The following is a 54,291-nucleotide window of genomic DNA, read 5'->3' as shown; positions in this document are numbered from 1 at the left end:
CAACGTTGCATTGCCCGCGATGAAGCAGGTGATGAGCGGAGCGATGCGGCTCTCGGCGCTGCCGAGTGCTGTGCCGTAGACTGCGAGTAGGGAAAGCAGGGTCTGTTCGAAGGCTGCAGCCGTGCACACCGCGAACAGGAGCAAGGGCGCGAGCGCGAAAAAGCCGGCGACAGACGTGGTCTCGCCTTCCTGCGGCATGTCAGGCAGGCGCGGCACGACGGCAAGGACGATCAGGCCGCAGGCGAGGAAGGCGACGATGCCGATCGCAAAAGGTGGCCAGCCCTCTGTTCCGACCAGGCCTAACGACAGCGGACCGATGCCGAAGCCGCCGGAAACGACCGATGAATAGAGGCCTAGGATGCGGCCCCGGCGGGATGCGGGCGTGATCGCCACCAGCCAGGTCTCGCTGATCACGGAAAGCGGATTGGCGAAGACACCAAGCAGGAAGCGAAGCGGCATCCACGCCCAGACGTCCTGCGTCCAGGCAATAGCGGCAAGCGTGCACGCGGCCAGGATGGAGCACAGGATTGCAAGCCTGGCGCCGCCCAAGCGCCGTGAGAGCACCGGAATGAAGGGTGCAGACAGGATGAAACCCAGCGGCGTCATCGCCGCCGACAGGCCGATCAAGGCGGGTGCAATGCGTTGTCGCTCCAGGATGAAACTGAGCAGCGGGTAAGTCAGTCCCTGGGCAACGGCGAAAACGGTAACGGTCGCAATGATGCCCGCCATCGCTGCCCAAGGGGTCCGATCCTGTCGCGGCGTCGCGAGCAGGTGGCGGCGAGCCGGTGTCGGGGCCGGAAACTGGTGGTCTGACGTCATTGCGGCTTACAACACTTGCCAGAAGGGTTTGGCGAGCTCTTCCTCGACCTGGCGTCTGGTCAGGCCGACATCGTCGATCAAATGGGGATCGCCCTGCAGCTTTCGCTCAAGGTCAGTGTGGAAGCGGTTTCGGTCGCGCCACGCCGCAAGCATGCCTCCAAGCGTCCACAGGCGGACGCGTGGAGGCGACGGGTTCGCCGATCCCGGGCGTGTTTGCAGCGATGCTGTCTGCTGCGAGGCTGGGACAGAGAAGGGGAAATCGTGCATGACAACCTCCAAGCTATGTTGCGGGTCCCATCGACCCTCCGGCTGAAAGAGGTTGAACTCTGCGCGATACGGACGGCGTCGTACTTAAGGCCTTCCAAAAAGTTCTCAAAAACATCCAAAACGTCTATAGATGCGCCGCATGCAGGCTTCGCGTTTTGCCTTTGGTCCGTTCATTCTTGATCCGGGTGCGGGAACGCTCCTGCGGAATGATGATCCTGTTGCTGTCGGCTACCGTGGGCTAAAGCTGCTGGCCGCGCTCGTCGGGCGATCAGGCGAAATCCTGACCAAGGCGGAGTTGATGGATGCGGCGTGGCCCGACTCGATAGTCGAGGAAGGCAACCTCACCGTCCAGATCGCGCAGTTGAGGAAGCTGCTTGGCCCGGCTGCCGACGGCGGCGACTGGATCTCCACGGTTCCACGCGTCGGCTACCGCTTCGCCGGGGCCATCGAGCGGCTCGATGGTGCGAAGCGAAGGCCCCTGCCGTTGCCCGGCAAGCCGTCGATCGCCGTGCTGCCCTTTGTCAGTCTCGGCAACGATCCCGAGCAGGAAACCTTCGCGGATGGGTTGACCGAGGACCTGATCACCGACCTCTCCAGGAGCTCCGGTCTGTTCGTCATCGCCCGCAATTCGGTCTTCGCCTACAAGGGAAAGGCGGTGGACGTGCGCGCGATCGCCGAAGATCTTGGCGTGCGCTATCTGCTGGAGGGGAGCGCCAGGCGGGCCGCAGGGCGCGTGCGCATCAACGCCCAGCTGGTCGACGCGGAAAGCGGCGAACAGCTCTGGGCGGAGCGCTTCGACCGCAGCCTCGAAGATATTTTTGCCGTTCAGGATGAGGTGACCGCGAGGATCGTGGAAGCCCTGCTCGGGAGGTTGCGTGCAGCGCCGCCACGCAAACGCCCGCGCAATATCGAGGCGTACGATCTTTGCGTACGGGCGCGAAGATTGATGGATGATACGCCGCAGATGGCGCAGGAAGCGCTTCTGATGCTCACGCGCGCGGTTTCACTCGATCCTGACTACGCCGAGGCCTATCGTTGGCTGGCGATCAACCATTGGATGGGCTGGGTCCATTCCGGTGGGCCGACGGATACCGGCCGTCACCTCGCGCTCGAACTGGCGCACAAGGCCGTCGCGATCGATCCCGACGATGCCGGCAGTCGGTGGATTCTCGGCTATCTGCTGGCCTATGAGCGCCACTTTGCCGAGGCGGATGCGGAGTTCGCCAAGGCGATCGAACTCGACCCCAACGAAGCCGACACCTGGGCGGCGTTGTCCGACATCGCGGTGCTGGCCGGGCGTGTGGAAGAGGGCCTGGAGCACATCCGTCGGGCGTTCCGGCTGAACCCTTATCCGGCGAGCTGGTATTATCTGACGCTCGGCCAGGCGCAATATGCGGCCGGCGGCTACGAAGCAGCTGTCGAGACGCTGCGCAAGGACGAGACCTACCGCACCAGCTCGCGCCGTTTCCTCGCGGCAAGTCTGGCGCAGCTCGGCCGTTTCGACGAGGCGCGCGCGGAAGCCGAGCTGTTCCTCGTCGCCAACCCGCATTTCACGATCCGCCACTGGGCCGCCGCCGAGCCCTTCCGTGACATCGCGGTTCTCGAGCACTTCGTCGACGGCTTCCGTAAGGCTGGCCTTCCGGATTGACGCGCACCGGCGATCGCAGGCAACCCGCTTGTCCAGCGCAATCAAAAGGCCCCGGTGGCCAGAACGCCACCGAACTTCAGGTCGGGTCCTTGAAGGCGCGTGCCTTCGAAACCGACCGTCTTCTGCGACCGTCCTGCGCCGATGGGATGATCATGCCGGCCATCCGCCAATGGTCGGCGATCATTCGCCTTCCATGGTCTTTGTTCGCGTATGTGAATGTTGCCTTATATTCTTAAGGCGTGCTATCCTTGGTTTTAATCGCCGCAGGCGCAACCTTTTTATTGCCTTATCTCTTTTCGCACGGCACCAGTGTGGTCAGCGAATAGAGGCCTTTGTTTGGATACATAAGATTGCTGCACAGAACTTTATTTCGCCCGTCAACGCGCGGGGACGTGAAACCGGAATCAATCACCACCCGTCCATTCTGACCGGCGCAAAAGGCAGCCGGCATGAGGTATACGTATTTGTTCGGCACGGCTTACCTGAAGGTTGTTGTCTCGCGTTTCGCCGTCATGGCTTGTCTGTTGCTCGGGCTCTTGGCCTGCGGATCGGCGGTCCAGGCATCGCCCGTCGGTGGCCCAGACATGCAGTTCTTTGTCGTTCGCAGCGGCCAGCCGGGGTGCGAGCCGACCTGTCCGGAATGGATATCCGCCGAGGGGGCAATTGCCCGCGAAAGCCCGGCGCGTCTGAAAAAGCTGCTGAAAACCATCGGTGAACGCCGCCTGCCGATCGTGGTGACGTCGCCGGGCGGAGATGTCGACGCCGCTCTGGCGCTTGGTCGCCTCATCCGAGAACAAAAGCTTGAAGTGGCGGTCGGCAAAACCCGCTTCATCGGTTGTCAGCCGGAGCAAAAAGACTGTCGTGAAAACGACGGCAAGGGCGCCCGCTACATCGGCGTCGCCTATTCGGCTGGCGCCTATTGCGCTTCGGCCTGTCCGCTCATGCTTGCCGGCGGCACCCGGCGCGTGGTCGGCCAGTGGGCGTACCTGGGCGTTCACCAGGTCACCACAGTCTACGTGAAGATCATGACGCGGTATCGGGAGCAGTACCGCGTCGTCAACGGCAAGAAGAAGGTCACCAGCAAGAAGGTGGTCAGCCGCAAGAATGTCGGCAGCCACAAACGCTATGAGATGACGAAGGCGATGGAGCGCCAGCTTGCGGCCTACCTCTCGGAAATGGGCGTCGGCCGCAGTGTCGTCGATCTGATGAAGGTGACGCCAGCTTCGGACATGCGCAAGATCGAGCCCGTCGCGATGATGGACATGAAGTTGATCACGCAACTGGGCGGCGTCGAACTGCTGACGACGGCCGACATTTGCAGGACGGTGCCGGCCGCGGCCAACTGCCGGGTCTTCGTCATGTCGGACCTGAAACGTCAGTAGACCTGGGAGTGTAGGATGGAAGCCAAAGCGCAGGCGTGGATGCCTCTTGGTGGCAGGGTCCGACGCGGGCTCAAAGGGGCATTGCTGTCGATCTGCCTTGTTGTCTCCGGCCCGCTGGGTGCGCAGACGACAATGGCGAACGAGCAGGAGATGCGGTTTGTCGTCGTGCGATCGAACCAGGCCGGTTGCGAGCCGACATGCCCGGAATGGATTTCCGCTGCAGGCACCATCGGTCCGAAGACGCCGGCCCTGCTGAAGGCAACCTTGAAGACGCTCGCCGGGCGCAAGCTGCCCGTGGTTCTGCGATCGCCCGGCGGCGACATGGCGGCTGCGATGGCAATCGGCCGCCTCATCCGAAAGAGCAAGCTGAGCGTGGCGGTGGGCACGACCGTTTTCGTCGGATGTCAGCGGGATCAAAAGGACTGTACCGCAAACGACGACAAGGGAGCCGACTATATCGGCAAGGCCGTTTCGCTTGGAGCTTGCTCGCAGGCATGTACGCTCGTCCTTGCATCCGGCAATCGACGGCTCGCGGGAGAAGGGACGATCGTCGAAGACATTCCAACGCTAGCCGGAAACGATGCCGGCACCCGGAAACTCGTGGCCTACTACGGTGAAATGGGCGTTCGATACGAACTCCTGGCTGCGAACCCGAAAGGCGAGAGCAGCAACCCCGATCATTGGCAAATGTTCAAGGCGCTGTTGGTGACGAGCACGCTTGCCGTCGATCAATTGGTGGATGCCCAGATCTGCCGAGGCACGCCCGCGCCGGACAATTGCCGGGTCTTCACGACGATGGACCTGGAATAGCCTTCTCTCAACGGAGAGAACCGGCGCCGGATGTCGTCGACAGGTCCTGTCGCCACGTCGCCCTGCGGTAGTGCGCCGGGCGATTGCACGAAAAAGCCCCAGCAAATGCGTCGCCGGGGCTTTTGGATTTGCCTATGTTCACGCTTGGTGACGGTGGACGATCTTACTCCGCGTCGGCGGTTCTCAGCGCGTCAAGCGCCGGCATCGACGTGATGTTGTAGCCGGAATCCACATAGTGGATCTCGCCGGTGACGCCGCGGGACAGGTCCGAGAGCAGGTAAAGCGCCGAATTGCCGACGTCGTCGATGGTGACGGTGCGGCGCAGCGGCGAATTCTTCTGCTGCCAGGAGAGCATGGCCCGGGCATCGGAAATGCCGGCGCCGGCAAGGGTGCGGATCGGGCCGGCCGAGATCGCGTTGACGCGGATGCCGCGCACGCCGTAGTCGGAGGCGAGGTAGCGCACCGAGGCTTCCAGCGCCGCCTTGGCAACACCCATGACGTTGTAGTTCGGCATGACGCGCGTCGAGCCACCATAGGTGAGCGTCAGCATCGAGCCGCCGTCATTCATCAGCTCTGCCGCGCGCCTGGCGATCTCGGTGAAGGAGAAGCAGGAGATCACCATCGTGCGGCTGAAATTGTCGCGCGAGGTGTCGGCGTAAAGGCCCTTCAGCTCGTTCTTGTCGGAAAAGCCGATCGCATGCACGATGAAGTCGAGCTTGCCCCAGCGCTGCTTGATCGCATCGATCACGGCATCGACGGAGGCGATGTCCTCGACGTCGCAGGGAAGCAGGAAATCGGAGCCGACTTCGGCAGCAAGCGGCTTGACGCGCTTGCCAAGCGCTTCGCCCTGGTAGGTGAAGGCGAGTTCCGCACCTTGCGCTGCAAGCGCCTTGGAAATGCCCCAGGCAATAGAATGGTTGTTGGCCACACCCATGATGAGGCCACGCTTTCCAGTCATCAGTCCCGTCATGGTTTTATCCGTTATAGCGCTGGAAGACGAGCGTTGCGTTGGTGCCGCCGAAGCCGAACGAGTTCGACAGAACCGTATCGATCTTGGCGTTGTCGATGCGCTTGCGAACGATCGGAACGCCATCGAATTCGGGGTCGAGTTCGGTGATGTGCGCGCTTTCGCCGATGAAACCTGCCTGCATCATCAGGAGGCCGTAGATCGATTCCTGCACGCCTGCAGCGCCCAGCGAGTGGCCGGTCAGCGACTTGGTCGACTGGATGTGCGGGATCCTGTTGCCGAAGACCTCGCGGATCGCGCCGATCTCCTTGCTGTCGCCGACAGGCGTCGAGGTGCCGTGGGTGTTGATGTAGTCGACCTCGCCCTTCACCGTCGAGAGCGCCTGGCGCATGCAGCGGATCGCGCCTTCGCCGGACGGAGCCACCATGTCGTAGCCATCCGAGGTCGCGCCGTAGCCGACGATTTCGGCGTAGATCTTGGCGCCGCGGGCCTTGGCGTGCTCCAGCTCTTCAAGCACCAGGACGCCGGCACCACCGGCGATGACGAAGCCGTCGCGGTTGAGATCGTAAGCGCGCGAAGCCGTTTCCGGCGTGTCATTGTACTTCGACGACATGGCGCCCATGGCGTCGAACAGGTTGGACATGGTCCAGTCGAGGTCCTCGTGGCCGCCGGCAAACATGACGTCCTGCTTGCCCCACTGGATCATCTCCGCCGCATTGCCGATGCAGTGCGCCGAGGTCGAGCAGGCCGACGAGATCGAGTAGTTGACGCCGTGGATCTGGAACCAGGTGGCGAGCGTCGCGGAAGCCGTGGACGACATCGCTTTTGGAACCGCGAACGGGCCGATGCGCTTCGGGCTGACGTTCTTGCGGGTGATGTCAGACGCTTCGACGATGGTGCGGGTCGACGGGCCGCCGGAGCCCATGATGATGCCGGTGCGTTCGTTGCGGGCGATGACCGCCTCTTCGAGGCCGGAATCGGCGATCGCCTGCTTCATCGCAACGTGGTTCCAGGCACCACCCTGCGACAGGAAGCGCATGGCGCGGCGGTCGACGAGCTCGGTCGGATCGAGCGACGGGGCGCCCCAGACCTGGCACTTGAAGCCATTCTCGGCGAAATCGGGAGAAAACGTGATGCCCGACTTGGCATCGCGCAGCGACGCCGTGACTTCGTCAGCATTGTTCCCGATCGAGGAAACGATGCCGAGGCCCGTGACAACAACCCGTCTCATGATAGTGACCTTTTCTTTATTTCGTTCGGTGCGGCAGGTCCGGATTTACTCGGCCTTCTCCTTCGACAAGCCGACGCGCAGGTCGGTTGCCTGATAGATAGTTTCGCCATCGGCCTTTAGCCAGCCGTCGGCGGTGCCAAGCACGAGCCGGCCGCGCATGACGCGCTTGAAGTCGATTCCATATTCGAGAAGCTTGGTATGGGGACGCACCATGCCCTTGAACTTCACTTCGCCGGTTGACAGCGCCATGCCGCGACCGGGCTCGCCGAGCCAGCCCAGGTAGAAGCCGGTCAGCTGCCACATGCCGTCGAGGCCGAGGCAGCCCGGCATGATCGGATTGCCTTGGAAGTGGCAGGGGAAGTACCAGTCATCCGGCCGCACGTCATACTCGGCGCGCAGGTAACCCTTGTCGAAGGCGCCGCCGGTTTCGGAGATTTCGGTGATGCGATGAACCATCAGCATCGGCGGCAGCGGCAGCTGGGCATTGCCGGGGCCAAACAACTCTCCACGGCCGCAGGCCAGGATTTCCTCATAGCTGAAGCTGGATTGTCTGGTCGTCATGAATGGATGTTTCCCCGCGTAACAAATTGTGTTGTCCGACCTGCTTTAGAGCAAGTTTGGCTTGAAATGAAGCGTGGCGACCCGGATCTTGTCTTTTTGGTCCGGTGTTTTCCGCTCCAGATGGCGATTTCATTCCGCCGTCGCTTACAGGATCAATGTGGGCGCGACCAGAGTTAATTGCCAGCGTTCCCCGAGTTTGACCGGTTTTTCGGGCTTTGCAACGCCTGTCGGGCCTGGAATCTATTGAAAGGAGAGGGCGCAAAAGTTATATCGCAACGGAAGTATTGTGAATTTTGTCGGGATACATGGAACGACCATTGATGACGAAAGCAACAGAAGTGAGTTCGGAAGAAAGGCTGCGCCATTCCGGCCTGCGTCCGACCCGTCAACGCGTTGCCCTCGCCGATCTGATCTTTGCCAAGGGTGATCGCCACCTGACCGTCGAGGAACTGCACGAGGAGGCCGTGTTGGCCGGCGTGCCGGTTTCGCTCGCAACCGTCTACAACACGCTGCACCAGTTCACCGAGGCCGGCATGATTCGTGTCCTCGCCGTCGAGAGCGCCAAGACCTATTTCGACACCAACGTCTCGGACCACCATCACTTCTTCATCGAGGGCCAGAACGAGGTGCTCGACATTCCCGTCAGCAATATCCAGATCGACAATCTCCCGGAACCGCCCGATGGCATGGAGATCGCGCATGTCGACGTGGTCATCCGCCTGCGCCGCAAAGCTAGCCGCTGAGCCCGCCTGCAAGGCAATCTTCAAAATAGTTTGATCGCGCGTTAATGCGCCGATGGGGCAAGCGCGCCGCTTACATCACGTCGTCGGGGTCCCGGCCCGGCAGCGCCTTGCCCGTGGGCAGGGTCCAGCCGAACTTGAGTGCGCCACCGCGCACTGCGAAGGCCGAAATCACGCCGAGCGTCGATGCCGCCGCAAGTGGCAACCCGCCGATCGTCGCAAGCACGAAGGCGCCGGCGCCGATCAGCGCCGCCGTGACATAGACTTCCGGCCGCAGAAGCACGGACGGTTCTCCGGCAAGCATATCGCGAAGCACGCCGCCGAAGGTGGCGGTCAGCATGCCCGTGACGAGCGCCACCGTTGCCGAGCCCGTGGCCGCGAACCCCTTGGCCGCGCCCATCACGCTGTATGCCGAAAGGCCGATCGCATCGAGCCAGACGAGCACCCGGTAGCGCGAATCGAACAGATGCGCGGTGAAGAACAGGATGAGCGCGACCGTGGCGCAAACCAACAGATAGGTCGGGTTGGTGACCCAGAAGACCGGCGTGGCGCCGAGTACGACGTCGCGCATCGTGCCCCCGCCAATCCCGGTCACCGAGGCGAGAAACAGATAGCCGATGATATCGAGCTGCTTGCGCGAGGCCGAGAGCGCCCCGGTGGCAGCAAAGACGGCGACACCGGCATAGTCGAGAATTTCGAGGATCGGCATAGGCGCTCCGGGCAAGATTCGGCGTGTCGTTGAAGCTGGGGCATGCCGTGCCCCTGCGTCAACTCTTTCAGGGCGCGGGCAACAGCGTCTGCGTCCGGCCGAGCAGGTAGTAGGCAACGAGCCCGGTCCATTCCTTGGCAGCCGTCGTCGTCAGCTGCGCGTTCAGCGAGGGCTGGGTGAAATCGAAACCGAGCTGTACCTTGCCGCTCGATCGGTAGTCGGTCGGCCACGGCAGCACATCGATGTCGTTTGCGCGAAAGAGCGCGACCGAGCGCGGCATGTGGTAGGCGGAGGTAACGAGCGCGCACCGTGCAAGCCCGTTTGCCGTAAGCAGATCCCTGGTGTTGCGCGCATTCTCGAAGGTCGTGCGTGAATTTTCCTCGCGAACCACCCGGTCGTCCGCGATCTCGAACGCCTGGAAGAATGCCGTCGAGGCCTGCGCGTCGCCCTCATAGGCGCCGCTGATCGAGCCGTCGCCGCCGGAAACAAGGATGCGCGCGTCAGGATAGCGCTTCGCCAGCCGCACGGTTTCGATGAAGCGATCCGCCGCCTGATTGAGCTCAATGCCGCCGCGGCCGGCCATCACCTCGTTCTCGAACGCACCACCAAGCACGATGATGCAGGAAAGCGAGACTGGTGGCGCGGGGCGCGGGAAGCGGTCTTCCAGCACTTGCAGGGCATAGGAGCCCGCGGTCGTGAACAGGCTGACGAACAGCGCCAGTGCGCCGAAGCTGCCGAGGCATGCGCCGACACGCCGCCAGCCGGCTGCTGTCGCCAGCAGTCCGGCAAGGATTGCGAACAACGAGAGCGATAGCGGCTGCGCGATGAGCCAGAAGATTTTCGAGATCAGGAACATGCAAACAGCTCTGCTGCCAGATGCTTAACAAACCATAAAGCCGCAACCGTGCGCGAGGTGTACCTACGCCGACGACGTGCGGCTCGGCACTTTGGATGTGTTCGCGCAAGGTCGCGGGCGCATCATTCGCACCTGAGCGTTGCGCGGGCCACGCCGGCCACCACTTTCATTTGAAGCCGAAAGGAGTATCATCCGGGAGATGACCACGATTTCGGGCTTCAGATCGCAGCTGTTTCGTGCCGCCAATGAGGTCCATGACCTCACCCCGTTGCAGGCGCAACAGCTGCTGGAAGGCGCAGTGGCGCTGATCCGCTGCATGCGCGAGCAGACCGGCATGGAGCCGAACACCGAAGCGCCTGACGTGACCAATGTCCTCCTGGATATCGCCGGTTCCATACCCAAACGGTCCGAGCGCGAAATCCGCAACGCCTTGCTCGAATCCGCCGACATCATTCGGCTCTTGACGATGATCCTGGATTCGCTGGACGAAATGGAAAGCAGCGGCGGACCTTGAAAGTTCGATACCAATCAATCGAAAGGAAGGTTTGGTGGAGCTAAGCGGGATCGAACCGCTGACCTCTTGCATGCCATGCAAGCGCTCTCCCAGCTGAGCTATAGCCCCATATCGGGTTCCGGCGAGGCCGGTCCGGGAAGTTCGTCGGGCTGTTGTGCCTGGCGAGTGGCGGCTTATTACTTCCCCTTTTTGAGGATGGCAAGCCGAAAAATGCGTGGCCTGTGGATTTATTTTTGTCCGGGCCGATTTTCTCCCGTCCGGGCCCGAATGGCCGAGGACGGGAGCATTCCGTTGTCATTTGAAGCGCTTAGACGTCTTCTTCGTCGTCCGACACGCCGATGAGGTCGCTCATGTCGTCGTCATCGTCTTCGTCGTCGGTCTGCAGGAAGGTGTCGTCATCGTCATCGCCGTCGATCTCGACATCGTCGTCGCCGAGATCCGGCAGGTCGTCGCCGCCCGCGGCCTCTTCGTCGGCATCCTCGAGCGAAACGAGTTCGACTTCGGTGTTCTCTGCATCGACTTCCGTGACGTCTTCTTCTTCTTCCTTCTCGAGCACCTTGGCGACCGAGGTTTCTTCGAAGAAGGACAGCGGATAGGACTTGCCGGTGTAGGGCGAAACGATCGGATCACGGTTCAGATCGTAGAATTTGCGCCCCGTTTCCGGGTCGATGCGCTTTGTTCCAAGTTCCGGATTTGCCACAGTCAAAGCCTCTTGAATGGCCGGCCGTGCCGGCGCTTGCCGGCAAAGCCGGCGGGTGGAAAGGGTATCAAGCTGATGATGATTAGCCGGTCCCCATAATCGTCTTGGCTGCATCTGTCAAAGACAAAACGCCAAAGCCCCGCTGTCGCGGGCTTTCGGGCTCACGAGGATGACCGTTTCGCCGGCGTGTGCTAGTAGCGCAAAGAGAGGGCGGCGTGGTGCGCGCCTGCCCCAAACGACGCTCTTTCTGGCTCCTGCCGGTCGTATGCTCTAGAGGAAATCGCATGTCGCATGGATCGGGCCCGAGACCCGCCACAGCCCGCCGATCCGCTGACCTTCGAGGTACGATCCGCGTTCCCGGCGACACGTCGATTTCGCACCGGGCCTTGATGCTCGGTGGCATTGCCGCCGGTCAAACGCGCATCACCGGCCTGCTCGAGGGTGCGGACGTGATGGCCACGGCCAATGCGATGCAGGCGATGGGCGCTAGGATCCGGCGGGAAGGCGACAGCTGGATCGTCGATGGCACCGGCAACGGCGCACTGCTTGCGCCGGAAGCTCCGCTCGATTTCGGCAATGCCGCCACCGGCTGCCGCCTCGCCATGGGGCTTGCCGGCGTCTATGACTTCGAAACCACCTTCATCGGTGATGCCTCGCTCAGCCGGCGGTCAATGGCGCACGTGCTTGATCCGCTGCGCCAGATGGGCGTGCAGATAGAGGCTGCCGCAAGCGACCGGTTGCCGGTGAGACTTCGCGGACCGAAGACGCCGACGCCGATCACCTGCCGTTTGCCGGTCGCGTCCGCCCGGGTGAAATCGGCTGTGCTGTTGGCCGGCCTCAATGCGCCCGGCATCACCACCGTCATCGAGCCGGCGATGACCCGTGACCATACGGAACGCATGCTCCGCGGATTCGGTGCCGAACTCTCGGTGGAGATCGACGCCGCCGGTGTCCGCACCATCCGGCTTGTAGGCCGCGGCAGGCTTTTTGGCCAGGAGATCGACGTGCCCGGCGATCCGTCCTTGGCGGCTTTTCCGCTGGTCGCGGCGCTCATCGTTCCGGGCTCCGACGTCACCATCCGTAACGTGCTGATGAACCCGACCCGCACCGGCTTGATCCTGACCTTGCAGGAGATGGGTGGCGACATCGAGGTGATCGATAGCAGGCAGGTGGTCGGCGAAGACGTGGCCGATCTGAGGGTGCGCCACTCCGAACTGAAAGGCGTTGTGGTTCGCCAGGAGCGTGCCGCCTCGATGATCGAAGAGTACCCGGCTCTCGCCGTCGCCGCCACCTTTGCCGAAGGCGCGACCGTCATGAACGGCCTTGATGAACTGCGTGCGAAGGAGACCGATCGTCTCACCGCCATCGCCGTGGGCCTGAAACTCAACGGTGTCGATTGCGAGGAGGGCAGGTCTTCGCTGATCGTGCGGGGCTGCCCCGGCGGCAAGAGCCTCGGAAGTGTTTCAGGCGGCGTGGTGAAGACCCTCCGCGACCCCCGTATCGCCATGAGCTTCCTGGTGATGGGGCTTGCCTCGGAGCATCCGATTACCGTTGACGACACGAAGATGATCGCGGCGAACTTTCCGGAGTTGCTGGACCTGATGGCAGGGCTCGGAGCGAGGATCGCATGAAGTCCAAGACGCTTGCGGCACGAATGAGATGGCTGCTAACGTTTGCGGTCGTCGTTCTCCTGACGTTGTTGACGCAGATCGGCGGCGTCGTCTGGCTCGTCACTCTTGGTCTCGTGCGTCGAAGCGGAGCCGGCGTTGCTGTTTTTCTTGCGCTCTTTCTTGGGCTCTATGCAGCGGGGAGTGCACTCAGCTATGCCGTGGCCCCGATCTTCGGCCGGGTTCCGCTGCCCTGTTTTTACGACGGCACCTCGCGGCTGAAGATGCAGTCGCCTTTCTTCTGTGTCCTGAACCGCCAATATGTCGTTCCGGAACTGAAGGACGCGGCCGTCGCGCTGTCGCGGCATCTGGATCAGGCGTTCCCCGGAACGACCACCTTGGCGCTCGACGCCAATTTTCCGTTTTTCAACGGCTATCCGCTGTTCCCGCATCTGTCCCATTCGGACGGTCGGAAGCTCGATATCGCGTTTTTCTATCAGGACACCGGTAGCGGCTATCTGGATAAGGCGACCCGTTCGCCGATCGGCTATTTCGCCTTCGAGCAACCCCGTCCGGATAGTATTCTTCCATGCCGGGATCGCGAAGACCTCTTGACCTTGCGGTGGGACTTGGACTTCTTGCAGCCGCTGTGGCGGCCCTTGCCGCTGGAAGAAGGCCGCACAACAGAGGCGCTCCGCTGGCTCTCAGGCGAGGGGAGCGATTTCGGCATCGAGAAGATATTCGTGGAACCGCATCTGGCGCAGAGACTTGGCGTTGAGGCGGAGTCCATTAGGTTTCAGGGTTGCAGGGCTGCCAGGCACGACGACCACATACACATGCAGGTTGGAAAATGACATTCACCATCGCCATCGACGGGCCGGCAGCAGCCGGCAAGGGCACGCTCTCGCGCCGGATCGCCGAAGACTACGGCTTTCATCATCTCGATACAGGGCTGACCTACCGCGCCACCGCCAAGGCGCTTTTGGACGCAGGCCTGCCGCTCGATGACGAGGCAGTGGCTGAAGAGATGGCGCGCGAGGTCGAGCTTGCGGGCCTCGATCGTTCCGTGCTTTCCGCCCACGCAATCGGCGAGGCGGCCTCGAAGATCGCCGTCATGCCGGCCGTGCGCCGGGCGCTGGTCGAGGCGCAGCGCGCCTTTTCGCTACGCGAGCCCGGAACAGTGCTCGACGGTCGCGACATCGGCACGGTCGTCTGCCCGGATGCGCCGGTAAAGCTCTACGTCACCGCCTCTGCGGAAGTGCGGGCGAAACGTCGTTATGACGAGATCATCGATAACGGCCAGCCTGCCGATTACGCAGCGATTTTCGACGACGTGAAGAAGCGCGACGAGCGCGATATGGGCCGTGCCGACAGTCCTTTGCGGCCGGCCGATGACGCGCACTTGCTTGATACGTCCGAAATGAGTATAGAGGCGGCGTTTCAGGCCGCGAAGTCTTTGATCGATGCGGCCCTGATGAAGAAGATCTGAAGAAGAGCCCATCCCCGACACTGTCAGGATCGCTCTTCTTGCATAGCCTGAAATTCCGTCCACGCGCCGGATTGTCCCTTCGATGGGACGGACTGGGTTCAGGCCTGTTCAACACCAGCCCCCGGCGCATGTGCGTCTCTTATTGAGATGCATGCAGGAGATTCCATGTCTGCTACCAATCCTACCCGTGACGATTTCGCCGCCCTTCTCGAAGAATCCTTCGCGAAGACCGATCTCGCCGAAGGCTATGTTGCCAAGGGCATCGTTACGGCCATCGAAAAGGACGTCGCCGTTGTCGACGTCGGTCTGAAGGTCGAAGGCCGCATCGCTCTGAAGGAATTCGGCGCGAAGGCCAAGGACGGCTCGCTCAAGGTCGGCGACGAAGTCGAAGTCTACGTTGAGCGTATCGAAAACGCGCTCGGCGAAGCTGTTCTGTCGCGCGAAAAGGCTCGCCGCGAAGAAAGCTGGATGCGCCTGGAAGTGAAGTTCGAAGCCGGCGAACGCGTCGAAGGCATCATCTTCAACCAGGTCAAGGGCGGCTTCACCGTCGATCTCGACGGCGCCGTAGCCTTCCTGCCGCGCTCGCAGGTCGACATCCGTCCGATCCGCGACGTCACCCCGTTGATGCATAACCCGCAGCCCTTCGAAATCCTCAAGATGGACAAGCGCCGCGGCAACATCGTCGTATCGCGTCGTACGGTTCTCGAAGAGTCCCGCGCCGAACAGCGTTCTGAAATCGTTCAGAACCTGGAAGAAGGCCAGGTTGTCGAAGGCGTCGTCAAGAACATCACCGACTACGGTGCGTTCGTCGACCTCGGCGGCATCGACGGTCTGCTCCATGTCACCGACATGGCATGGCGCCGCGTGAACCATCCGTCGGAGATCCTGAACATCGGCCAGCAGGTCAAGGTTCAGATCATCCGCATCAACCAGGAAACCCACCGCATCTCGCTCGGCATGAAGCAGCTCGAGTCGGATCCGTGGGATGGCATCGGCGCGAAGTACCCGGTCGGCAAGAAGATCTCCGGTACCGTCACGAACATCACCGACTACGGTGCGTTCGTCGAGCTGGAGCCGGGCATCGAAGGCCTGATCCACATCTCCGAAATGTCCTGGACCAAGAAGAACGTACACCCCGGCAAGATCCTGTCCACGAGCCAGGAAGTCGACGTTGTCGTTCTCGAAGTCGATCCGACCAAGCGTCGTATCTCGCTCGGCCTCAAGCAGACGCTCGAGAACCCGTGGCAGGCATTCGCGCATAGCCATCCGGCTGGCACCGAAGTCGAAGGCGAAGTCAAGAACAAGACCGAATTCGGCCTGTTCATCGGCCTCGACGGCGATGTTGACGGCATGGTTCACCTTTCCGACCTCGACTGGAACCGTCCGGGCGAGCAGGTCATCGAAGAGTTCAACAAGGGCGACGTCGTTCGCGCTGTTGTTCTCGACGTCGACGTCGACAAGGAGCGCATCTCGCTCGGCATCAAGCAGCTCGGCAAGGATGCAGTCGGTGACGCCGCTGCTTCTGGCGAACTGCGCAAGAACGCCGTTGTTTCGGCCGAAATCATCGCGATCAACGATGGTGGCATCGAAGTGAAGCTCGTCAACCACGAAGACATCACCTCGTTCATCCGCCGCGCTGACCTGTCGCGTGACCGTGACGAACAGCGTCCGGAGCGTTTCTCGGTTGGTCAGGTTGTCGACGCTCGCGTCACCAACTTCTCCAAGAAGGACCGCAAGATCCAGCTGTCGATCAAGGCTCTGGAAATCGCGGAAGAGAAGGAAGCCGTTGCTCAGTTCGGTTCGTCCGACTCGGGCGCATCGCTCGGCGACATCCTCGGCGCGGCTCTGAAGAACCGCCAGAACAACGAGTAATCGGTGTCTGACATCTGAATTGAAGAACCCGCGGGGAGCGATCTCCGCGGGTTTTTCGTTTGGGGTGGATCTGACGCGCCTTCTCCCGCGCGGCGCTCAGCCGAGGCCGCCGAGCTTGCGGTAGAGATCGTAGGCGTCCGGCGCGTCGAGCATCTCGTCTGCCGCTACGACTTCGTCGGTCGGCTCGCCGCCTCCCTCTCCGTCGCTGTCGCCCTCTTCCGCGCCTTCCTCTTCGCCTGACGTGTCTTCCCCAGAGCCTCCCGGCATCTCGTGCCCCAGGTCCTCGGTGTCCGCCGCACCGTTCGCAGCGGGCGGGTAGGGGATCATGGTGAAAGGTATGGCTTCACGCGGAAGGCCGTTTTCCACCAGCCTGGCGATGACCTGCTGCATCGTCTGTTCGTCGGCGGGGCGTTGCGACCGCATGTCCGCAGATGCGCGCCGGGCGGCGTTTGCCTCGTCGGACCGATCGTCGAGCAAGGATGGCAGGACGTTGCTGCCATCCGGCGTCTGGCGCTGGCGGACCGCAGCATCGGCTCCGCGCGCGGCTGTGGCTGCGTCCTTCGCGGGCACCTGAGGCGGCGTGCCTGCCTCGTCCGTTTGCTGTGCCGTCGATCCCGGTTCGGCGTCGGTCGCGCCGCCGGGCAAAGCCACGCTGTCGCGGATAAGCGTCTTGATCGCCTCGGAAAGCACTCGCATCGAGCGGGCCTCCTGATCACCGCGATCGAGGACCGGCGCTGCCTTCCGGCCGTCTCCCTCGTCCGCATCAGGCAGTGGGCCATAGGTCCCGTCGGGATCTGGATCGTCGGCGGTGTCGGTCGCCTCCATCTCACCGGTCGCCTGGTCCTTGAGCGGCGCTGCGGCGCCATCCTCGATCGCGGCCTCGGTCTCGCCATGCCCCGTGTCGATGTTTTGCGGGGTCTCGTCGGCCTCGGCTACAGGTGCCGTGAGCGAGGTCACATCCTGGACTTCGCCTTCGCCGCCAAGCAGCGCGGCGGCGCTTTCGATCGGTGCGCCGTCCGGCGAAGTCGTCGGCGCGTTGCTCGCCCGTGTCGCGCTGCGTTCGGTCGGCTTTTCGCTTCGGCCTTTCGACGGCGCGTCCCTCGTCCCGACCTGCTCCGAATCGTCGCCCTGCGGTTGGATCACGTCGCTGTCATTGCCGACACCGAAGGTCTTGCGCAGAACCGCCTGCAGCAGTGCGACTTCGCCGGCGATGGGCGCGCGCGTGGCAGTCGGGTTGAACGGCAGCGCCGGCTGGAGCGAGGGGTTGCGCAGGATGACGTCGCGCGCCTGCGCGGGCATTGGCGTCGCAGTCCCGCGCGGCGTCGACGTGCCGTTGCGGATTGCCGGCAGTTCCGCAAGCAACCCGACCCGCATGGCGAGACTGCGGCCGCCGAGCTGGCGTTCCAGGAGCAGCCGGTCGGAGGTTGGCATCGATTCGAGGAAGGCCACCAGGCGCCGGACGAATTCCCGCCCGCCCTCCTGGGGAAGGGGCGGGAACTTGAGGATGCGCGCGAGGTCTTCCATCAGCCGGACCAGTGCGTCCTTGGAGAGGATTTCGCGGCCCGAGAGGTGCCGCGTCAACGCATCGAGGATTTTCTGTATGGCCTCGCCGCGCTGACTGGCGGGCAGCTGCGCCGCCGGCTGCTGGACCTTGGCGCTTGCGTCGTCGGCGGAGGCGGCCGTGGTTCGGGCCGTCTGGATGGGTATCAGCATTCTGGTCTCCATCTCGCTTGACCTCGGGTTGACCGATCGTCGTTGACCGACGAAGCGCGGGTGCATGCTGGAGCGCGCACCGGCTTTTGCGGCTTGCGCGCGACTTTTCTGCTTGTCACTTGCGGGTTGGCGCCTCATGCGCGTCTTGGCCCACGGGCCAGACAACCGCGGCTCGGCCGCGGATAGGGGGAATCGGCATGATGGTTGAGCTTAGCGGGAAGAGGTTTATGAAATCTTAACCATGTTTTCAGCGCCCGGCTGCCGCTGCGCCTTGTGTGCGGCGCGCCAACGCGCCATCTTTATCCGATCGCCCCAACAGGCTTCGCATCGTCTGTCAGGAGTTTCGGATGACCCTTCGTCCCCCAAAGGCCCTGAGTCCGAATTTTTCGACGGCCGGCACATTCAATGTTCTCGAATACGAGCTCATGTCCGAGCGGGCCGATGCGCTGGGCCGGCATGGGCTGAAGGTGGAAAAGGCACTTGCCGCCCTGTCGACACTGAAGGGCGATGCGGCGCCGGATCTGCGCGAGCGCCTTCTTGATGAGGCCGCCGACGCCGTCTGGGCGTTTTTCGTCCAGCGCGAAATCTGCGGCCTGCGCGACAGCCGCGATGCGGTACGCCGCTATGGCATTCCCAAGGAGGTCATGGCGCGGCTCGGTATCGTGCGCAGGAAATAGTCACAGGCTCTGGGCTGCCGGGCTGTAGAGGCCGTTCTCGTCGAAGCGGATGAAATCTTGCTGTGCAGCCTCGCGGCGTTCGGCGATGTTTTCCAGTTCGTCCTGGAGCTGGAGTGCGCGCAGCTGCTGGCTCTGTTCGGCCAGCGACTGCTTGTCGGTGCCGCGGGTCGGGTCGTTGCGCAAGCTGGCGAGCTGTGCTTCCTCGAGCGATCCGGGTTCCGCTGCACTCTCCAACCGGTCGACGGCCTTTGCGGCCTGTGCCTGGCTCCGAGGGCCCTTGTCGCCCGTTTCGCCGAGCGCGGCCTTCAGCGTTTCGTTTTCCACGCCATCCGGATTCTTGAGCGCTTGGATCAGGTCCTTTAGCGAAATGCCGAGTTTGTCGAGCCCGAGCACCTCCTCGATCTTGGTGGCGTCGCCAGATTCCAGCGCCTTCAGCTGGTTCTCGACTTCTCTTGCAAAGGCGGAGTCGGATTTGAACGTTTCGCGGTCGAGGTCGAAGTACTTTCCGACCTCGCGGATGAGCACGGCGCGGTTGTTGCTGGCATCACCCTGTGAACGATCAAAGAAATAGGTATTGATCTTTTCGTTGGCCGCCTTGCGAGCGTCGTCCGACTTGACCTGCGCCTTCAGGATCTTGTCGTCCTTCGTGCTCTTGACCTTTTCCTCTTCCTCCGCCTGCCGCTTCTCGATGTCCTTCACGATCGAGCCGACCAGGTTGGTCGTTGCGGCGGCAGCCGATTGTTGGGTCGGAAACAGCATGTTTCATTCCTGGCAGCGCTATGGAACCGTCTGAGAACGGTAAGCGGCTGCGGTTAACGGTGGCTTAATCGGCATTTACATCAAAGGCGCGATCACGGCGCGCAGAAGCCCGTCTCCTGCGGTCGCAGGGCAAGGAGGAAGCGCGAGGGATGCGGCTCTTACGCCGCACCGCCCGATGTCGTGCTACCGGTAGGGCGAATAGCAGACCCTGTAGACGCCGCTATAGCTCAGGAACCGGTTCGTCGCCGGATTGTAGGAGCGGTAGCGCGACAGGCACCAGCTGACATGCGAACCGCCGCCGCCGACATAGCGCTCGCGATAGTAGGTGTTGCCGCCATAGTAGCGGCGGGGATAGTAGTATCGGTTGTAGCCATAGCGGGGGTAGTAGCCATAACGGGGGTAATAGCCGTAGCGGGGGTAGTAACCACCACCATAACCGCCATAGTAACCGCCGCCATAATAGCCGCCTGAACCGAAGTAGAAGCTCAAGCCCGAACCATAATAGGGGCGGGCCCAGCCTCGCCGGTAATAAGGTCCCCAGCCGGAACCCCAGCCACCTCTCCAGTAGCGTTGGCGGTAGTACTGCACATCCTGGACGTCGCCTTGTGCCTTGATCTGAAGGTCGGGCGCCCGAAGCGGCATGGCCTCAACGGGGTCGACGGCGGTGATCACGGAGGCGGCGGTCAAAGCCCAGCCGATAACGAAATTGCGAAATCCCGTCATTGTGTCCTCACTTTCGGAAGGCCGTGCCTTCCGGTTGTGTCCCTGAGTGCATTACGTGTTTTTTTCTTGGTTTATTCATGGCAAGAAACGCACGGATTCCGCGACCGAAACCGATGGGCTTCCGCTCGCTCGCCGTCTCGCCAACGCTGCGCGCCGTCCTACGCGCAAAGATTGCCGCCACACTTTGAATTTCTGTATGTTCGATCCATAAATCGGCGGACCTACGGGGACCATGCCATAGGATGCGCTTGTCCTTCGGTCATGTCACCCGTGATTCTTGCCCGATTGTTTTGATGCCGGTGAGGAACGCGATGCATTTGAACTTTGGTACCAGCGGCCTGCGTGGTCTTTCTGAGGAGCTGAAAGGAGAACCCTCGGCCCGGTATGCCACGGCCTTTGCCCGGTATCTGGTTACATCCGGGCATAGCAAGCCGGGCGATCCGATCCTGATTGCGCGGGATTTTCGTGATTCGAGCCCGGAGATTGCCGCTGTCTGCGCCGCGGCGTTGTCGCGCGAAGGGCTGCGCGTGCTGGATTGCGGCACGGTGCCGACGCCGGCACTGGCGCTTTACGGCCTGGCAAATGGGGCCGCTGGCCTGATGATCACCGGTTCGCATATCCCGGCCGATCGCAACGGCATCAAGTTTTATCGGCCGGACGGCGAGATCGACAAGACTGATGAAGTGGCGATCAGCCAGATCGCGGATGGGATCGCGCATCAGATTGCGCCCGTCGCAGATGCCGGCATCGGTGAGGATCATGCCGCGCAAGCCGCTGAGCTTTTCCTTGAGAGGAACCGGACATTGCTGCCGAAAGGTACCCTTTCCGGTCTCAAGGTCGGTGTATACCAGCACAGCACGGTCGCCCGGGATCTGATTGCCGGGCTGCTGGCGTTCTTCGGTGCCGATGTCGTTGCCCTCGGGCGATCGGAACATTTCGTTCCCGTTGATACGGAAGCGGTTTCCGCCGAGACCGTCGAACGGCTTCAGGGCTGGGCGCGGGAGCACCGGCTCGATGCAATCGTATCGGCGGACGGCGATGGAGACCGGCCGCTGGTTGCCGATGAGAACGGATTGCCGTTGCGCGGCGACCTGTTGGGGTTGATTGCCTGCAGCTTCCTCGGAGCGACACGGGCCGTCACGCCGGTTACGTCGAATTCCGGCCTGGAGCGCAGGCTTTCCATCGTGCGGACCCGCGTCGGCTCGCCCTTCGTGATCGCCGGGATGCAGCAAGCGTTGAAAGAGGGGGCTGCGAACGTTGCCGGCTTCGAGGCCAATGGCGGCACACTGACCGCAAGCGCTTTCGTCGTCAACGGTGGGGAGCTCGCAGCGCTCCCGACACGAGACAGCTTCCTGCCCATTGTCGCAACGCTGGCCGCAGCGGCCGGTGCAAAGCTCTCGCTTTCGGCCCTTGCCGCTTCCTATCGGCTTCCGGTTGCGCTCAGCGACCGGCTGGAAAACTTCGCGGTCGAAACTAGCTCCAGACTTATGGCACACCTGCGCGCGAGCGAGGCAAAACTCGCGGTATTCCTGGCGCCAATCGGTCGACCGATTGCGGTCAGCGACATCGACGGGCTCAGAGTGACACTCGATGATGGCCGGATCATCCATTTCCGCCCCTCCGGAAACGCGCCCGAGATGCGTTGCTATGTCGAAGCGGAGACGGTGGAAGAGGCCGAGGTGCTGCTGGCGACCGGTCTATCCACAATCCGGCAGTGGGCAAAAACGGCTTCGAACTGAGTTTTTTGCTCACCGACACGAAAACTTCAAAATGCCTGTTGACACTTCGGTCCGAGCCTTTTACATCCCCGCTCGTCGCCCAGATGGCGGAATTGGTAGACGCGCCAGCTTCAGGTGCTGGTACTCGCAAGGGTGTGGAGGTTCGAGTCCTCTTCTGGGCACCAAATTCCCAAGCCAAATCCTTGATTTGGTTTTGAAAAACCCCGGTTCGCCGGGGTTTTTTCGTTTCCGGAACTTGGAGATACCCAGGCTTGCAGGGGGCGGTTGGTCGCCAGGCGCCGCCTGTGTTTTGCGGCAAAATCACTGCCCTTCGGTCGCTTGTTGCGGGCAAGCCAAAGTGGCCTTCGGCGTGGATGAGCGCGGACCGTTTCGGGCCTTGCCCCTTCACGACGCGCCGACAAACCGGGGTGACCATTCATCACCGGACTGCGCTGACGCTCACGCCAGGCCCAAGGCCGCCTTTCCAATTTCTGCTTGCATTTTTCTGCGCAGGGTTGTTCCTGACGTTACTGCTGAGGAGGAGGAGCGATGGCGGGCTTGCTCGGGCTATTTCGTGGCGAACGGTCGCTGTCGTTCACCTATTGGGTTTGCTACGTCGGCGGATCCGCTGCTGCGATCGCTGCGATCTACGCCTGGCTCACGGGCGCGGGCTATCTCCTGGCGTATCCAACCGCTTATCGATTGTGCTTTTACCTCGTCATCGGATGGGTCTTGTTTGTCACCTGTTTCATCGGTGCGGAAGCCCTATTTCGACCGGGGAGAGCTTTCGTCCGTCAGCTACGGATTTCTCCTGAGAAAGAACTTGCACGCGTTCTCGTTGATCCCTTCCGATTGCCCTGATCCAAACGCGGGCGCGGCCGCGCTGTAACGCAAGCTCACCTTGTCTATTTTTGCTGCATTCGATCAGTCGCAGGACCTGAAAGCACGTTTTTGGCGCACGCATAACTTGAAGCTATGAGCCGTCGTATCGATATTGCTGTGCGTAGGATAAAGTGGGAGGCCGGAGGGCGGCAACGCCACCAAGGCTGCGGGCGACTGCGGCGCAGCTTGGCCGGCGACAACGCGACCGTCCGCGGTGGCGGATCTTGAGCGAGGACCAGGCGATGTCAGAAACACGTCGCAAGCTGACGACCATATTCTCCGCGGACGTCCAGGACTACACGCGGCTGATGCGCGCCGACGAGGAAGGCACGCTCGCCACGTTGAAGCGCCACCGCGACGCCATGGGGCGGCTGATCGAGGCGCATCATGGCCGTGTCGTCAACACCTGGGGCGACGGCCTGATCGCTGAGTTTCCGAGCGTCGTGGAGGCGTTGCGCGCGGCAATCGACGTACAGAACGAACTGGCTGGCCGCAACGCCAAGTGCCCTGTTGAAGAGCAGATGCTGTTTCGCATCGGTATCAATCTCGGCGACGTGATTGCCGAAGGCGACGATCTTTATGGCGACGGCGTCAACGTCGCCGCGCGCCTGCAGGCCTCTGCGCCCGCCGGCGGCATCGTCATCTCCAATACCGTCTATGATCAGGTGCGCAACAAGGTCGCCGTCGGCTTCGATTTTCTCGGAGCCCTCGAGGTCAAGAACATCGACGGCGGCGTGCCGAGCTACGCAGTGCGCATCGGTACGGCCGACGCCCGGCCGGCGATCGGCATTTCGGGATTCGGCCGCTCCAACGGCACGGCCGCACCGGGATCAGCCCGCGCCGGCGCCGGATCGTCCGCAGCCGGCGGAAAGGTGGCGGCGGCCAGACGTGGATCACTTCCTGCACTTACCATCATTGCTGCGGGGTTGGTCGCGCTCAATCTTCTGACCTGGAACGACGCCTTCTGGTCCATCTGGCCACTGCTTGGCCTTGGCATCCTTTGGGGCCTTGCCTGGCTCAAGCAGAACCCATGGATGGATCGTGGCATTGGCGTGCTGGCGCTTGCCGGGCTGGTGCTGCTGACGATCAACCTGCTGACGTGGCGCGGCGTGTTCTGGGCCGTCTGGCCGCTGCTCGCCTTTGCCGTCGTCGCCGGTATTCGCTGGGTCACCCGATCGCGCCGCAGCGTCGGCTCCTGAGGCCGCTCACATGCTTTCCCCGCTCTGCGGGCCGTCCGGCTTGGCTGCCGGCATGTCCACGGCTGCCTTTTCTTCCGGTTCCGCGCCCAGCACCTCGTAGATATCGAGCGCGGTCGCGCGGCCCTTCGCCTGCGCCGAACCGAGCGGCCGGAAGTGGATGGCCTCGCCGGCCTGGGCAACGACCGCGCCGCTTGCCATGATCGTCGTGTCGTAGCTCTTGTTCATGCCTTCGAGACGGGAAGCGACGTTCACCGTATCGCCCATGGCCGTATACTGCAGCCGCTCCCTGGCGCCGACATTGCCGACGACGGCAGTACCGGTGTGAATGCCGAAGCGGGTCCGGAACTCCGGCAGTCCCTTCTCTCGCTGTGCCTCGTTGAAGACACTGAGCCGTTGCTGCACAGCCAGCGCGCAGCGACAGGCGTGCTCGGCATGCCTGTCGTCCGGTGCCGGCGCGTTCCACATCGCAAACACCGAATCGCCGAGGAACTGGATGATCGTACCGTCGTGTTCGCCGACGGTTTCGCTGAAGATGTCGAAATATTCCGAAAGCATCGCCACGACCTCTTCCGGCGAATGCCGTTCGCTGAGCGTGGTGAAATCGTAGATGTCGGTGAAGAGCGCGGTTACTTCCTGGCGCCAGGCGGAGCGGCCGCTGAAGTGGCCGGATTCGATGCCCTTGCGCACCAGTTCCTTCGGCACATAGAGCGCGAAGGTGAAGATGGCGTCGCGCGCCCTGTTCATCGCGCCACCGAGCGTCGAGATTTCGCTGACATGTGACGAGACATCGATGGGTGTCGTAAAATCGAGGTCCTGCAGCCGGTTGGCGCTGGCGGTGAGCTGGTTGAGCCCCTGGGTGATCAGATGCGCAAGCACCAGTGAGGCGAGCACGGCCAGCGCCACGACTGCTCCGGAAATCGCCAGTCCCTGCACGAGGGTCTGGTTGGCCTCCGCCATCAGTTCGTCGAGCGGCGCGGCCACCACGGCGCGATTGCCGGAGAGCAGCAGCGCGGATTCGAGCGGCGTCACCATGACGAGATAGGTTCGGTCTCCGACTTCCACGAACTCGGCCTTGCCGGGTGCTGGCGGGTGGAGCCGGATGCTCTGGATCAAGGGATCGCTCTCGGCCTGCACGATCGGACTATCCTTGTCCTTCGCAGCCATGATGCGCCGCATCATCACCCGGTCCGAGTGGATGATCGGTCGCCCGACGGCATCGAGGATGAACGAAACGGAACCGCTCGTCAGCCGCTCGCGGGCAAGGAAATCGGTGATCGTATCGAGGATCACGTCGGCGCCGATGACGATCTCAGGATTGCCGCGATGGGCTTGCGAGATCGTCATTCCGAGCGTTTCGGTCGCGGCACTTTCGTAAGGGCCGGTCGAGACCGCAGCCTTTCCGTTGACGGCGGCTCGATACCAGGGCCTGGTTCGCGGGTCGAAGTCTGAGGGGGGCACGAGCCGCTCGGAGAATTGCGTGCCGTCCTTGTCCAGAAAGAGCACGCGCTGGAGGGGGGTGCCGCTTGCGTCCCTTTCCATCGAGCGCACGGCAGTGGCTGCCCCGCGCGGGGCATCGAGCGCCATGCGCCAGGCGACCTGCTTCAGGTCGACCATCTGGAAGAAAGCACCACTGGGATAACCGACATAGACCCCGTCGATATGTGGCGAACGGGTGATGCCCTCGCGCAGGACCGCCACCTTGTCGTTCATCCGTTCCGGTGGCGGCACGAGGAACGAATTGGCGACCGAGGAGACGAGGCTGACGAGCGCGGAGGTATCGCCCGAAAGCACGCCTAGCCGGTCGACCAGCCGGCTCATGAAGCCGCGCATATTGGCTTCGGCATCGGCGATCGCGGCAGCGCGCGAGCGGTTGTAGTCGAGGCCGACGAGGATCGCGGAAACGGCGATCAGCATGGCGACCATAACCAGGCTGAACAGTGAGCGAAGCGAACTGTTCCAGCCGTCGCCGGTTCTGCTTTGTCGAGCGGCGGGCGCCTTGTCTGCCATTGCGGGCCTCTGGTTTCGCTCTACACGGCGGATTGAACTGTTCCAGCGACTGTTGCGTGTGCCGGTCATGCACACCGTCGCTGCGTTGAGAGCCTACATGTGATTACCATAAAACATGTTAATCGGCGGGATGCACGACCCCGCCGAAATCACCCGCGAAAAACCGCTGGCTCAGTTCACGGTCACCGGCTTCGAGCGCATGCGGGCGACCGTTTCGCGTTCGGCGCGCTTGCAGCGCATGGGCGGCAGATTGCGATCCATCAGGTCCATGTCCTCGAGCACCATGTCGCCCATCTTCTTGAACGCGCTGTCGAGCGCGCCAGCCCGATGGGCCGAGCGCAGAAAACCCGGCAGCTTGCGGACCGGGTGGTCAAGCGGCAACGGCTCCTGCGGAAACACGTCGCTCGCCGCGACGATGTGCCCACGAGCAACCGCCGCCATCAGTGCGTCGAAATCGACGACGCCGGCGCGGCTGAGCAGAATGAACGCGGCGCCGGGACGCATGCGGGCAAAGGCCCTCTCGCCGAGAAAGCCCTCGTTCTCGCTGGTGACCGAGGCGACGACGAAAACGAAATCGCTCTCTTCCAGCACGGTTTCGAGCGAGGCCGGCTCGACGCCATTATCCCTAAGGATCGAAGCCGGCATCCAGGGGTCGAAGACCCGGATCTGGGCACGAAAGCCTGAAAGTACGCGGTTCAGCGCCCTGCCGAGGTCGCCGAAGCCGATGATACCGATGTCGGAGCCGGATAGCAGGCGCGCCGAGCGGTTGCCGTCGCCACCCCAGAGCTCGCTGCCCTCGCGAAAGGCGAGGTCGGCGTCGACGATGCCGCGAGCGATGTTCAAGGCCATCGCGAGCCCCAGTTCGGCCACCGGCTCGGCAAAGACCTGGCCGGTGGTCACCACATGGATGCCGCGTTCGAACAGCACCTCGTAGGGCATGTTGTTGATCAGGTTGCTTTCAACGTTCAGGATCGCCCTGAGCTTGCCCATGCGCTGGAGGGTGGCGTGGTCGAGCGGCGGCTGGCCGATGATGTAACGGGCCTGTGCCAGCACATCGTCACCAAGACCGGCGATATTGTCCGGGTCCGCTTCGATGATGCGGTAGCGCCGATTGAGCTCCTTGAGCGCTTCCGGCGTGAAGATCAGCTCGAGCGTGCGTGGTGCCGGTGCACTGATGGCAAGCGGCCTGTTGTCGGCCTTTGTATCGGACATCGTTTCTCCCCGGCGGAGTGAGGCCTCCGCTTCCCTGCCTTCAGGCTAGGAAGAAATCGACACCTTGCCAAGCGTCCAGATACGGGGCGCCTCAGTAACCGAGCCCGCGCTTCTGCCGGTAGAGGGACGGCGGCAGGTCGCTGCCCTGGAAGACGGGCCCGTCACCGCGGCGGCAATTGTAGATCGTGTCGTAGATGGGACGGCCGCGAGCGGTCGATTCGAACGGATAGTTGCGGTCGACGAAGGTCTGCTCGCAGACGACCTTGTCGCCGGCGCCATTCAGCGGATCCATCTGGCGCACGCCGGGCAGGTCACGGTAGGTCTGTGCCGCTGCCGGCACGGCAGACAGCCCGATGGCCAGCGCGAGCGTGGAAAGGGCGAGTGCGTGGTGAAAGGACGTCATCGTCGAGACTTTCGAAGGGCAGCCAGCGGGCAGAATATGACAACGGTATCGCCGGCGCCAAACTTGCGCTATAGGCCACACCACTGCGTTTGATCTGGGGATTTTCGATGGCGAATGCAATACGGTTCCATGAAGGCGACATCCCCGCGGCTGACGCTGCTCGCTATACCGGCGCGATCGCGATCGACACCGAAACGCTCGGCCTCATTCCCCGCCGCGACCGTCTCTGTGTCGTGCAGCTGTCGCCGGGCGACGGTACCGCCGACGTGATCCGCATCGCTGCCGGCCAGAGGCAAGCGCCGAACCTCGTCGCCATGCTTGCTGATCCGGCTCGCCAGAAGATCTTTCATTTCGGACGCTTTGATATCGCCGTGCTGTTCCACACCTTCGGTGTGACCACGACGCCGGTCTTCTGCACCAAGATCGCCTCGCGGCTGACGCGAACCTATACGGACCGCCACGGCCTCAAGGACAATCTCAAGGAAATGCTCGACGTCGACATCTCCAAGCAGCAGCAGTCATCCGACTGGGCAGCCGAGATCCTGTCGCCGGCACAGCTCGAATATGCGGCTTCCGATGTTCTTCACCTGCATGCGCTGCGCGACAAGCTGACGGCCCGCCTTCTGCGCGATGGCCGCATGGAACATGCCGAAGCTTGCTTCGCCTTCCTGCCGACGCGCTCTAAGCTCGACCTGCTCGGCTGGGACGAGACCGACATCTTCGCCCATAGCTGAGCCGTCGCGCGAAGCGCCCGATACTACGGCGTCAGGTAGAGCACGACCGCATAACGCGCCGCCTTGCCGATCGTGACGAAGAGCAGGAACAGCGGCAGCTTCATGCGCAGCAGGCCTGCGACCAGCGTCAGCGGGTCGCCGATAACGGGCATCCAGGAAAGCAGCAGCACCGGCTGCCCATAGCGGGCAAAGAGCGCCTCCGCCTTTTTTCGTGCGGCAGGGGAAACGGGAAACCAACGCCGTCCTTCGAAGCGGATCAGAAAACGCCCCAGCGCGAAATTGACGGCGGCGCCAAGCACGTTGCCGAACGTCGCTGCAAGGAAGAGGGCGGTGCGATCAGCCTCTCCGTGCAGGGCGGCCGCGACGATTGCCGCCTCCGACATGCCAAAGAGCAGTGTTGCTGACAGGAACGCGGCGGAAAAGACGCCGGCGAGAATTCCGAAATCCAGGATCAGCTCCTGTCCGTGTGGCCGAGATCGCGCTCCGGCTCGATAATGTCGCGGATGCGCTGCTTCAGTTCTTTCGGACCAGGGAAGCCGCCGTCACGTTTGCGCTCCCAGACGAGTTCGTCGTTGACGCGGATCTCGAAATTGCCGCCGGTACCGGGAATGAGCGCCACTTCGCCGAGCGACTGCCCGAAGGTTTGCAGCAGTTCCTGCGCCATCCAGCCGGCACGCAGGAGCCAGTTGCACTGGGTGCAATAGAGGATGGTGATGCGTGGCTTTGGGTCCATCGGGCGGCTCTCGGATCTGTGTCGGAGCGGCGACCATACCGAGAGCGCCGGGGGGAAACAACCACGGCGGCGTGCACGCTCACGTCGCACTCACGTAATTGTCAACAAATTTAGTCATGTTTTTATCGGGCGGTAGCTTGCATTGCCCGGGCGTCGCGGCGAGACATTGCGGCATGGCACAAATTGTCGCACCCCAACCGCCGGAGAGGCCCTTCATGACCGACGTCACCGCTTCCAGTTCCCGCCCGCGCGCCATCCTGCCGGCGCTTCAGAAGATCTACCTGCCGCTCGACACCTTCGCCGAGACGCTGTTGCGCGTTTTGGCCGGCGCCCTGCTCGCGGTCCATGGCTTCGGCAAGATCACCGACCCCTTCGGCACCGTTGGCATGGTTGAGGGGCTCGGCTTCTATCCGGGCGTCTTCTGGTCGCCGCTTCTGGCCGCCACGGAGTTCTTCGGCGGTATCCTGATCGCGATCGGCCTCCTGACACGTCCGGCCGCCTTTGCCGGCATGATCGTTCTGCTCGTCACCGTCTACTTCCACGGCATCGTACAGGGCGAAGGCCTCTTCGGTGCCGAGAAGTCGATCCTCTGGGCCGCGATCCTGTTCTTCTTTGCCATCCGCGGCGCCAACAGCCAGTCGGTCGACGCCAAGCTCGGCAAGCAGTTCTGATCGATAGACGGTCAGGGAAGCGGGGAGGCGGTGAAAATCCGGCCTCCCCGTTTTTGCAGGCGGCGCATTGCGCGACGCATGTCAGGCAACCTTCAAGGAATACGCAATTCCGGACGGAAAGCCGTTTCATACTTTTCCTGGAATTGCTTGGGTCGTCACGCTGCGAATGGTCATGCGATGGATCTTGCCCGACCGGTCCTGCCAGTCGATCGACTGCCCGACGGACAGGCCGATCAGCGCCGCACCGATCGGCGTCAGCACCGAGATCCGCCCGGCCTCGATATCGGCCTCGCCGGGATAGACGAGCGTCACCTGCTTGGCGAAACCGTTGTCGGCCTCGAAAGCAACGGTCGAGCCCATCTGAACGCTATCGGCGGGCAGCGCGTCCGACGCGCCGATGCGCGCGCGATCGAGTTCGGACAGCAGCGCCTCGGCCACCTCGGGCACGCGTTCGAGTGCAGACGAAGCCAGCGCCGTCAGCCGCTTGTGATCTTCGGCATTGATGATGATGGGGGGAAGTGTCTTGCGGGATGCCGCCATGATGTGACCTGCCATGTTCGGTCGTGGCGCCTCTGCGTCTGCGGGCGCACGCGAATTCAATTTTCTGGAGATTCGGCGCTCGTTCAGCCGCGTTCAGAAATTTCTTCTACCGACGCGAAAGGCTCCCCGGACCCGGAGAGCGCAAGCATCCGGGCTGGGGTCAGGTTCCTGCGATCGGGCACACCCGGAAGCAGCGAAGGGAAGAAATCGCAAGCATCATGATATCAGGAAGGTCGGAAAGTTTGGCGCGGAAGTCAAGGCCCGGATGCTTTCGGCCGGGAGCGAGGTGTCCGCGCGCGCCCGTTGAACGCTCGCCTCTTGAACCGGGTCGCATGTCGTGATCAATCTTTCGCCCAGACGGCAAAGGGAAGATCATGATGCGGGTGCTGGTGGTGGAAAACATGGCGAAGACGGAGCTCGGCCAGGTCGGCACGGCACTTCGCGAAGTGAAGGCCGAGGTCGAGGTTCGCCGCGCCTATGCCGGGGACCCGGTGCCGGAGGGGCCGGACGGCTTCGATGCGCTGGTGGTGCTCGGCGGCGAACAGAGCGCGCTCGACGACGAGGCCTTCCCCTACCTCCCGAAGCTTGCAGCGCTGATGCGCCGCTTCGGTGACAGCGAGCGGTCGGTGCTGGGCATCTGCCTCGGCAGCCAGCTTCTGGCACGCGCATACGGCGCGCGCAATCTGCTGGGCGAGGCCAGGGAGTTCGGCTGGTGCGACGTTCGCGTTCGCAGCGAAGGACAGAGCGATCCGGTGCTGGCAAGCGTCGGCGAAAGTTTCCCGATATTCCAATGGCACGGCGATACCTTCACGCTGCCCGACGGCGCCGTACACCTTGCCGAAAATGACGTGACCCGGCATCAGGCGTTTCGTGTCGGTCGCGCCGCCTATGGCACGCAGTTCCATTTCGAAGCCGACACTGACCTTGTCGAGGATTGGAACCGCTCGTTTCCGCAGACCATCAATCGGCTCGACCCCACCTGGCTGGCGCAGTACCCTGCCCATGCGCGCAGATATGGCGAGAAGGCCAATGCCGCCGGCCTGGCCCTGGCGCGTGCCTGGGTCGCCACCGTCAGGCGCGGCAGTGTCACTGGCACTGTCTCGAGCGACGATATGCTGGAGGAGGCCTGCTGATGGACAAGGATTTTGGCGGTGGCTGCTTCTGCGGCAAAATCCGCTATCGGCTGAAGGCCGCACCGATGTTCGTCAATTGCTGCCACTGCAGCGATTGCCAGCGCCAGGTCGGCAGCGCCTTCGTCGTCAACGGTGTGATCGAACGAGAGAACATCGCGCTCACCGAGGGCGAGCCCGTCGTCGTCACGCTGCCCACCGACAGCGGCCGCCCGCACGACGTCTACCGCTGCCCTGAATGTCAGACGGCGCTGTGGAGCGATTATGGCCGGCGCGGCTGGCTCTCCTTCCTCCGGATTGCAAGCCTCGACCGTCCTTCGGACTTCCCGCCGGATGCACATATTTTCACCCGCTCCAAGGTTCAGTGGCTGTCGCTCGAAGGCGGCGCTCCGGCCTTCGAGATCTACTACGACATGAAGACCATGTGGCCGCCTGAAAGCCTGGCACGGCGCGTAGCGGCCGAAGCAAAGGCAAAAGCGTGACCGCCAGCGAACGCGAAAAAATGGCGATGGGCGAATGGTATTCATGCCTCGATGACGAGCTTGATCGCCTGCGGCTGACGGCTCGCGAAGCGGTCCACCAGCACAACACCATGCCGCCGGGCGAACGCGGAAACATGGCGCCGGCGCTGCGCGCGCTGCTTGGCGCGGTTGCGGATGACGTTGTCATCGAGGCGCCGTTTCATTGCTCCTACGGCATCAACATCCGTCTCAGCGCCCGGGTCTATCTCAATGCCGGCTGCACGATCCTCGATAGCGGCACCGTGACGATCGGCGAGGGGACGATGCTCGGGCCGAGCGTGCAAATCTATTGCGCCGAGCACCACAAGGACGCCGTGCTCCGCAGCCAGGGCCTCGAAGTCGCCCGCCTAGTGACGATCGGCGCCGATGTCTGGATCGGCGGCGGCGCGATCATCCTTGGCGGCGTGACGATTGGCGACGGTGTGATCGTCGGCGCGGGCTCGGTGGTGACGAAGGACGTGCCCGCCGGCGCGACGGTTGTCGGCAACCCGGCGCGCCCGCTGCGGCACTCGACGACTTGAGACAATTTCGGGAGGACGACCTTTTCATGACGAGCGAGACGAAGACGATCCAAGTGCGCCCGGCGCGGCCCGATGATGCACCTGTTCTGTGCGCCTTCCTCAACGAGATCATCCGGATCGGCGGCACCACCGCGCACCAGACGCCGTTCACGCCCGAAGGCTTTGTCGAGCACTATCTCGCCGGTCCCGGCTTCGTCAGCTGCTTTGTCGCCGAGGACGAGACCGGCGAGCCCTGCGCTTTCCAGGCGCTCGACCGCTGGGATGGAATACCCGAGGACTGGGCCGACATCGGCACCTTCTCCCGCCCCGGCAACAAGGTGACCGGTGCCGGTACGGCACTGTTCAAAGCCACCTGCGACTATGCCCGCTCGATCGGCCTCAAGGCGCTCAACGCCACCATCCGCGCCGACAATACCGGTGGACTTGCCTATTACGGCAAGATGGGTTTCGTCGACTACAAGGTCGACAAGGCCGTGCCGCTCAATGACGGGACGCTCGTGGATCGTGTTTGGAAGCGGTATTTTCTTGCGGAAGCGTAAGGCGGATCCTGCGGCCCGGGGCGTGCCGCGTCAGCGGCCGCTTCTGTTCACCATGGCAACGATCGTCTCGTAAAGCTCGTCTTCTGCCTCTTTGGGCGCAATGTCTCCCGCCGCCGCAGCATTGGAGAGGCCATCAGCTGCACCAAGCATTGCCCAGAAGCCCGCCGGCGCGATGCCCCTCTGTCCCGTGAACCGGCTCAACACCTTTCGGCACTTCTCGATGTAGACCAGCTGATAGGTCCGCTTGACGGTCGCAAGTTCCGGCGAGCCGGCGAGTGACGCCAGCACGCCGGGGATCTCGCGGCCTTGCGCCAGCACGCACTCGACATAGGAGGAGGCGATGTTTCTCGCGGTTCCCTCCAGCGTCGGCTCGCTTGCCGCAGTTGCAGCGTCCATCACCACCGTCTGGCGTCCGTCGAAATCCTGATAGAGGGCTGCGAGCAGACCGTTGCGCGTGCCGAAATGATCATAGACGACCGGCTTGGCGACGGCCGCCTCTTCGGCCAGGCGCGGCAGCGTCAGCGCGTCGGTGCCCTCTTCGCGAACGAGCCTCCAGGCCACATCAAGCAGCTGGCTTAGCCGCTGCTCACGAGTGAGACGAACGCGTTTGGCGGTGACCGGACTCTTTTCCATCAGGCTTGACATCACTATATACCAAAAGTAACTTACCTTAAGTATATAGAATAGAACCTCCAACCGCAACCATCTGCCCGCCTGACCTACCGGCGGCCGAAGCGGCATGCCTGCGCATGCCGTTTGTAAAGGAATCATGCCCGATGACGGACACTTCACTTCCAAGCTCCACAGACCGAAGCGCATGGCTGGGTCTGATGGCCGTGTTGCCCCTCGTGCTGCTCGTGGCCATGGACGGCTCCATCCTCTATCTCGCCATGCCGCGTGTGACCTCGGCCCTCATGCCCACAGCCGACCAGGCGCTCTGGATCCTCGATATCTACGGCTTCGTGGTCGGGTCGCTGCTGATCGCTTTCGGCAATATCGGCGACCGCTATGGGCGGTTGAAACTGATCATGGTCGGTGCCGTGATCTTCGGCGCAGGATCGCTCGCCGCCGCCTATTCGCAGTCGCCGATGGCGCTGATCGCCGCGCGGGCGCTGATGGGGCTCGGCGGCGCGACCTTGCTGCCCTCGGGGCTCGCGATCGTCAGCGCGCTGTTTCCCGATCCGCGACAGCGCGCCCAGGCGATCGGCATCTTCGCGGCCACGTTTGCGGCCGGCTTCGCCATCGGACCCCTCATCGGCGGTTTACTGTTGCAGCGGCTTGAGTGGGGCGTCGTGTTCCTGATCAATGTTCCCGTCGTGTTCGGCTTCCTGATCGTCGCATCGGTCCTGCTTCGCGAAGTGCGCTCCACGACCTATGGCCGTATCGACCTGCCGAGCCTCGTGCTGTCCTTTGCCGGCATTCTGATGCTCACCTACTCGCTCAAGAGCGCTGCTGCCTACGGCTTCACCGTGCTTCAGTCCACCGCCGGGATCGTCGGCGTCTTGGCGATTGCGTTGTTTCTGCGCCGGCAAACGCGGATCGCGTACCCGCTGCTGGACCTCGGACTCTTCCGAGATCGGATCTTTTCCATCGCCATCCTCACTGGCCTCCTGCCGTTGGTCGTCTGGTCCGCCGTCGGCTATCTCTCAGGGATCTATCTGCAGTCGGTGCTGGGTTTCGACGTCTTTACCGCAGCGCTGGTGACCTTGCCGGGCGCCATCGTGCTCATGGCCACCTGCGTCGGCACGGCCCGCATCGTTGAGCAGATCGGCCGCAAGAATGCGCTCGTTGCGACGCATTTCCTGATCGCATCAGGTGTCTTCCTGCTGCTGTTTACCACCACGCACGCCGGCGTCGCCGCCTTCATCGCCTCGACCGTGGTTGCGGGCATCGGCTATGGCCTCTCCTTCAGCCTCGTGGCGGAGGTCGCGGTGTCGGCCGTTCCCGCCGAACGTGCCGGTGCGGCGGGTTCGATCGCCGAGACCAGCAACGAACTCGGCAATGCGCTCGGTATCACGCTTCTCGGTTCGCTGGCGGCACTCAGCTTCCGCCTCTTCGGCCCCGGCGTGGCGGGAACGCTCAACGAAACGCTCGATCATCCGGGCCTCGCCTCTGAAACCATCCTGCAGGCCAAGGAAGCCTTCGTTGCGGGCCTGCATGTCGCGGCCGGTGTTGGCGGTCTGTCGCTGCTCGCACTGGGCATCGTCGCCTGGCTCTGGCTGCCGAAGAGATTGCCGGAATAGGCGTCGCGGGCCGGGTAGTTGCGTCGCGGCCGGGCGCTCCAACCGCGGAAGCGAAACGGTAGGCGCTGAGAAGGATCTGCGTGCGACCACCCCTGTGACAGCGGTGCCGCCACCCTCTTTGTTGTCATCCTCGGGCTTGACCCGAGGATCCATACACAAGCTCACTGAAGCTCGAAATACAGATCGCGCCAATCCGGGTTCATGGTCTCGATCAGCTCGATTTTCCACTGCCGGTACCAGCGCTTGAGCGACTTCTCACGCTGGATAGCCGTGCCAATTTGAAGATGTTCTTCGTACCAGACGAGCTGGGCGCAACCGTACTTCGATGCAAATCCTGGCGTCAGTCCTTCCCGATGCTCGAAGATGCGACGTTCGAGATCTGAGGTGACACCGATGTAGAGTGTCCCTCGCTTATGGTTCGTAACGATGTAAACGAATCCGGCCATGACTGGCAGGTTGCTTGTGCTTGGATCCTCGGGTCAAGCCCGAGGATGACGACCGTAGGGATATTGCGACCTGAGAAAGAGTGATGTGCGCGCGGATATTCATCCTTCGAACGAGCGAGAGGCCAGGTTTATCTGCGCAGGGCGACAGTGGACTTCCACCAGCGCCGTTTCTCCCCTCCAATGTCATCCTCGGGCTTGACCCGAGGATCCAAGCACGAACCCCGAGGTCCCCGGTGTCGGCAGGGCGCAGTTACTAGTTAGCCTCGGCGGACATCCTTTGACACCAAAGGTCCTCACGATCACAAGGCCTCACTCGAGTGGAGGTTCAAATGAAAAAAGGGCGACCCGAAGGCCGCCCTCTCCAAAACGTCGAAACCTGCACGTGGCCCTTACTCGTCGCCCATCTTGAGCGCGGCGATGAAGGCTTCCTGCGGGATCTCCACCTTGCCGAACTGGCGCATGCGCTTCTTGCCGGCCTTCTGTTTTTCGAGCAGCTTGCGCTTACGGGTGGCGTCGCCGCCGTAGCACTTGGCCGTCACGTCCTTGCGCAGCGCCGAGATGGTTTCGCGGGCAATGACGTTGCCGCCGATCGCCGCCTGGATCGGGATCTTGAACATGTGCTTCGGGATCAGCTCCTTGAGCTTCTCGCACATTTCGCGGCCGCGCTTTTCCGCCGCCATCCGGTGCACCATCATCGACAGCGCGTCGACCGGCTCGCCGTTGACGAGGATCGACATCTTCACAAGGTTGCCTTCCTTGTGCTCGGTGATCTGGTAGTCGAACGAGGCATAGCCCTTCGAGATCGACTTCAGACGGTCGTAGAAATCGAACACCACTTCGTTGAGTGGCAGGTCATAGGTCAGCATCGCGCGGGTGCCGACATAAGTCAGCTCGATCTGGATGCCGCGGCGGTCCTGGCAGAGTTTGAGGATGCCGCCGAGGTAGTCGTCGGGCGTCAGGATCGTCGCGCGGATCCACGGCTCGTGGATTTCGGCGATCTTGACCACGTCGGGCATGTCGGCCGGGTTGTGCAGCTCGCGCTCCGAGCCATCGGTCATGAACAGCTTGTAGACGACCGAAGGGGCTGTCGCGATCAGGTCGAGGTCGAACTCGCGCTCGAGGCGTTCCTGGATGATTTCGAGGTGCAAGAGGCCGAGGAAGCCGCAGCGGAAGCCGAAGCCGAGCGCTGCCGACGATTCCATTTCGAACGAGAACGACGCGTCGTTGAGGCGCAGCTTGCCCATCGCCGAGCGCAGGTCTTCGAAGTCGGCGGCGTCAACCGGGAAGAGGCCGCAGAAGACCACCGGCTGCGCCGGCTTGAAGCCCGGCAGTGCCTTGTCGGTCGGGCGCTTGTCCTCGGTGATGGTGTCGCCGACGCGGGTATCGGCTACTTCCTTGATCGAGGCGGTGATGAAGCCGATCTCGCCGGGCCCAAGCGCATCCATCGCCACCATCTTCGGCGTCAAGACGCCGACGCGTTCGATCGTGTACTTGGCGTCGGTGCCCATCATGCGGATGGTCATGCCCTTTTTCAGCGTGCCGTCGATGATGCGCACGAGAACCATGACGCCGAGATAGGTGTCGTACCAGCTGTCGACGAGCAGCGCCTTCAGGGGGGCCGTATCGCCGCCGTCGCTTTTCGGCGCCGGCAGCTTGGTGACGATCGCTTCGAGCACATCAGGGATGCCGAGGCCGGTCTTCGCCGAGATCAAGACTGCGTCCGAGGCGTCGATGCCGATCACTTCCTCGATCTGCTCCTTGATGCGGTCGGGTTCGGCCGCCGGCAGGTCGATCTTGTTGAGCACGGTGACGAGTTCGTGGTTGTTGTCGATCGCCTGGTAGACGTTGGCGAGCGTCTGGGCTTCCACGCCCTGGGATGCGTCGACGACGAGCAGCGAGCCTTCGCAGGCCGACAGCGAGCGCGAGACCTCATAGGCGAAGTCGACGTGGCCGGGCGTGTCGATCAGGTTCAGCACATAGGTTTCGCCATCATTGGCCTTGTAGTGCAGGCGCACCGTCTGGGCCTTGATGGTGATGCCGCGCTCGCGCTCGATATCCATGCTGTCGAGCACCTGCTCGGACATCTCGCGCTCGGCGAGGCCGCCGGTGGACTGGATCAGCCGGTCGGCAAGCGTCGACTTGCCGTGGTCGATGTGGGCCACGATCGAGAAGTTGCGGATATGCGAAAGGGGCGTCTTCGAAGATGTTGTGCTCATGGGCCGCATATAGCAGTGCCTTCAACCGCCGCAAAGCGGGAAATGAAGGCTTCGTTCACTATAAATCGGGCTATTCGGCGCTCGCCTCTGCCTCGACGAGAGCGCCGGCATTCGGCACCTGCGCACTCCTGATCTCGAAGCCCTCGCGCTCGGCCACCGGAACCTCGTCCCGTTTCTTCAGCCGCGCCAGTACGAAGAGCGCATAGAGGGCCGCAACCGCCATCGCCGCATAGATGAACGTGCGCGGTCCAAAGACCGGCATCAGCAGCGTCACCAGCAACGGCACCACTGTTGCGGCGGCCGACCAGGCGACCAGCATGGTACTGGCAAGCGGCACGAAATCCGAAGGATCCGTGCGGTCGTTGGCGTGCGCATTGGCGATCGAATAGACGGTCTCGACCGCGCCGGCAAAGAGCGCGAAGACCAGCATCAAGAGGAGCAGATTGCCGAAGGACGCCGAGAGCGCGAAGAAACCGGCGGCGAGGATCAACAGGCAGGTGCCGATCAGCACGAGGCGCCGGTCGATCCGATCAGACAGCGTTCCCATCGGATACTGGATGGCGATCAAGCCGAACTGCATGACGAACATCAGGTTGGCAACGTCGGTCTGGCTGACGTTGTTGGCGGCCGCATAGATCGGCGTGAAGCCCTGAACCACCATCGACAGACCGCCGGCGGCAAGCACGCCGATGAAGGCGACCGGCGAACTGCGCCAGACCATCGGGATGTCGATGCTGACCTTTGCAGGCGCCGGCGGCGTCGGCAGCCGCGTCAGCCCGATCGGCAGGAGGGCAAGGGCCGTGAAGAAGATGGTGACGAGCGGCGGCAGATTGCCGTCGGCCGGGATCTGCCCGAACAGCCACGCGCCGGTGCCAAGCCCGATGACATAGGCCATGTAGAACAGCGCCATCGCCTTGCCGCGCCAGTGATTTTGGCTCGCATGATTGAGCCAGCTTTGGGCGATGATGAAATTGGTGTTGCCGGATGCACCGTAAAGGCCGCGGGCAAGCACCCAGACAAGCGGGTGCATGCCGAGGGCGATCGCCAGCGCCGAGAGGATGACGAGTGCCATCGAGCAGGAGAACGCGCGCGCATGGCCGACGCGGCGGATCATCGGTCCGGCGATGACGCAGCCGATCAGCCCGCCGAAGGCGATCATGGTGACGGCAGCACCCGGCACCCAGTCCGGCGCGTCCGAGCGCGTCAGCGCAAAGGGTACATAGGCGAGCATCATGCCGTTGCCGATCGCCACCGCCGTCATCGAAGTGACGATGCTGGCGATCGAGGTCAGCGAGGAGGGCTGCTTTGTCATGTCCAACCTGTCAATGGGATCCGCGTGTGGCGCGACAATTGAGGATTATCTAAAGTGTTGAAGCGTAAGCATTTCTCGTTTTCCACGGTTTGGGCGCCACCATAGCGGAAACACGGCGATTTCGCTGTCGCCAAAGCGGCATCGCATGCCCGTATTTTCGGTCTTTCCCACTCTTGACTCCACTATATGAGAAATGCAATCTCAAATAATGGAAAACGTCACCGACCGCCTCGAATATGCCATCGGCGAGCGGATCCGCACGCTGCGTAACGAGCGCAACCTGACGCTCGATGAGCTCGCCGCCAGTTCCGGCGTCAGCCGCGCGATGATCTCGCGCATCGAGCGCGGCGAGGCGAGCCCGACGGCGCAGCTTCTCGCCAGGCTTTGCAGCGCGCTCTCAACCACGCTTTCGGCTCTCTTTGCCTTTGAGGCGAAGGAGGCGTCGCCGGTTGCAAGGCGCGCCGACCAACGCCTTTGGCGCGACCCGGAATCCGGCTATCTGCGCCGCTCGGTCTCGCCGGATGGGCTTGGTTCCCCGGTCGATATCGTCGAGGTCGAATTTCCGCCGGGCGCGCGCGTGGTGTTCGAGCGGCAGCCATCGGACAGAGGCATCACCCAGCACCTCTGGCTCTTCTCCGGTCGGCTGGAGATGACAACCGAATCCGGCTCTCATTCGCTTGAGGCGGGTGATTGCCTGTTCATGGGCCTGGAATACGGCCACATCTTTCACAACCCCCACGATGAGCCGGCTCATTATGCCGTCATCCTTTGCCGCACCAAGGTTTGACCATGTCCGATATTTTGATCCGCCTGCTCGATGAGGCGCAAGCGCGTGCCGCCATCCCGGCGCTTGCCGAAGTGCTCTCCGATTGCGTCGAGGGCGGCGCTTCTGTCGGCTTCATGCAGCCCTATCCGCCGGAAAGCGCGCTTGCCTATTGGCAGGGCGTTGTCGCAGCGGTCGCGGCCGGCGACACCCTGCTGATGGTAGCGGAGGAGGCGGGCCGCATCCTCGGCACCGTACAGGTCGGCGTCGCGCAAATGCCGAACCAGCCGCATCGCGGCGACCTGAAGAAACTGCTGGTGCACCGCGCCGCCCGTGGCAAGGGCCTGGCGCGGCGGCTGATGGAGGCGGTCGAAGACGAAGCCGCGGTGCGCGGAAAGACGCTGCTGGTGCTCGACACGGCAACCGGCAGCGAGGCCGAGGCGATCTATCCGCGCCTCGGCTGGGAGCGCGTCGGCGTCATCCCCGATTATGCCATGTGGCCGGAAGGCGGCCTTTGCGCCACGACCTTCTTTTACAAGCGGATCGCGGCTTAAGGGACCGTCGGTGGTGTGATTGCCGCCCCTCACCCTAACCCTCTCCCCGCAGGCGGGGAGAGGGGACGTGGCAGACCGCCGACTGATCGTCCTGCGCACCCCTCACCGGAGAAACAGGAGTGCGGGAAGTGAGGGCGAGCGGTTGCCGCGAGTCTCCCTTCGCCCCGCTTGCGGGGAGAAGGTGGCCGGCAGGCCGGATGAGGGGCATCCACAAGGTTGCCAAGCCCGAAGCCTTAGTTAGGCTACCGGCACCGGTTCATAGCCTCTGAGGACACCCCATGCGCATATTCTACACCGAAGACCACAAGCTCCGCGACGCCAGGACCGAGCTCTTCGGCGGCGAACTGGTGGCACCCTTCGAAGCGCCATTTCGTGCCGAATGGATTTTGGCGGCGGTGAGGGAGGCGGGGTTCAACGATGTCGCGGCCCCCGAGCGTCACCGCCTCGACGTCGCCCTCAAGCTTCACGCGCCTGATTATCTCGATTTCCTTGAAACCGCTTGGTCGCGCTGGGTCGCCGACGGTTACCGCGGCGAGGCGATTGCAACCTGTTTTCCGGCCCGGCGCATGCGCCAGCATCCGCCCCGGGACATCGACGGCGCGCTCGGCTATTATTCCTTCGCCGCGGAGACGGCGATCACCGAGGGCACCTATGCCGCCGCAAGGGCGGCTATGGACTGTGCCCTCTCGGCCGCCGATCATATCCATGTCGGCAATCGGGCCGCCTTCGCGCTCTGCCGTCCGCCCGGCCACCACGCGGCGATCGATCTCTATGGCGGCTACTCCTTCATCAACAATGCCGCCTGCGCCGCCCAGCGCCTGCGCGACCATGGAGCCCGCAAGGTCGCCGTGCTCGACGTCGATTTCCACCACGGCAACGGCACCCAGGACATCTTCTACGAGCGCGGCGACGTCTATTTCGCCTCGCTGCATGGCGATCCGGTTGATGCCTTTCCCTACTTCCTCGGCTTTGCCGACGAGGAGGGGGCCGGCGAAGGGCTGGGCACGACGAAGAACTATCCCCTGCCGCGCCGCACCGGCTTCGACGTCTGGTCATCAGCCATGGCCGATGCGCTGTCACGCATCGCCGCCTTCGGCGCCGAGGCGCTGGTCGTCTCGCTCGGCGTCGATACCTTCGAGCGCGATCCGATCTCGTTCTTCCGGCTGACGTCCGAAGATTACATCCGCATGGGCGAGGCGCTGAAGCGCACAGGCCTGCCAGTCGTCGTCTGCATGGAGGGCGGTTATGGCGTGCCGGAGATTGGGCTCAACGTCGCCAATGTCCTCAGGGGCGTTTCCGGCTGAGCGATCGCGCAAACAAAATGCGATAGACCTCTATTGACCTCAACTTTACTTGAGGTCGTACGACTGCTCCTGTTCAAAAGTGACAGAGGGAAAGAGCAATGAGCAGCCTATCGACGACAGCAGTTGTGGCGCCGCTTTACCGCATCAACAAATATACCGTGCCGGTCGAGGCGCGGCAGCAGTTCGTCGAACTGGTGGACAAGACGCTGGCCGTCATCCGCAAGCAGGATGGCTATGTGAAGGACCTGTTCCTGGAGCAGCATGCCGGTCCCGGCCAGTTCGACTTCATCACAATGATCGAATTTACCAATGCCGATGTCGCGCCGAAGGTGGCCGCCGCTCTCATCGAGTTCGACCGCGAACTCGGTCTCGATCGTGCGGCGCTTATGAATACCCTCGGCATCCGCACCGATTTCGCCAGCTACCGGGCCTTTGGTGGTCTGGCTGCCTAAAACGGTTGCGCCCGGCCGATTTGCCGGGCCGTTCCGCCCTTGGCAGGCGTATGCGTGTCAGGAGACGAAGAACGTCGAGAGGCCCTGGCCGGCGGCGAAGGCCATGTAGGCAAGTACGGTGAAGTACACAGTCGTCGCAATCAGGAAGAGATAGCCGCCCGCGACCATCAGCCCGTCGCGCTGGATGATGCCGAGCGAGAGCAGGAGGATCGCGATCCCCGGGAGCGTGTTCGACAGTGGGATCAGCCCGAGCGGGAACATCAGAAGCACGCCGCCCGCCATGATCATCAGCCCGTTGAAGCGGTTCATCACCGCCCCTTGCGTCAGAAAGCCCAGGCGCGGTCGGACGTAGCGGTCGAGCTTGGAGACGAGGCTCGCGCCCTTTTGCAGCGTCGGTACCAGCTTTTCGGTCTCGATCTTGCGGTCGAGAATGCGCTGCGGCATCCAGGGCAGGCGATTGAGCGTGATCGAAACGGAAATGAGGATGATTGCCGCGCCGAAGACGGTGCTGACGCCGGGGATCGACACCGGCAACAGGAACGGCAGCGTCAGCAGGGCGCACAGCAGCAGGAAGCCCTGTTCGCCGATTTCGGTCATCAACTCGCGAAGGGTAATCGTCTCGCCGCGGATGGAGGCAATCATGCCATTGAGCGTGTCGCTGAGACTGCGTTGCGTATCGCCGAACTCGATTGCCATAAAATCTTGCCTCTTTGTCATCGCCGGACGGGACGCGAGCGGAAAACCGCGCAAGCATTTCTTCGTCCAGCTTCAGGTACCTGTCCTATCAAGGGCGTGTGAAGGATCGGTTAGTGTGTGTCCCGATCAGCACGCCAACCGCCGGCTAAGCGGCATTTGCCGGTAAACCATGGCGTGATTGGGACGTCTCTTCATCTTCCTGCCGCAATCCGTAGTATGAAGCAACTTCGAGCACCAATGGGGATAACTGATTCCATGATCAAGAAATGCGCCATTCTGGCTGTTGCGGCCATCTATCTTTCGGGATGCACCACCACCGATCCCTATACGGGCGAGCAGAAGATGTCGAACACGGCCGGTGGCGCGCTGATCGGCGCGGGCCTCGGTGCAGCGACCGGTCTGCTGGTCGGCGGCAGTGCTGCAGGACGGCGCGACTCGGCGCTTGTCGGTGCTGCCATCGGCGGCCTCGGCGGCGGCCTGATCGGCAACTACATGGACAACCAGGAAGCGGAACTGCGCGCCCAGCTTCAGGGCACCGGCGTATCGGTGACCCGCGCCGGTGACCGCATCATCCTCAACATGCCGTCCAACATCACTTTTGCGACCGATCGCGACCAGGTGATCCCGGCCTTCTACGACACGTTGAACTCGGTGGCGATCGTGCTGCGCAAGTTCAACAAGACGATGATCGATGTCGATGGCCACACCGATGCGACCGGCAGCGCCTCCTACAACCAGGGCCTTTCCGAGCGCCGTGCCGCTTCGGTTGCCAACTATCTGGCAAGCCAGGGCGTCGACCAGCGCCGCATGTCGGCCATGGGCTACGGCAAGGAGCGTCCGATCGCTTCCAACGGTTCGGAAGCCGGCCGGGCGCAGAACCGCCGCGTCGAGATCTCGATCGCGCCGATCAAGGCCTGATCAGCGCAAGATCATCGCTTGCAATCGAAGGGCTGCGCTGCACGGCGCAGCCCTTTTTCGTGCCGTCAGAAGCGATAGCGCAGCAGTCGACCCATCCGCCGCAGCATCGGCAGGACACTGACGACATGGGCGGCGATGCGGGCCATCGGCGACAGGCGCGCGAGCTGAGCGGCATCATATTCGCTGATCTCTTCGAGCAAGGTCAGGCCGGGCAATTCCCGCTCAAGCGCCCGCGCGTCCTCCATCCCCCAGCGAAGTTCTGCCCCTGTTGCACGCAAGGCCGAGTTGAAGCGCAGCATCTCGAGGCCGAGGTGGCTATAGGCGTCGAAGACGATTTCGCCGCCGGCAAGACAGGACACGATCCGTCTGAGGAGATCACGGACCTGCTGATCGCTGAGATAGGGCAGCACCCCCTCGGCAACGACGATCACTGGCCGGTCGTTCGGGATGGCGTCGATCCAGTCCCGCTCGGTTATCGACGACGCGATCGCCGTGCAGCCGGCCCGATCGGGGAAAAGCCGTTGCCGCAAGGCGATCACGTCGGGAAAGTCGACGTCGAACCATGAGACTGAGGCGGGCGGATCGAGCCGCAGCACCCGCGTGTCGAGCCCGCAACCGAGATTGAGCACGACCGCGTCCGGGTGGCGCTCAGTGAAGGCGCTGGTCCATCGGTCGAGCATGTGGGCCCGCACTGCAATGCCGATCATCATGTCATGGCCGATATCGGGTGCATGCGCCGGGCCGTCGAGCCGCCGCATCAGTTCGGCGGCAAAGTGATCATTGAGCAGGGTATCCGGCAGCGCGCTTTCCGCGGCCTTTGCCCGGAGCGTAACCAACATGGTCTCCTGCACGCCATGAAGGCCGATCCTCTCGGCGTTCATAGTCTCCTCCTAAGGGTGCCACGCCTTGCGTTCGCGGGTCCGGGCGGGCCTGCGCATGCGCCCGCGCCTAAGCGGTCGTCCGTCTCGACCGCCAGACACGTCTGGCGGTCAGCACTGCCAGCGCCGGCATCAGCGCGAACAGCCAGAAGAGCCAGGTCGCAGCCATCGCCACGCCTTCTTCCGATGGCGTTTCGATACCGGAGAGATTGGCGGTCAATCCGGCCAGTGCCGCGCCGAGTGCGGCGGCAAAGAGCTGCACCGTTGTAATCGAACTCGCTGCCTTCTCCGCTTCACCGTCGGGCGCAAACTCGTAGACGGCCGTGACGATGTGCGGCCACGCAAACCCCATGCCGAAACCGACCGCCATGATGCCGATGCAGAGCGGTGCGGCGATGACAGAGAATTCCGTCGCTGCCATCGGCATGAAGACGGCGATCAAGGCAAGACCGACGAAGCCGAACGCCGGGCCGGCAAAGATCGTCCGTTTCGCCCGTTCCCCGTGCCAATGGGCACTTGTCATCGATCCTGCCGTCCAGCCGATCGACATCAGCGCCGCAATGTAGCCGGCTACCAACGGCGACAGCTCATGCAGTTCCTGCAACAGGTACGGCACGTAAATTTCCGGCTGCAGGCCGACCATCAGCAGGGTGATCGTAGCATAAAGGGCGGCGAGCGGGGAGGCGAGCGTGAAGCTGCCGGAGGGCAGGAGCTTTCCGGCAGCACGCCGCTCGACGAGCAGCAGGCCCGGAAACAGAAGGACCGCAATGCCGACGCAGCTCAGCTGCTCGATGGTGGTCGTCAGCGTGCTTGCGACCGAAAGCGCCAGAACGATACCGACGAGCAGCAACAATTGCAGCAGGGGCAGCGGCGTACGGCCCTCTTCGGCCGCTGCCTGGCGGGGCAGGGTCGAGAAGGCAAGCATGGCCAGCAGCGCCGTCAGCGGCAGGAGCGACCAGAAGGCTGCACGCCAATGGGCGAACTCGGCAAACATGCCGCCGACGGCGGGGCCGATCAAGGTCGCTGTGCCCCAGGTGGCCGATATCAGGCCGATCGCCCGCGTCCAAAGCTCCGGTCGGAAGACCTGGCGGATCACGCCATAGGCGAGCGCATAGAGCAGACCGCCACCAAAGCCCTGGATCGCGCGGCCGGCAAGCAGCACCGCCATGGAGGGGGCGATGGCGCAGAACAGCGTGCCGAGGCCGAAGACGATGGCGCCGATCGCATAGGCCCCGCCGGCGCCCGCAGCACCGAGCATGCGGGCCGAGAGTGCGGCCCCAAGAATGGAGGCGGCAACGAAAACGGTCGTGCTCCAGGCGTAGTATTCGAGGCCGCCGATCTCCCGCACGATCGACGGCATGATGGTCGTCACCACGTAGATGTTGAGCGCGTGCAGCGCGACGCCGCCGCTGAGGATCAGCGAATGCACCGCATTTTCGCCGGATAAAAGCGCGCGCCAGCCGGTATCCTGTCGCGGAGCGGGGGTTTTCTCAAGCATGTCAGAGCCTCGTGCGTGGGCGGCGGCGCGAACGGGCGCCGGCTCACAGGATTGTTCGCAATTCCGGGCGCAGGACCGCGCCACGACATTGCTGGAAACGCTCCGGCCGGCGTGGGATATCGCGTTCGCGCGGCCAGCGCCGCAATGTCAGTGGAGCGCAGCCTCGCCGAAGTGCGTGAGCTTGTCCGGGTTGCGCATGATGAAGATGTCGTTGACGTTTCCATCGCCGTCATAGCCGAAGGCGACCGTCGCGGCGATCTCGTTTTTCGCCTCGTCCCGCAGCACAATGCCGCGGCCGCCGTTGATGTCGCCGATTTCCCAGACATAGTGCGCCCAGTATTCGGTAAGCCGGTCGATGATAAAGGCGAGCACCGTCTCCTTGCCCGAGAGCACGCCGAGCACGGTCGCGACCTTGCCGCCGCCATCGGCAGTCAGTTTCACATCCGCCGAAAGGAGTGCCGAGAGCCCGCCAACATTGCCGCCGTGGATTGCCTGATGGAACGCGGACAAGAGCTCGTCCTGTCGCTCGCGCGGCGTCTGATGCCGGGCCTTTTCGAGCCCGATGTTCGTCTTGGCGCGCGACACAAGCTTGCGGGCAGCCGCCTCCTGCATGTCGAGCGTTTCGGCGACCTCGTCATAGGGTTGGCCAAAAATCTCGTGCAGCAGATAGGCCGCGCGCTCCTTCGGCGTCAGCCGCTCGAGCATCAGCAGGAAGGCCGTCGTCAGCGATGACGTCAGTGCCAGCTTCTCCTCGGCATTGTCCTCGGCCGCGGTGTGGATCGGCTCCGGCAGCCATGCGCCGACATAGTCGACGCGCTTGCGGTGGGCGGCTTTCAGCAGATCCAGACAGCGCCGTGTGCACGCGGTCGTCAGCCACGCCGCGGGCGTTTCGATCGAGGCGTGGTCGACCTCCTGCCATTTCAGGAACGTGTCCTGTACCGCATCTTCCGCGTCGGCACGTGAGCCGAGGATGCGGTAGGAAAGGCCGAGGAGGCGCGGGCGCGCCTCCTCGAAAATCTGCATGTGCTTGGTGTCGTTCATGTCAGTGCCTCGAAGTCTGGATGCGGTTCCAAAGGTTGATCATCGCCACCGTCGAGGTGATGACGCTGATCTCCTTTTCGCTGAAATGCTGGCGCAACTCGACGCGGAGCGGCGCAAAGTCGGTGCGCGGCTCGAGTTCGGTCAAGGCTTCGGTCCAGGCAAGCGCTGCCTTCTCGCGCGGTGTGAAGTCATTGACCTGGTCCCAGACGATGATGCGGTCGAGCCGCTCGTTGCTCTCGCCTTCGGTGCGGGATTCCTTGGTGTGCATCTTCACACAGAAACCGCAGCGGTTGATCTGCGAGGCGCGAAGTTGCACCAGGTTGTGAATGGTCCGGTCGAGCCCGTGCAGATCCATCGCCTTGTGCACATCGGCAAGCGCGCCGAGCACATCGGGGATTTCCTGCTCGTAGCGGACGGCTTTATCGGTCATGGTCTCAACTCCATCGTTGTTGTGTTGCTTATGACCATGTGACGATTGAGGTCGGACACCTGTGACGCGCCTCTACGATTTTTTCTCAGGTGACGCCAAGAAAAATGATGCTGTTTGAAGTTTTGCTGAAATTTCAGATGCTTGATGCAATTCGATTTCGTGCGTGGCATCAGCCCTTCGGCGGATAGGTGTGTTCGCCGCCGCGAAAATCGGTGACCGTGTAGCAGCCGCCGCCATCGGCGGCGATCGCCGCCGCACTGATCACCGCCTTGCCGTGGCCGCCGGGAATATCGAGGATGTAGGTCGGTTGGCAGAGGCCCGAAACCCGCCCGCGCAAGGCTGCAACCAGCGCCTGGCCTTCCTCGATCGTCAGGCGGAAATGGCTGGTGCCAGGCGCCAGATCCGGATGGTGCAGGTAATAGGGCTTGATCCGCGTTTCGACGAAGGCGCGCATCAGACTGGCCAGTACATCCGCGTCGTCGTTGACTCCTTTCAGGAGCACCGACTGACTGACCATGACGATGCCGGCATCGATCAGGCGGGCCGAAGCGGCGCGCGCCTCTTGCGTCAACTCACGTGGGTGATTGGCGTGCAGCGCCACATAGGTCGCCTTGCCGCTCGCCTTCAGTGCCGCGACCAGTGCGTCATCGATGCGCGACGGTTCGACCACGGGAACGCGCGTATGGAAGCGGACGATCTTCACATGCGGTATGGTTTTCAGCCGTTCCATCAGTTCGGTGAGCCGGCGCGGCGACAACACCAGCGGATCGCCGCCGGTGAGGATCACTTCCCAGATCTCCTCGTGTTCGCAGATATAGGCGATCGCAGCATCGAGTTCGGTTGGCGTCAGCGTGCCCAGACCCTGCGGCCCGACCATCTCGCGGCGGAAGCAGAAACGGCAATAGACGGGGCAGACATGCACGGCCTTCAAAAGCACGCGGTCCGGATAGCGGTGGACGATGCCAGGCACCGGGCTGTGCGACTTGTCGCCGATCGGGTCTTCGCGCTCTTCAGGCAAAAGCGTCAGCTCGGCCGCATCCGGCACGAACTGCCGCGCAATCGGGTCGGCGGGATCGTTGGGGTCGATGAGGCTGGCAATGTCAGGGCTGATCGCGACGGCGTAGCGCGAGGCAACCGCGGCAATGGCGGTTTCCTGGGCGCCGTCGACGAGCCACGCCTCGACGAGTTCGCGTGCTGTCTTGATCGGGCGGTGGACGTTCACGGCTGTGTCTCCGCTACCGGCGCCCACAGCACCTGGTCGATCCGCGACGCCCCGGTTGCCAGCATCACCAGCCGATCGAAGCCGAGCGCGATGCCGCTCGCTTCCGGCATGATCGCGAGTGCTGCCAGGAAATCCTCGTCGAGCGGGTAGGTCTCGCCATAGACGCGCGCCTTCTCCGTCATTTCCATCTCGAAGCGTCGGCGTTGCTCGGTCGCGTCGGTGAGTTCGCCAAAAGCGTTGGCGAGTTCGACGCCGCAGGCATAAAGCTCGAAGCGCTCGGCAACGCGCCGGTCGCGCGCGGTCGGTCGTGCGAGTGCGGCTTCGGTCACCGGATATTCGTCAAGGATCGTCGCGCGGCCGAAGCCGAGATGCGGTTCGACCTTTTCGACCAGCACCCGGCTGAAGAGATCGGCCCAGGTATCGTCGGACGCGACGCGAAGTCCGGCCGCCGTCATTGCCGCGGCCAGTTGGTTGCGATCGGTTTCGCCGTTCGCCGCAATCGAGGCCAGGAGGTCGATGCCGGCGAAGCGCTCGAAGGCTTCCGCGACGCTCAGCCGTTCCGGCGTCGCGAAAGGATCGCAGCTCTGTCCCTGAAAGGCGAACTGCTTCGTGCCGGTGGTGTCTGCCGCAAGCGCCAGGATCTCGGCGCAGTCGCGCATCAGCGCCTCGTAGCTTTCACCAGTGCGGTACCATTCGAGCATGGTGAACTCAGGATGGTGCAGCGGCCCGCGTTCGCGATTGCGATAGACATGGGCGAAGCAGGCGATGCGTTCCTCGCCGGCGGCAAGCAGCTTCTTGCAGGCAAATTCCGGCGAGGTGTGCAGATAGAGCGGATGGCTGGAGCCGTCGTGATTGAGGGCTTCCGTCGGGAAGGCATGCAGATGCGCCTCGTTGCCGGGCGAGACCTGCAGCGTCGCGGTGTCGACCTCGATGAAGTCGCGCGCCTCGAAGAACCGGCGCAACGCCGATTGGATCCGGTTGCGGCCGAGAAGAAACGGGCGCCGGTCGGCATGGACATCCGGTGTCCACCAGGGTGAGGCATGCGGCATGATCGGTTCAGTCCAGGCTTTCTTCGCGCAGATACCGGCTCAGGCTGGCTATTTGCGCGAAATTAGGGTAGTGGCGGCGCGAAATCCTTCTTTCCGCGTCCTTCAGGGCCAGTGTTTCCGGCCCGCCGTGTCGCGCATACCTCTGTTACAAGGAAGACTAATGGTCAAGGTCATCGCTTCATCTGTCCGTAAGGGCAACGTTCTCGACGTCGACGGCAAGCTCTATGTCGTGCTTACTGCCCAGAACTTCCACCCGGGCAAGGGCACGCCGGTGACCCAGGTCGACATGCGCCGCATCTCCGACGGTGTGAAGGTCTCCGAGCGCTACCGCACGACCGAGCAGGTCGAGCGCGCCTTCGTCGAAGACCGCGAGCACACCTTCCTTTATGAAGACGGCGAAGGCTTCCACTTCATGAACCCGGAAAGCTATGACCAGCTGGTCATGACCACCGATGACATCGGCGACCTCAAGGCCTACCTGCAGGAAGGCATGGCCTGCATTCTTTCGATCCACGAGGGCCTGGCGATCGCGATCGACCTGCCGCGTCACGTGACCCTCGAAATCACCGAGACCGAGCCGGTCGTCAAGGGTCAGACGGCGTCCTCGTCCTACAAGCCGGCGGTTCTGTCGAACGGCGTTCGCACGCTCGTTCCGCCGCACATCCAGGCTGGCACCCGCGTCGTCATCGCCACGGAAGACGGCTCCTACGTCGAGCGCGCCAAGGACTGACACGGTCCAAGGACCGTTACGAACGAATGATCGCATCAACGGGGGCGGCAGGTTCAACCTGCCGCCCCCGTCGTCGTTTCTGTTTCATCGCTCAACGGATCGCTGACGGTCCGGGTGCAGGGCGATCCCGCAAGTCGCACGCGCGGGCCGTGTCCCGGCATAGCAACAGGCGGGTGAGGCTGATGAACCTCAAGGCGGCGGAGCGCTCGATCAGCAACCGCAAATTTAGGGGGCGCAATTCGAAAATCGGGTGCTAGGATGCCGGCGCCGATACGACGGTTTGTCACGAGAGGGTCTGCATGTTCCCATTGTCGCATATGATGAAGTCGTTCATTCGCAAGGGTCGCCTGACGGTGATCGATGCCGATGGCAAGCGCCATGTCTTTTCAGGCACACCCGGGCCGGAAGTGACGATGCGGCTCACCGACAAGAAGCTCTATCGCAGCCTCGTCTTCAATGCGGAGCTCGCGGCCGGAGAAGCTTACATGGACGGCACCATGCGCTTCGAGGAGGGCTCGACACTCAGGGATTTCCTGACGTTGTTCTCGATCAACCGGCTGTCGCTCGGCTCCTACCCGATCCAGAAGATCCTGCGCGCGGTAAAGATGCGCTTTCGCAAGCGCCAGCAGGCCAATCCCAAGGGCAAGGCGCAGCAGAACGTTGCGCACCACTACGATCTCGGCAACGAATTCTACAAGCTGTTCCTCGATGAGAACATGCTCTACTCCTGTGCCTATTTTCGTAAGCCGAACGAGACACTCGAAACGGCGCAGCGCAACAAGCTGCGGCTGCTTGCCTCCAAGCTCTGCCTGGAGCCCGGCATGAAGGTGCTCGACATCGGCTGCGGCTGGGGCGATCTCGCGATGTATCTCGCGCAATTGGCGGATGTTCAGGTGCTCGGCGTGACTCTTTCGAAGGAACAGCAGGCGCTTGCCACCGAACGGGCGCGCAAGGCGGGCCTTTCGGACCGGGTGCGCTTCGAGCTCAAGGACTATCGCGACGTTCAGGGACCGTTCGACCGGATCGTTTCGGTCGGCATGTTCGAGCATGTCGGCGTGCATCACTATGACGAGTTCTTCAAGAAGCTGAACGCGCTGATGCCGGATGACGGCCTCGCCGTGCTGCATTCGATCGGCCATATGAGCCCGCCCGGCATGGCGAGCTCCTGGCTCCGGAAATACATCTTTCCGGGCGCCTATTCGCCGGCGCTGTCGGAGGTCTTCGAGGTGGTCGAGCGCAACAGCCTCTGGGTTACCGATCTCGAGTTCCTGAGGGTGCACTACGCCACGACGCTTGCGCACTGGGGCGCGCGTTTCGAGGCGAACCGCGACAAGGTGATCGCGCTCTATGATGAGCGCTTCGCCCGCATGTGGGAGTTCTATCTGATCAGCGCCGAGATGATGTTCCGCACCGGCAGCCAGCTCGTCTTTCACATGCAGTTGTCGCGTTCCCGCGACGCCGCCCCGATCGTGCGCGATTACATTACCGATCGCCAGCGCGAGTTCATGACCCGCGAACAGGCGCTCTCGCTCAACCTTTGAACGTCTGTTCCGTGTCTCCCTGCCAGCGCAGCCGCTTGTAGTCGAAGCCGAATTCGAGCGTTGGCTTGACGATGGCGAAGAAGGGCGAGAGGTCGAAGTCACGCGGCGTATAGAGCGAATGGTGCCGGATGTGCAGGATCTCCTCGCGCGAATAGGTCGAGGTCGCGGCGGCACGGCCGGGCGCCCGGGTGACCTCGGGCAGGATCGGGTAGCGGATCTGCTCGAAGGCGGCGGCGATTAGCGTCGAGCAGATCGCCCGCGTCGGATCACCGGAACCGAAGGCAAGCAAGCGCCTGCGCCAACGCACCGGCACGGGAGGCGTCGGCATGAAATAACGCAGCATGTCGAGGATATTCTTCAGATCGTATTTCATCCCGAGCCGCGAGATCATGAAGCCGACGAGTGCCGCGCGATCATCCGGCGTCAGCGCGATCGGCCGGCAGATGCGCGTATTGAACGACGCGTATTTCTTCAGCGGCACCGCAACGCAGCCCTCGCCGATATTGACCTCGATCAGCTGCGGCCGCTCGATCACCGGCAAGGTCGCCTCGTCGAGCGATAACGGCATCTGGTCGCCCGCAAAAAAGGCGGCATGCGACCAGGTCGATTGCGTCAGATACTTGATCGCCGCCGAAACCTTCTGGTTGCCCTCGATCAAGAGCACGTCGCCGGGCCTGAGCGTGCGCGCGAGCGTTTCCTGATCGGAGGGCGTATAGGGCTCGTAGCCCAGGGTCTGCGTCTGCAGGCGGGCGGCAAGCCTGGCGCCGAGACGATCGAGAAACGTATCCTTGCTGTCGGAAAGCGGATAGATGGTCCTCATCGAGGCGATTGCTCCGGGAGGGTAAAGAGGGCAGTGGGGCAACCTCATGGTGGCTGAGCCGCGACGCTCTGTCGAGCAATTGTTGCATGATTGCATGGCTTTGGCCTTGACGCTGGCCGGCTCGGTTTCTATTTTTAGAATTATTCTAAAGAAGGTTTTCTCTCAATGTTTTCGCGTCTCTTCTCCCGGTCCAAACGCCCCTTTCTTTCCCTGAGCGAGCAGGAAATCCTGGCGCTTGCCATCTCCTCCGAGGAGGACGACGGCCGCATCTACCTCGCCTATGCCGACGCCCTGCGCGAGCAATATCCCCAGTCGGCAAAAGTGTTCGAGGAGATGGCGGAAGAGGAGAGCCACCACAGGCAATGGTTGATCGACCTGCATGTGGCCCGCTTCGGCAACCGCATCCCGCTCGTCCGGCGCGAGCATGTGCGCGACTTTCCCGATCGCAAGCCCGACTGGCTGATCGCAGAGATGCCGATCGAGAAGGCGCGCGAGGAGGCCGAGGCGATGGAGGAGACCGCGCACCGCTTCTATGTTCAGGCCGCCGCAAGAACGCAGGATGCCGCGACCCGCAAGCTGCTCGGCGACCTCGCGATCGCCGAGAAATCGCATGAATCGCTCGCCCGCCGGCTCGGGGAGAAGCATACGCCGGAGGATGTGCGCGCCGAGGAGGAACAGACCTCCCGCCGCCAATTCATTCTGACTTACGTTCAGCCCGGTCTTGCGGGACTGATGGACGGTTCGGTCTCGACGCTTGCCCCGATTTTTGCCGCCGCCTTCGCCACCCAGGACACCTGGCAGACTTTCCTTGTCGGCCTCTCGGCTTCGGTCGGCGCCGGCATTTCCATGGGTTTCACCGAGGCTGCCCACGACGATGGCAAACTCTCGGGCCGTGGCTCGCCGATCAAGCGCGGCCTTGCCTCCGGCATCATGACCGCGCTCGGCGGTCTCGGCCATGCGCTGCCCTATCTGATCCCGCATTTCTGGACGGCGACCGTCACGGCCGCGGTGATCGTCTTCTTCGAACTCTGGGCGATTGCCTTCATCCAGAACCGCTACATGGAGACACCTTTCCTGCGCGCCGCATTCCAGGTGGTGCTCGGCGGCGGTCTGGTCCTGGCTGCCGGTATCCTGATCGGCAACGCCTGACTGGATGCCCTTGCGGGGCGAACACCCCAAAAGCAAAAGGGCCGGTTCAACCGGCCCTCAGACCGCTGACAAACCCGTCGATTTTTCGGCGGGTTTTGTTTTGTGGATTTGGTGCTGACGTTGGGGCGGGTTTCCGGGTGGCAAAAGTGGCGGCCTGCGCTCACGCCGGTCTCGG

At 63.0% G+C, this 54,291-nt stretch carries 57 protein-coding genes and 2 tRNA genes (1 of these 59 only partly in view); 29 read left to right on the top strand and 30 right to left on the bottom strand.

What is annotated here, in order from left to right; translation table 11 throughout:
* Together BBX50_RS03025 and BBX50_RS03020 are read right to left on the bottom strand one after the other, a co-directional pair.
* Positions 1–729: the 5' portion of an MFS transporter gene (locus tag BBX50_RS03025; RefSeq protein WP_244513272.1), read on the bottom strand. The gene continues 384 nt to the left of window position 1, outside the view; 729 of the gene's 1,113 nt are visible here — the first part of the coding sequence; its start codon is at positions 727–729; its stop codon lies beyond the left edge, outside the window.
* 96 nt (positions 730–825) lie between these two features.
* Entirely contained in the window at positions 826–990 is a 165-nt protein-coding gene (locus BBX50_RS03020) for a DUF1127 domain-containing protein (protein ID WP_244513271.1), read from the bottom strand.
* 226 nt (positions 991–1,216) lie between these two features.
* On the opposite strand from BBX50_RS03020, the gene BBX50_RS03015 reads away from it, so the two are divergent.
* The 3 genes from BBX50_RS03015 to BBX50_RS30670 all read left to right on the top strand — a co-directional run bounded on the left by BBX50_RS03015 (position 1,217) and on the right by BBX50_RS30670 (position 4,926).
* Complete coding sequence (locus tag BBX50_RS03015) at positions 1,217–2,734, top strand: winged helix-turn-helix domain-containing tetratricopeptide repeat protein (RefSeq protein ID WP_201723447.1); 1,518 nt, start codon at positions 1,217–1,219, stop codon at positions 2,732–2,734.
* Between the two features lie 449 nt (positions 2,735–3,183).
* Positions 3,184–4,116, top strand: a complete 933-nt coding sequence (locus tag BBX50_RS30675) for a hypothetical protein (RefSeq protein WP_244513268.1) — start codon at positions 3,184–3,186, stop codon at positions 4,114–4,116.
* A 15-nt stretch (positions 4,117–4,131) separates the two neighbouring features.
* Positions 4,132–4,926 carry a hypothetical protein gene (locus BBX50_RS30670; protein ID WP_244513267.1) on the top strand — a complete coding sequence of 265 codons (795 nt, stop codon included), beginning with the start codon at positions 4,132–4,134 and terminating at the stop codon, positions 4,924–4,926.
* A 163-nt stretch (positions 4,927–5,089) separates the two neighbouring features.
* Here the strand turns inward: BBX50_RS30670 and fabI are convergent, their stop codons facing one another.
* From fabI to fabA, 3 genes are read right to left on the bottom strand one after another with little or no spacing between them, the layout of a single operon-like run.
* Positions 5,090–5,896, bottom strand: coding sequence for an enoyl-ACP reductase FabI (gene fabI / locus BBX50_RS03005; protein WP_065773850.1), 807 nt, complete (start codon positions 5,894–5,896; stop codon positions 5,090–5,092).
* 4 nt (positions 5,897–5,900) lie between these two features.
* Positions 5,901–7,124 carry a beta-ketoacyl-ACP synthase I gene (fabB, locus tag BBX50_RS03000; protein ID WP_065773849.1) on the bottom strand — a complete coding sequence of 408 codons (1,224 nt, stop codon included), beginning with the start codon at positions 7,122–7,124 and terminating at the stop codon, positions 5,901–5,903.
* A gap of 45 nt (positions 7,125–7,169) precedes the next feature.
* Positions 7,170–7,685, bottom strand: coding sequence for a 3-hydroxyacyl-[acyl-carrier-protein] dehydratase FabA (fabA, locus tag BBX50_RS02995; protein WP_065773848.1), 516 nt, complete (start codon positions 7,683–7,685; stop codon positions 7,170–7,172).
* Positions 7,686–8,005: 320 nt separating this feature from the next.
* Between fabA and irrA the strand changes: the two genes are divergently transcribed.
* Positions 8,006–8,428 carry an iron response transcriptional regulator IrrA gene (gene irrA / locus BBX50_RS02990; protein WP_065773847.1) on the top strand — a complete coding sequence of 141 codons (423 nt, stop codon included), beginning with the start codon at positions 8,006–8,008 and terminating at the stop codon, positions 8,426–8,428.
* 70 nt (positions 8,429–8,498) lie between these two features.
* Here the strand turns inward: irrA and BBX50_RS02985 are convergent, their stop codons facing one another.
* Positions 8,499–9,134 carry a trimeric intracellular cation channel family protein gene (locus BBX50_RS02985; protein WP_065773846.1) on the bottom strand — a complete coding sequence of 212 codons (636 nt, stop codon included), beginning with the start codon at positions 9,132–9,134 and terminating at the stop codon, positions 8,499–8,501.
* Positions 9,135–9,201: 67 nt separating this feature from the next.
* Positions 9,202–9,990 carry a YdcF family protein gene (locus BBX50_RS02980; RefSeq protein ID WP_065773845.1) on the bottom strand — a complete coding sequence of 263 codons (789 nt, stop codon included), beginning with the start codon at positions 9,988–9,990 and terminating at the stop codon, positions 9,202–9,204.
* Between the two features lie 199 nt (positions 9,991–10,189).
* Between BBX50_RS02980 and BBX50_RS02975 the strand changes: the two genes are divergently transcribed.
* On the top strand, positions 10,190–10,504 hold the full coding sequence (locus BBX50_RS02975; protein ID WP_065773844.1) for a hypothetical protein: 315 nt from the start codon (positions 10,190–10,192) through the stop codon (positions 10,502–10,504).
* Positions 10,505–10,536: 32 nt separating this feature from the next.
* Here BBX50_RS02975 and BBX50_RS02970 read toward each other — a convergent pair.
* Both BBX50_RS02970 and BBX50_RS02965 read right to left on the bottom strand, forming a co-directional pair.
* Positions 10,537–10,612: transfer RNA gene (locus BBX50_RS02970), tRNA-Ala, on the bottom strand.
* 199 nt (positions 10,613–10,811) lie between these two features.
* Positions 10,812–11,204 (bottom strand): TIGR02300 family protein, encoded by a 393-nt coding sequence (locus BBX50_RS02965; protein WP_065773843.1) that lies wholly within the window; start codon positions 11,202–11,204, stop codon positions 10,812–10,814.
* Positions 11,205–11,488: 284 nt separating this feature from the next.
* Here BBX50_RS02965 and aroA point away from each other — a divergent pair, with 284 nt between their 5' ends.
* From aroA to rpsA, 4 genes are all read left to right on the top strand, one after another.
* Entirely contained in the window at positions 11,489–12,835 is a 1,347-nt protein-coding gene (gene aroA / locus BBX50_RS02960) for a 3-phosphoshikimate 1-carboxyvinyltransferase (protein ID WP_065773842.1), read from the top strand.
* A 68-nt stretch (positions 12,836–12,903) separates the two neighbouring features.
* Entirely contained in the window at positions 12,904–13,665 is a 762-nt protein-coding gene (locus BBX50_RS02955) for a hypothetical protein (RefSeq protein ID WP_320410522.1), read from the top strand.
* A complete protein-coding gene (gene cmk, locus BBX50_RS02950) occupies positions 13,662–14,300 on the top strand; it encodes a (d)CMP kinase (RefSeq protein ID WP_065773841.1) in 639 nt (212 codons plus the stop codon). Before BBX50_RS02955 ends, cmk begins: the two co-directional genes overlap by 4 nt.
* Before the next feature lie 165 nt (positions 14,301–14,465).
* Entirely contained in the window at positions 14,466–16,172 is a 1,707-nt protein-coding gene (gene rpsA, locus BBX50_RS02945; protein WP_065773840.1) for a 30S ribosomal protein S1, read from the top strand.
* A gap of 96 nt (positions 16,173–16,268) precedes the next feature.
* Here rpsA and BBX50_RS02940 read toward each other — a convergent pair whose 3' ends face one another.
* Complete coding sequence (locus tag BBX50_RS02940; protein WP_065773839.1) at positions 16,269–17,885, bottom strand: hypothetical protein; 1,617 nt, start codon at positions 17,883–17,885, stop codon at positions 16,269–16,271.
* A gap of 347 nt (positions 17,886–18,232) precedes the next feature.
* On the opposite strand from BBX50_RS02940, the gene BBX50_RS02935 reads away from it, so the two are divergent.
* A complete protein-coding gene (locus BBX50_RS02935; RefSeq protein ID WP_065773838.1) occupies positions 18,233–18,562 on the top strand; it encodes a DUF6665 family protein in 330 nt (109 codons plus the stop codon).
* On the opposite strand, the gene BBX50_RS02930 is transcribed toward BBX50_RS02935, so the two are convergent.
* On the bottom strand, positions 18,563–19,321 hold the full coding sequence (locus BBX50_RS02930) for a hypothetical protein (protein ID WP_065773837.1): 759 nt from the start codon (positions 19,319–19,321) through the stop codon (positions 18,563–18,565). It lies immediately after the preceding gene.
* Positions 19,322–19,504: 183 nt separating this feature from the next.
* Positions 19,505–20,044 carry a BA14K family protein gene (locus BBX50_RS02925; protein ID WP_065773836.1) on the bottom strand — a complete coding sequence of 180 codons (540 nt, stop codon included), beginning with the start codon at positions 20,042–20,044 and terminating at the stop codon, positions 19,505–19,507.
* Between the two features lie 311 nt (positions 20,045–20,355).
* Here BBX50_RS02925 and BBX50_RS02920 point away from each other — a divergent pair, with 311 nt between their 5' ends.
* The 4 genes from BBX50_RS02920 (at position 20,356) to BBX50_RS02905 (ending at position 23,843) form a co-directional block, all read left to right on the top strand.
* The gene (locus BBX50_RS02920) at positions 20,356–21,783 is read left to right on the top strand and encodes a phosphomannomutase (protein ID WP_065773835.1); all 1,428 of its coding nucleotides are present in this window, start codon (positions 20,356–20,358) and stop codon (positions 21,781–21,783) included.
* A 77-nt stretch (positions 21,784–21,860) separates the two neighbouring features.
* A tRNA-Leu gene (locus BBX50_RS02915) sits at positions 21,861–21,947 on the top strand.
* 364 nt (positions 21,948–22,311) lie between these two features.
* Positions 22,312–22,623, top strand: a complete 312-nt coding sequence (locus BBX50_RS02910; protein WP_065773834.1) for a hypothetical protein — start codon at positions 22,312–22,314, stop codon at positions 22,621–22,623.
* A gap of 263 nt (positions 22,624–22,886) precedes the next feature.
* Entirely contained in the window at positions 22,887–23,843 is a 957-nt protein-coding gene (locus tag BBX50_RS02905; RefSeq protein WP_065773833.1) for an adenylate/guanylate cyclase domain-containing protein, read from the top strand.
* A 6-nt stretch (positions 23,844–23,849) separates the two neighbouring features.
* On the opposite strand, the gene BBX50_RS02900 is transcribed toward BBX50_RS02905, so the two are convergent.
* From BBX50_RS02900 to BBX50_RS02890, 3 genes are all read right to left on the bottom strand, one after another.
* Positions 23,850–25,850, bottom strand: coding sequence for an adenylate/guanylate cyclase domain-containing protein (locus tag BBX50_RS02900; protein ID WP_065773832.1), 2,001 nt, complete (start codon positions 25,848–25,850; stop codon positions 23,850–23,852).
* A gap of 171 nt (positions 25,851–26,021) precedes the next feature.
* Positions 26,022–27,062 carry a hydroxyacid dehydrogenase gene (locus tag BBX50_RS02895; RefSeq protein ID WP_065773831.1) on the bottom strand — a complete coding sequence of 347 codons (1,041 nt, stop codon included), beginning with the start codon at positions 27,060–27,062 and terminating at the stop codon, positions 26,022–26,024.
* Positions 27,063–27,153: 91 nt separating this feature from the next.
* On the bottom strand, positions 27,154–27,465 hold the full coding sequence (locus BBX50_RS02890; RefSeq protein WP_065773830.1) for a hypothetical protein: 312 nt from the start codon (positions 27,463–27,465) through the stop codon (positions 27,154–27,156).
* 107 nt (positions 27,466–27,572) lie between these two features.
* Here BBX50_RS02890 and BBX50_RS02885 point away from each other — a divergent pair, with 107 nt between their 5' ends.
* Positions 27,573–28,199 carry a ribonuclease D gene (locus BBX50_RS02885; protein ID WP_065773829.1) on the top strand — a complete coding sequence of 209 codons (627 nt, stop codon included), beginning with the start codon at positions 27,573–27,575 and terminating at the stop codon, positions 28,197–28,199.
* 23 nt (positions 28,200–28,222) lie between these two features.
* Here BBX50_RS02885 and BBX50_RS02880 read toward each other — a convergent pair whose 3' ends face one another.
* Complete coding sequence (locus BBX50_RS02880; protein WP_065773966.1) at positions 28,223–28,567, bottom strand: YqaA family protein; 345 nt, start codon at positions 28,565–28,567, stop codon at positions 28,223–28,225.
* Between the two features lie 83 nt (positions 28,568–28,650).
* Positions 28,651–28,932, bottom strand: coding sequence for a SelT/SelW/SelH family protein (locus BBX50_RS02875; protein WP_065773828.1), 282 nt, complete (start codon positions 28,930–28,932; stop codon positions 28,651–28,653).
* A gap of 215 nt (positions 28,933–29,147) precedes the next feature.
* Between BBX50_RS02875 and BBX50_RS02870 the strand changes: the two genes are divergently transcribed.
* Positions 29,148–29,603, top strand: a complete 456-nt coding sequence (locus BBX50_RS02870; RefSeq protein ID WP_065773827.1) for a DoxX family protein — start codon at positions 29,148–29,150, stop codon at positions 29,601–29,603.
* Positions 29,604–29,729: 126 nt separating this feature from the next.
* Here BBX50_RS02870 and rnk read toward each other — a convergent pair whose 3' ends face one another.
* A complete protein-coding gene (rnk, locus tag BBX50_RS02865) occupies positions 29,730–30,143 on the bottom strand; it encodes a nucleoside diphosphate kinase regulator (RefSeq protein WP_065773965.1) in 414 nt (137 codons plus the stop codon).
* Positions 30,144–30,520: 377 nt separating this feature from the next.
* Between rnk and BBX50_RS02860 the strand changes: the two genes are divergently transcribed.
* Genes BBX50_RS02860 through BBX50_RS02845 form a run of 4 tightly spaced genes read left to right on the top strand, consistent with a single transcriptional unit; the run spans position 30,521 to position 32,854 of the window.
* Positions 30,521–31,276 carry a type 1 glutamine amidotransferase gene (locus BBX50_RS02860; protein ID WP_065773826.1) on the top strand — a complete coding sequence of 252 codons (756 nt, stop codon included), beginning with the start codon at positions 30,521–30,523 and terminating at the stop codon, positions 31,274–31,276.
* Positions 31,276–31,755: a GFA family protein gene (locus tag BBX50_RS02855; protein WP_065773825.1), complete on the top strand. Its 480-nt coding sequence runs from the start codon at positions 31,276–31,278 to the stop codon at positions 31,753–31,755. The genes BBX50_RS02860 and BBX50_RS02855 overlap by 1 nt, the downstream gene beginning before the upstream one ends.
* A complete protein-coding gene (locus BBX50_RS02850) occupies positions 31,752–32,315 on the top strand; it encodes a sugar O-acetyltransferase (protein WP_065773824.1) in 564 nt (187 codons plus the stop codon). Before BBX50_RS02855 ends, BBX50_RS02850 begins: the two co-directional genes overlap by 4 nt.
* Before the next feature lie 26 nt (positions 32,316–32,341).
* Positions 32,342–32,854: a GNAT family protein gene (locus BBX50_RS02845; protein WP_065773823.1), complete on the top strand. Its 513-nt coding sequence runs from the start codon at positions 32,342–32,344 to the stop codon at positions 32,852–32,854.
* 30 nt (positions 32,855–32,884) lie between these two features.
* On the opposite strand, the gene BBX50_RS02840 is transcribed toward BBX50_RS02845, so the two are convergent.
* Entirely contained in the window at positions 32,885–33,487 is a 603-nt protein-coding gene (locus BBX50_RS02840) for a helix-turn-helix domain-containing protein (RefSeq protein WP_244513266.1), read from the bottom strand.
* A 143-nt stretch (positions 33,488–33,630) separates the two neighbouring features.
* Here BBX50_RS02840 and BBX50_RS02835 point away from each other — a divergent pair, with 143 nt between their 5' ends.
* Complete coding sequence (locus BBX50_RS02835; RefSeq protein WP_065773821.1) at positions 33,631–35,097, top strand: MFS transporter; 1,467 nt, start codon at positions 33,631–33,633, stop codon at positions 35,095–35,097.
* 161 nt (positions 35,098–35,258) lie between these two features.
* On the opposite strand, the gene BBX50_RS02830 is transcribed toward BBX50_RS02835, so the two are convergent.
* From BBX50_RS02830 to BBX50_RS02820, 3 genes are all read right to left on the bottom strand, one after another.
* A complete protein-coding gene (locus BBX50_RS02830; protein ID WP_065773820.1) occupies positions 35,259–35,543 on the bottom strand; it encodes a GIY-YIG nuclease family protein in 285 nt (94 codons plus the stop codon).
* A 389-nt stretch (positions 35,544–35,932) separates the two neighbouring features.
* A complete protein-coding gene (gene lepA, locus BBX50_RS02825; protein ID WP_065773819.1) occupies positions 35,933–37,768 on the bottom strand; it encodes a translation elongation factor 4 in 1,836 nt (611 codons plus the stop codon).
* Between the two features lie 61 nt (positions 37,769–37,829).
* The gene (locus tag BBX50_RS02820; RefSeq protein ID WP_065773818.1) at positions 37,830–39,071 is read right to left on the bottom strand and encodes an MFS transporter; all 1,242 of its coding nucleotides are present in this window, start codon (positions 39,069–39,071) and stop codon (positions 37,830–37,832) included.
* 193 nt (positions 39,072–39,264) lie between these two features.
* On the opposite strand from BBX50_RS02820, the gene BBX50_RS02815 reads away from it, so the two are divergent.
* From BBX50_RS02815 to BBX50_RS02800, 4 genes are all read left to right on the top strand, one after another.
* A complete protein-coding gene (locus tag BBX50_RS02815; protein ID WP_065773817.1) occupies positions 39,265–39,858 on the top strand; it encodes an XRE family transcriptional regulator in 594 nt (197 codons plus the stop codon).
* A gap of 2 nt (positions 39,859–39,860) precedes the next feature.
* Positions 39,861–40,388, top strand: coding sequence for a GNAT family N-acetyltransferase (locus BBX50_RS02810; protein WP_065773816.1), 528 nt, complete (start codon positions 39,861–39,863; stop codon positions 40,386–40,388).
* Positions 40,389–40,666: 278 nt separating this feature from the next.
* Positions 40,667–41,692 carry a histone deacetylase family protein gene (locus BBX50_RS02805; protein ID WP_065773815.1) on the top strand — a complete coding sequence of 342 codons (1,026 nt, stop codon included), beginning with the start codon at positions 40,667–40,669 and terminating at the stop codon, positions 41,690–41,692.
* Positions 41,693–41,790: 98 nt separating this feature from the next.
* The gene (locus tag BBX50_RS02800; RefSeq protein WP_065773814.1) at positions 41,791–42,144 is read left to right on the top strand and encodes a hypothetical protein; all 354 of its coding nucleotides are present in this window, start codon (positions 41,791–41,793) and stop codon (positions 42,142–42,144) included.
* Positions 42,145–42,201: 57 nt separating this feature from the next.
* Here the strand turns inward: BBX50_RS02800 and BBX50_RS02795 are convergent, their stop codons facing one another.
* Positions 42,202–42,840, bottom strand: a complete 639-nt coding sequence (locus tag BBX50_RS02795; RefSeq protein ID WP_065773813.1) for an exopolysaccharide biosynthesis protein — start codon at positions 42,838–42,840, stop codon at positions 42,202–42,204.
* A 255-nt stretch (positions 42,841–43,095) separates the two neighbouring features.
* Between BBX50_RS02795 and BBX50_RS02790 the strand changes: the two genes are divergently transcribed.
* The gene (locus tag BBX50_RS02790) at positions 43,096–43,758 is read left to right on the top strand and encodes an OmpA family protein (protein WP_065773812.1); all 663 of its coding nucleotides are present in this window, start codon (positions 43,096–43,098) and stop codon (positions 43,756–43,758) included.
* Positions 43,759–43,823: 65 nt separating this feature from the next.
* On the opposite strand, the gene BBX50_RS02785 is transcribed toward BBX50_RS02790, so the two are convergent.
* The 6 genes from BBX50_RS02785 to epmA form a co-directional block, all read right to left on the bottom strand.
* The gene (locus tag BBX50_RS02785) at positions 43,824–44,639 is read right to left on the bottom strand and encodes a class I SAM-dependent methyltransferase (RefSeq protein WP_065773811.1); all 816 of its coding nucleotides are present in this window, start codon (positions 44,637–44,639) and stop codon (positions 43,824–43,826) included.
* A gap of 67 nt (positions 44,640–44,706) precedes the next feature.
* Positions 44,707–46,134, bottom strand: coding sequence for an MFS transporter (locus tag BBX50_RS02780; RefSeq protein WP_065773810.1), 1,428 nt, complete (start codon positions 46,132–46,134; stop codon positions 44,707–44,709).
* 147 nt (positions 46,135–46,281) lie between these two features.
* Positions 46,282–47,175 (bottom strand): RNA polymerase sigma factor SigJ, encoded by an 894-nt coding sequence (gene sigJ, locus BBX50_RS02775; RefSeq protein WP_065773809.1) that lies wholly within the window; start codon positions 47,173–47,175, stop codon positions 46,282–46,284.
* Between the two features lies 1 nt (position 47,176).
* Entirely contained in the window at positions 47,177–47,605 is a 429-nt protein-coding gene (locus BBX50_RS02770; protein ID WP_065773808.1) for a carboxymuconolactone decarboxylase family protein, read from the bottom strand.
* Positions 47,606–47,774: 169 nt separating this feature from the next.
* Positions 47,775–48,827, bottom strand: a complete 1,053-nt coding sequence (locus BBX50_RS02765; protein WP_065773807.1) for a lysine-2,3-aminomutase-like protein — start codon at positions 48,825–48,827, stop codon at positions 47,775–47,777.
* A complete protein-coding gene (gene epmA, locus BBX50_RS02760) occupies positions 48,824–49,876 on the bottom strand; it encodes an EF-P lysine aminoacylase EpmA (RefSeq protein WP_065773806.1) in 1,053 nt (350 codons plus the stop codon). Before epmA ends, BBX50_RS02765 begins: the two co-directional genes overlap by 4 nt.
* A gap of 160 nt (positions 49,877–50,036) precedes the next feature.
* Here epmA and efp point away from each other — a divergent pair, with 160 nt between their 5' ends.
* Positions 50,037–50,606, top strand: coding sequence for an elongation factor P (gene efp / locus BBX50_RS02755; RefSeq protein ID WP_065773805.1), 570 nt, complete (start codon positions 50,037–50,039; stop codon positions 50,604–50,606).
* A gap of 299 nt (positions 50,607–50,905) precedes the next feature.
* A complete protein-coding gene (locus BBX50_RS02750) occupies positions 50,906–52,147 on the top strand; it encodes a cyclopropane-fatty-acyl-phospholipid synthase family protein (RefSeq protein WP_065773804.1) in 1,242 nt (413 codons plus the stop codon).
* On the opposite strand, the gene BBX50_RS02745 is transcribed toward BBX50_RS02750, so the two are convergent.
* Entirely contained in the window at positions 52,137–52,967 is an 831-nt protein-coding gene (locus BBX50_RS02745; RefSeq protein ID WP_065773803.1) for a lipo-like protein, read from the bottom strand. The genes BBX50_RS02750 and BBX50_RS02745 overlap by 11 nt on opposite strands.
* Positions 52,968–53,132: 165 nt before the next feature.
* Between BBX50_RS02745 and mbfA the strand changes: the two genes are divergently transcribed.
* Positions 53,133–54,116: an iron exporter MbfA gene (mbfA, locus tag BBX50_RS02740; RefSeq protein ID WP_065773802.1), complete on the top strand. Its 984-nt coding sequence runs from the start codon at positions 53,133–53,135 to the stop codon at positions 54,114–54,116.
* The last annotated feature ends 175 nt before the right edge of the window (positions 54,117–54,291 follow it).

The organism is Ensifer sp. LC11, assembly GCF_001695835.1.
In the GTDB taxonomy this organism is placed as follows: domain Bacteria; phylum Pseudomonadota; class Alphaproteobacteria; order Rhizobiales; family Rhizobiaceae; genus Ensifer.
Note: the sequence above shows the minus strand (reverse complement) of the source record. Positions and strands in the feature narration are given on the sequence as shown.

What these genes read in the sequence shown, in the direction of transcription:
- rnk (WP_065773965.1), bottom strand. Translation starts at nt 30,143, where the DNA reads ATGGCGGCATCCCGCAAGACACTTCCCCCCATCATCATCAATGCCGAA.
- BBX50_RS02910 (WP_065773834.1), top strand. Translation starts at nt 22,312, where the DNA reads ATGGCGGGCTTGCTCGGGCTATTTCGTGGCGAACGGTCGCTGTCGTTC.
- mbfA (WP_065773802.1), top strand. Translation starts at nt 53,133, where the DNA reads ATGTTTTCGCGTCTCTTCTCCCGGTCCAAACGCCCCTTTCTTTCCCTG.
- BBX50_RS02930 (WP_065773837.1), bottom strand. Translation starts at nt 19,321, where the DNA reads ATGCTGTTTCCGACCCAACAATCGGCTGCCGCCGCAACGACCAACCTG.
- BBX50_RS02805 (WP_065773815.1), top strand. Translation starts at nt 40,667, where the DNA reads ATGCGCATATTCTACACCGAAGACCACAAGCTCCGCGACGCCAGGACC.
- BBX50_RS02800 (WP_065773814.1), top strand. Translation starts at nt 41,791, where the DNA reads ATGAGCAGCCTATCGACGACAGCAGTTGTGGCGCCGCTTTACCGCATC.
- fabA (WP_065773848.1), bottom strand. Translation starts at nt 7,685, where the DNA reads ATGACGACCAGACAATCCAGCTTCAGCTATGAGGAAATCCTGGCCTGC.
- BBX50_RS02920 (WP_065773835.1), top strand. Translation starts at nt 20,356, where the DNA reads ATGCATTTGAACTTTGGTACCAGCGGCCTGCGTGGTCTTTCTGAGGAG.
- BBX50_RS02905 (WP_065773833.1), top strand. Translation starts at nt 22,887, where the DNA reads ATGTCAGAAACACGTCGCAAGCTGACGACCATATTCTCCGCGGACGTC.
- BBX50_RS02750 (WP_065773804.1), top strand. Translation starts at nt 50,906, where the DNA reads ATGTTCCCATTGTCGCATATGATGAAGTCGTTCATTCGCAAGGGTCGC.
- BBX50_RS03015 (WP_201723447.1), top strand. Translation starts at nt 1,217, where the DNA reads ATGCGCCGCATGCAGGCTTCGCGTTTTGCCTTTGGTCCGTTCATTCTT.
- BBX50_RS02790 (WP_065773812.1), top strand. Translation starts at nt 43,096, where the DNA reads ATGATCAAGAAATGCGCCATTCTGGCTGTTGCGGCCATCTATCTTTCG.
- BBX50_RS02925 (WP_065773836.1), bottom strand. Translation starts at nt 20,044, where the DNA reads ATGACGGGATTTCGCAATTTCGTTATCGGCTGGGCTTTGACCGCCGCC.
- BBX50_RS02840 (WP_244513266.1), bottom strand. Translation starts at nt 33,487, where the DNA reads ATGGAAAAGAGTCCGGTCACCGCCAAACGCGTTCGTCTCACTCGTGAG.
- BBX50_RS02975 (WP_065773844.1), top strand. Translation starts at nt 10,190, where the DNA reads ATGACCACGATTTCGGGCTTCAGATCGCAGCTGTTTCGTGCCGCCAAT.
- BBX50_RS02980 (WP_065773845.1), bottom strand. Translation starts at nt 9,990, where the DNA reads ATGTTCCTGATCTCGAAAATCTTCTGGCTCATCGCGCAGCCGCTATCG.
- BBX50_RS02860 (WP_065773826.1), top strand. Translation starts at nt 30,521, where the DNA reads ATGCGGGTGCTGGTGGTGGAAAACATGGCGAAGACGGAGCTCGGCCAG.
- sigJ (WP_065773809.1), bottom strand. Translation starts at nt 47,175, where the DNA reads ATGAACGACACCAAGCACATGCAGATTTTCGAGGAGGCGCGCCCGCGC.
- aroA (WP_065773842.1), top strand. Translation starts at nt 11,489, where the DNA reads ATGTCGCATGGATCGGGCCCGAGACCCGCCACAGCCCGCCGATCCGCT.
- BBX50_RS02830 (WP_065773820.1), bottom strand. Translation starts at nt 35,543, where the DNA reads ATGGCCGGATTCGTTTACATCGTTACGAACCATAAGCGAGGGACACTC.
- BBX50_RS02835 (WP_065773821.1), top strand. Translation starts at nt 33,631, where the DNA reads ATGACGGACACTTCACTTCCAAGCTCCACAGACCGAAGCGCATGGCTG.
- BBX50_RS02895 (WP_065773831.1), bottom strand. Translation starts at nt 27,062, where the DNA reads ATGTCCGATACAAAGGCCGACAACAGGCCGCTTGCCATCAGTGCACCG.
- BBX50_RS02795 (WP_065773813.1), bottom strand. Translation starts at nt 42,840, where the DNA reads ATGGCAATCGAGTTCGGCGATACGCAACGCAGTCTCAGCGACACGCTC.
- fabI (WP_065773850.1), bottom strand. Translation starts at nt 5,896, where the DNA reads ATGACGGGACTGATGACTGGAAAGCGTGGCCTCATCATGGGTGTGGCC.
- BBX50_RS02935 (WP_065773838.1), top strand. Translation starts at nt 18,233, where the DNA reads ATGACCCTTCGTCCCCCAAAGGCCCTGAGTCCGAATTTTTCGACGGCC.
- BBX50_RS30675 (WP_244513268.1), top strand. Translation starts at nt 3,184, where the DNA reads ATGAGGTATACGTATTTGTTCGGCACGGCTTACCTGAAGGTTGTTGTC.
- BBX50_RS02845 (WP_065773823.1), top strand. Translation starts at nt 32,342, where the DNA reads ATGACGAGCGAGACGAAGACGATCCAAGTGCGCCCGGCGCGGCCCGAT.
- BBX50_RS02875 (WP_065773828.1), bottom strand. Translation starts at nt 28,932, where the DNA reads ATGGACCCAAAGCCACGCATCACCATCCTCTATTGCACCCAGTGCAAC.
- BBX50_RS02820 (WP_065773818.1), bottom strand. Translation starts at nt 39,071, where the DNA reads ATGACAAAGCAGCCCTCCTCGCTGACCTCGATCGCCAGCATCGTCACT.
- BBX50_RS02855 (WP_065773825.1), top strand. Translation starts at nt 31,276, where the DNA reads ATGGACAAGGATTTTGGCGGTGGCTGCTTCTGCGGCAAAATCCGCTAT.
- irrA (WP_065773847.1), top strand. Translation starts at nt 8,006, where the DNA reads ATGACGAAAGCAACAGAAGTGAGTTCGGAAGAAAGGCTGCGCCATTCC.
- BBX50_RS02940 (WP_065773839.1), bottom strand. Translation starts at nt 17,885, where the DNA reads ATGCTGATACCCATCCAGACGGCCCGAACCACGGCCGCCTCCGCCGAC.
- lepA (WP_065773819.1), bottom strand. Translation starts at nt 37,768, where the DNA reads ATGCGGCCCATGAGCACAACATCTTCGAAGACGCCCCTTTCGCATATC.
- BBX50_RS02985 (WP_065773846.1), bottom strand. Translation starts at nt 9,134, where the DNA reads ATGCCGATCCTCGAAATTCTCGACTATGCCGGTGTCGCCGTCTTTGCT.
- BBX50_RS02780 (WP_065773810.1), bottom strand. Translation starts at nt 46,134, where the DNA reads ATGCTTGAGAAAACCCCCGCTCCGCGACAGGATACCGGCTGGCGCGCG.
- BBX50_RS02890 (WP_065773830.1), bottom strand. Translation starts at nt 27,465, where the DNA reads ATGACGTCCTTTCACCACGCACTCGCCCTTTCCACGCTCGCGCTGGCC.
- BBX50_RS02885 (WP_065773829.1), top strand. Translation starts at nt 27,573, where the DNA reads ATGGCGAATGCAATACGGTTCCATGAAGGCGACATCCCCGCGGCTGAC.
- efp (WP_065773805.1), top strand. Translation starts at nt 50,037, where the DNA reads ATGGTCAAGGTCATCGCTTCATCTGTCCGTAAGGGCAACGTTCTCGAC.
- BBX50_RS02810 (WP_065773816.1), top strand. Translation starts at nt 39,861, where the DNA reads ATGTCCGATATTTTGATCCGCCTGCTCGATGAGGCGCAAGCGCGTGCC.
- BBX50_RS02745 (WP_065773803.1), bottom strand. Translation starts at nt 52,967, where the DNA reads ATGAGGACCATCTATCCGCTTTCCGACAGCAAGGATACGTTTCTCGAT.
- epmA (WP_065773806.1), bottom strand. Translation starts at nt 49,876, where the DNA reads ATGCCGCATGCCTCACCCTGGTGGACACCGGATGTCCATGCCGACCGG.
- BBX50_RS02785 (WP_065773811.1), bottom strand. Translation starts at nt 44,639, where the DNA reads ATGAACGCCGAGAGGATCGGCCTTCATGGCGTGCAGGAGACCATGTTG.
- BBX50_RS02815 (WP_065773817.1), top strand. Translation starts at nt 39,265, where the DNA reads ATGCAATCTCAAATAATGGAAAACGTCACCGACCGCCTCGAATATGCC.
- cmk (WP_065773841.1), top strand. Translation starts at nt 13,662, where the DNA reads ATGACATTCACCATCGCCATCGACGGGCCGGCAGCAGCCGGCAAGGGC.
- BBX50_RS02770 (WP_065773808.1), bottom strand. Translation starts at nt 47,605, where the DNA reads ATGACCGATAAAGCCGTCCGCTACGAGCAGGAAATCCCCGATGTGCTC.
- rpsA (WP_065773840.1), top strand. Translation starts at nt 14,466, where the DNA reads ATGTCTGCTACCAATCCTACCCGTGACGATTTCGCCGCCCTTCTCGAA.
- BBX50_RS02900 (WP_065773832.1), bottom strand. Translation starts at nt 25,850, where the DNA reads ATGGCAGACAAGGCGCCCGCCGCTCGACAAAGCAGAACCGGCGACGGC.
- BBX50_RS02870 (WP_065773827.1), top strand. Translation starts at nt 29,148, where the DNA reads ATGACCGACGTCACCGCTTCCAGTTCCCGCCCGCGCGCCATCCTGCCG.
- BBX50_RS30670 (WP_244513267.1), top strand. Translation starts at nt 4,132, where the DNA reads ATGGAAGCCAAAGCGCAGGCGTGGATGCCTCTTGGTGGCAGGGTCCGA.
- fabB (WP_065773849.1), bottom strand. Translation starts at nt 7,124, where the DNA reads ATGAGACGGGTTGTTGTCACGGGCCTCGGCATCGTTTCCTCGATCGGG.